We start from the raw sequence: 42,100 nt of genomic DNA, 5'->3' as shown, positions 1-42,100 counted from the left end.
AATAAGATAACCCTGACCGGTAACGGTCAGGGTTTTTTTATGTCTGGAAGTTAGCGTTTGGGTAGGAAGTGAAAGCAGAGCACTGCTGAAAATAACCAACAGCATGATAATTAAATAGCAGTAAATGATGAAACACGCTTCTTTAGTTCATTATTGAGGTGGTTTACGCTATTCGATGAAAATGTGGAAAATTATTATCTTTAATTTACTGTGTCTTCAAGTGTATCGATAAATTCTTCTTTCAAGTCGAGATAATCATAATCACAGAGTCCTATGTACTCCAGGCAAGCTAGGATTTCGGGAGTGAGTGTGCTGTCTCCATCCAGTCTCCAGAAATGTCGATAGCCTTTGCTAATATCTTTGGCCATTGAAAGTAATGATAAATACATCATTGCATCATCAGCCCGTGATTTGTATTTTAAAAGTATTTCAGGAAAACTGGCTTGTAATAGTATCGTTTTATAAACATCTGACGGCATTTTCCATTTATTTACAAGCTTTGCGCCTAGCGTAAAATGTTCTATTCCATAAAGCTTTTTTTCAATATCTAAAAGTGCTTTTGTGCCTTGTCCGTGAGTTTCTCTCAGTGTGTTTTTATAGTTTGAATCTGCCTGCATTAACATAGGCACTCCGCAGTCATGCAGCATCCCTATTGTGTAAGCATTGTCGCAATCAAGTTTGGTGTAGCGAGAAGTCAGAGTGTGAGTGATTGAGGCTACTTCAGATGCGGTATCCCAAAATCGCTCTATGGGGGCTTTTTGGGATAGAGTGTTTTTTAATACGACTAGTTTAACCAGGCTGAATAAGCGCGGTAAGCCTAGTAAAATAATAGCATGGGATATTGAAGTGATTTTATTTTTTACGCCGAAGCAAGGGGCGTTAACGGTAGTTAAAACTATTGAATAGAGTCCTGCATCTTGTTTCAGTAGTAATATGACAAGGTCAATATCGGGGTTGTCGTTCGACATTAACTCGTTGAGCTTGATAAGAGTATCTGGGCGGCTAGGTATGGTGAATTTTAATATAGGGGTCGTAATTTCGCGCATGGCAAAATCCTTTTATAACATGAGTGCTAAGCATAGTTCATTAGTTCGTATTGTATAGGAGCTAATATAAAAAAGAGGGCTAATGGAAAGTCTTCAGGTAGGAGGTTAGTAACAGGTAACTATATCTATTAGTAGTTACTGTTTTGAGATTTTTAAGTTGTTTGCCGAGTAGGAATAAAATAACTAAGAAGTCACTGAAAAAGTGATGTACTCATGTATTTTAGTATTACAATATCGATTCTATTGATGTTTTAACCTCCCTCAGATTGTAGTTAGGTCGATATTGTATATGTGCATAAATCATAGTTACTATAAAAATCAATAAGATGCCTGTAACCGGAATGATATGGGATGAAGGCTGGATTAAATGAGAGATAACCCGCTAGTTTATTGTGTTTATTCCACCTCTTAGGCATAATTTTTTCGATAAGTGTAAACGGGTGAAGATGACGGTTGAATATGAGTGACTGCTTTGTTTAGGTAATGAAAACTTAGTTACGTTAAAGCAGTTATTCGTCGTTACCCTAAGGATTTTAAGGGTATTAAAGAGACTATTAATTAAACTATTGCACATAAGCCAGTAGAGCATCATTTTACAACGGAGGGGACGTGAAAATTGTCAGCTTTATAACTACAACAGGTGATCAGCTATCCTCGCTACTTAAAATGCGCTGTAAATCAGGTTGTCGATGATAAACATTGTGTCGCTTTCGTTTCATTTTGATCCTGTTGAAGACCGTATTCGCCTGATTGGAAATCTTGATAATGGTCAGGAACGTGTAGATTTTTGGCTGACCCGACGCCTGGTGTTAAAGTTACTTGAAGCTGCACCACGATTAGTACAGCAAACCTCTGAAACGGTAAGCCAGGTTCCTTTAGAGCATCAAGCTGCCATGGCTCAGTTTGAGCACGATAAAGCACAACAAACTCAAACGGTCCGGCAGGATGTTCGTCTAATTCATACAGACTATCATGCAACCATTTTACGTCGTCTCGATATCAGTTTTCTGCAAGGTAATTATCGTCTTGGTTTTTTTGTCGGTGATCAGGATGAAATGTTTGGCTTCAGCATGTTGACTCATCAGGAAATGCATCAGATCTTATTTTGGATGCATAATGGTTGTTTACAGCTGGACTGGGGTGTCGCCGCCTCTCTTTTTGATCTTAATGATCAAGCTCCATCGAGGTTGCAATAAGTGGCTTTTGACCCTAATGCTCCTCGTAAGCCTTTCAACGCACGTGGTTCAAAGGTAGATCGTTGTGACGAATGTTTTTTACCGTTGTTAAGCTGTATTTGCTCTGATAAACCTATGGTCAAGGCTAAAGCTGTATTTTGGCTATTAACGCATCATGATGAAATTTATAAACCAACGAATACAGGACGTTTGATTGTTGATTCGATTGCAGAATCCAAAGTGTTTAGGTGGTCACGAACAGAGCCTGATCCGGCATTTCTCAAAGTGTTGTCTGATGACACTTATGCGCCCTGTATTGTTTTCCCTTCAGGGGATGATTATCAACATCGAATGCTCAGTAGTACCGCTCTTTCAGATAAAATACCTGCTTTTATTATTCTGGATGGAACCTGGCGGCAGGCGCGGAGAATGTTCAGGCTGAGTCGTTATCTTGACGATATACCGGTGATGGAGCCACGTACTGAAGCGGTTTCCCGCTATCATTTGCGGCAATCTGCCGAAGAGCATTACCTATGTACTGCTGAAGTAGGTGTTGCCATGCTGAGAGAGGTCAATGATCTTCATAGTGCAGATGTGCTGGATGCATATTTTGACCTGTTTAACGCTCAGTATTACGCATCACGCCGATCGGTTGATATGAGTAAAGTTTCGCAACAGGCAAGAGCGCGACTACTTAAGTTACAGGCTATAGAAGGGTAAAGAGCTATGCTCTTTGGGGTAGTTGACGGCTTGCTGAGCTTCGCCTCCTATGTTTCAGGTCAGGTCAGGTTTCAGCTCAGCCAGTCTGCTATTTTGTTATTTTTTTATTTTTTAATGGTTGGGTTATCAGTCGTTAATGGGTTTCCAGCATGAATGTAACAGGCCCGTCATTGAGTAAGTTGACCTGCATATCAGCACCAAACCTGCCTGTTTGTACTGGATTATGAAGTGATCTGGCTTGTTCTATAAAATAATCATAAAGTGCCAGACCTTTTTCAGGAGATGCTCCGTTCGAAAAACCGGGGCGTAAGCCTTTACCTGTGTCTGCTACTAATGTGAACTGAGAAACAATAAGCAGCCCACCGCCGGTTTGCTGAAGATTCAGGTTCATTTTCCCTTCCTTATCAGCAAAAATACGATACGCTAATATTTTCTTCAGAAGTTTATCTGCGGCCATTTCAGAATCGTGTTTATCTATCCCTAGCAATAGCAGAATTCCAGGGCCAATATCACCGATGCGTTCGCCTGCAACATCCACGGACGCCGCTGAAACACGTTGGATTAAACCTTTCATATTAAATTAAGCTCTTGATCGTGCGAAGTCATCAGTAGCACGCACCAGATTATCAGTCGTACCTGCTTCGAAGGCTGAATGTCCTGCATCCCTTACTATATGAAGTTCTGCATTAGGTAAGGCTTGATGCAGTGTATAAGCTTGCTCAACAGGACAAACCATATCGTAGCGGCCATGTACCAGAATCGTTCTGATGTGCGCGATACTGTGTGCGTGCTCAATAATTTGATTTTGCAGGATAAAAGCGTTGTGTCTGAAGTAATGAGCTTCGATGCGTGCCATCGACAGAGCTGTATGAGGGTCCGCGAAATGCTCAACAATATTAGGATTAGGGTCGAGTGTTGAGCAGCGGCCTTCCCAAATGGACCAGGCTTTAGCGGCCGCCATGCGTTCAATTTCATTTTTTGATGTTAAACGTTTATGGTATGCGGTTAGTAAGTCCTCGTGTTCTGCATTCGGAATCTGGCTGATAAAGTCATGCCAGTAATCCGGAAATATTGCGCTGGCGCCTTGTTGATAAAACCAGTGGATGTCTTGTTGGCGGCAAAGAAAGACGCCACGTAAAATCATACCTGATACTTGTTCTGGGTAGTGCTGAGCATAAAGCAGGCTTAAAGTTGAGCCCCAGGATCCTCCAAATAATAACCATTTATCCACATTAAGTAGTAGCCGTATTTTTTCCATATCGGCGATTAATGCTTGAGTTGTATTATTTTCAAGACTTGCGTGAGGTGTTGATTTACCGCAGCCGCGTTGGTCGAAAAGGATAATCCGGTATTTCTCAGGGTTAAAGAAACGGCGTTGGGCACCGCTCGTGCCGCTACCAGGGCCTCCGTGAACAAATAGAACAGGTATCCCTTCAGCATTGCCGCTCTCCTCAATATAAAGAGTATGCTGTGAATCAACTTTGAGCTGGTGTTCTTGGTAGGGATGAATATCTGGATAAAGTGTCCGCATGGAGAATCCTTAACTAAAACAGTGAGACTGGTTTCAAGTATAAAATGCGGAGGTATAAGAAGGGAATCAATAGGCGAAAAAAAGGCGACTTGATAGTCGCCTTTTTGATTTAAGTCGGTTTATTTGCCGCTACGAGAATGACGTTTACGCTCATTTTCTGTGAGGAACTTTTTACGTAAACGAATATGGTTAGGTGTTACTTCAACCAATTCGTCATCTTCAATAAAGTCCAGCGCTTGTTCCAGCGTGAAGCGGATAGGTGGCGTCAGCTGAATGTTGTCATCAGTACCGGATGTACGTACGTTGGTTAGCTGTTTACCTTTGATAGGGTTAACTGCTAAATCGTTGGTACGCGTATGGATACCAAGGATCATACCTTCGTAGACATCAACGTTCGGTGCAATACAAAGACGTCCGCGTGACTGTAAGTTAAAGAGCGAATAACCCAGCGCTTTACCAGTTACCATGGTGACTAATACGCCATTACTGCGGTACGCCATTTCACATGCTTTGATCGGGCCGTAGTGATCAAAAATAGACGTCATGATACCTGTGCCAGATGTCATTGTCAGAAACTGGCTACGGAAACCAATCAAGCCGCGTGATGGAATCAGGAAAGTCAGACGGATACGCCCGGTACCATCCACTTCCATATTACTCATATCACCGCCGCGCTTACCTACTTCTTCGATGATGCTTCCCTGATGAGCTTCTTCAACGTCAATCATGACTATTTCAAAAGGCTCATGGATTACACCATCCACTTCTTTCTGGATAACTTCTGGGCGAGACACGCCCAGCTCGAAACCTTCGCGGCGCATGTTTTCAATCAGTACTGACAGATGTAGCTCACCACGACCTGATACGCGGAATTTATCCGGAGTCTCGCCTGGTGCCACACGAAGAGCAACGTTATGAATCAGTTCGCGTTCTAAACGTTCTTTGATATTACGAGTGGTAACGAATTTACCGTCTTTGCCTGCAAAGGGAGAATCGTTTACCTGGAAGGTCATCGATACTGTAGGCTCATCTACGGACAACGGCGGTAGTGCTTCTACATTATCCGGATCACAGAGTGTATCGGAAATGCTTAGTACTTCCAGGCCAGTAACACAGACGATGTCGCCAGCACGGGCTGTCGTAACATCGACACGTTCCAGACCAAGGTAACCCATGATTTTTTGGATTTTGCCACTGCGGATTTTTCCGTCAGCGCCAATAATTTTGACTTGCTGGTTCATCTTCGCGTTACCGCGAGTTATGCGGCCAACACCAATAACGCCTACGTAGCTATTGTAGTCCAGTGCTGAAATCTGCATCTGGAAAGGTCCGTCGACATCCACTTGTGGTGGTTTTACGTGTTTAACAATTGCTTCGAACAGTGGCGTCATGTCTTCTGCAAGGTTGTCATGTTCCAGACCGGCTATGCCGTTAATGGCAGAGGCGTAGATGATCGGGAAATCGAGCTGCTCGTCAGTCGCGCCTAAAGAATCAAATAGGTCAAAGACCAGATCAACAGCGCGATCTGGATTAGCGCCCGGACGGTCAACTTTATTGATGACGACGATTGGGTTCAGGCCTTGGCTAAATGCTTTTTGCGTTACGAAACGTGTTTGTGGCATAGGGCCATCAACAGCATCGACCAGCAAGCATACGCAATCTACCATGGATAGTACGCGTTCAACCTCACCACCAAAATCGGCGTGTCCCGGTGTATCAACAATGTTGATACGGTAGCCGTTCCACTCAATGGCTGTATTTTTCGCCAGAATGGTTATGCCGCGCTCTCTCTCCTGGTCGTTGGAGTCCATAATGCGCTCAGTGCTTTCATCACGGCGTGTCAGTGTGCCTGATTGCAGCAGCAGTTTATCAACCAATGTTGTTTTACCATGGTCAACGTGGGCAATGATGGCGATATTTCTCAGCTTATCAATCACGTGGAAGTACCTGTAGATATTGTTCATAAAACAAACATTATACACTCAATTTTGTTCAGTTGATCCTGATTAATCATGCTCTTTCTAAGTCTTTTTCCACAAGAACTTTGATAGGCGTTGGAGTATGATGTTATTGGATGCATGAGTGAGTTATGTAGACTGTATTAGTGCGCCTTTTTGGTGCGTAATTTATTCCGTATGGTTTGTTTTGGTGCGTTTTTTATTCGAGGCTGGCTTCTAGTGTCCCGAAATTAAGTACTTAAGTGTTGGCATACTAGTTGCTTCGTAGATTGTTAAGCCGGCTAAGGCCGATATTTACAGGACCGGATAGTAAGCGCGTCTGGCAAATTATTATGTGGAGAGAGCCAAATGTCAGAAAAGACTCTGAAGTTAATAGAAGAAAATGATGTTAAGTGGGTTGATATGCGATTCACTGACACTAAAGGTAAAGAGCATCACGTCACCATTCCTGTTCATCAGATGGGTGATGACTTCTTTGAAGAAGGTAAGATGTTTGACGGTTCTTCTATTGAAGGTTGGAAAGGCATCAACGAATCAGACATGATTCTTCAGCCAGATGATAGTGCATCTGTATTGGATCCATTTTCTGAAGAGTCTACTGTCATTGTTCGTTGTGACATCGTTGAGCCGGTAACGGGTCAGGGTTACGAGCGTGACCCACGTTCTGTTGCGCGTCGTGCAGAAGAGTATCTGAAGTCTACAGGTATTGCTGATACCGCCATGTTTGGTCCAGAGCCAGAATTTTTCGTATTTGATGAAGTGCATTTTCATAATGAAATGAGTGGTTGTGGCTACACTATTACTTCTGAAGAAGCTGCATGGTCTTCAAACAACAAATATGAAGGCGGTAACTCTGGTCACCGTCCACGTGTTAAAGGTGGTTACTTTCCAGTTCCTCCAGTCGATTCCCTACATGACTTGCGTGGTAACATGTGCAACGCAATGACTGCTATGGGACTGGATGTTGAAGTTCATCATCATGAAGTAGCAACGGCGGGTCAGTGTGAAATTGGTGTAGGCGCTAACACGCTGATTAAAAAAGCTGACGAAGTTCAAATTCTTAAATATTGCGTACATAATGTTGCTCATGCCTACGGCAAAACAGCCACTTTTATGCCTAAGCCAATCGTTGGTGATAACGGTTCTGGTATGCATGTTCACCAGTCTCTGTCTAAAGATGGTGTTAACATCTTTGCAGGTGATGCTTACGCAGGCATGAGCGAAACAGCTCTGTACTACATCGGCGGTATCATCAAACACGCTAAAGCGTTGAATGCGATTACGAACCCAGGTACGAATTCCTATAAGCGTCTGGTTCCGCATTTTGAAGCGCCTGTTATGCTGGCTTACTCTGCACGTAACCGTTCTGCTTCTATTCGTATTCCATACGTTACGACTTCAAAAGCACGTCGTATTGAAACACGTTTCCCGGATCCAATTGCCAACCCATACCTGTGCTTTGCTGCACTGATGATGGCGGGTCTGGACGGTATTCAGAATAAAATTCACCCTGGTGATGCTGCAGATAAAGATCTGTATGACTTGCCGCCGGAAGAAGCTGCAGAGATTCCACAAGTGTGTGGTTCTTTGGGTGAAGCCCTGGCTGCACTGGATGCTGACCGTGAGTTCCTGACACGTGGTAATGTATTTACTGATGATATGCTGGATGCATACATTGAAGTGAAGCAGGCTGAAGTTGATAAGGTAAACCAGACAACTCACCCAATGGAGTATGATCTGTATTACTCTTGCTAGTTGAACTTATTTAAAAAACCTCCTTTGGGAGGTTTTTTTATGCGTGCTTACTTTTGGGTCGTTGGTATGCAGTTTTTATTTTTGCACTATAATGGTGCGCAACATTATATGTAAATTGTTACGCCGTTTCATCCGTATAGAGTTATGCCCTGTGGTGGCGTTGGTGTTAATACATTGTCGGTTATTCATAAGTTGGCGCTTATTTTGCTTGTTTTACTTATGGTTTATAAATATATCAGGTGATCGTGCGGATGTTCAGAAAACAAACACATAAACAGACGCTAGAAAACTTATCTACCAGTGTGATTCTTCTGGATGAGCGGTTATGTATTGATTATATGAACCCTGCTGCAGAAATGCTGCTGGAGGCCACGATAAAAAGACTAAAGCTCTGTGGTGTTGAGCAGTGGCTTACCAGTGATCCTGATGAGTTGGCGGTATTAAAAGCCTCTATTCATTCCGGTCATCCCTATACACGTAGAGAAGCTAAGCTCATCACTTTTTCGGGAAGGGAGTTGACGGTTGATTACAGTGTCAATCCTTTACCTTTGCAAAATAGCCCCATGCTGTTGATTGAAATTCAGGCACGTGATCGCTTGTTACGTATAGAACGAGAAGAAGAGTTGCTGTCGCATCATGCGGCTACCCGCAACTTGGTAAGAGGGTTGGCGCATGAAATTAAAAATCCACTCGGGGGTATACGCGGTGCTGCGCAGTTGTTGGAGCGGGAGTTAGAAGATGAATCGTTACATGAATATACGCACATTATCATTGAAGAGGTTGACCGTTTAAGAAATCTGGTTGATCGGTTATTAGGGTCACATAAGTTGCCGAAATTGGAACAGGTTAATATTCATGCAGTTTTAGAGCGTGTTTGTGCATTGGTTAATGCTGAATGTGCAGGACAAATAGAGCTACACAGAGATTACGATCCGAGTATTCCGGAGTTTACCGGCGATTCTGAGAGGTTGATCCAGGCTGTTTTAAATATCGTGCGTAATGCGATGCAATCACTGCAGGAAAATGCTGTCGTTGCTCCCAAAATTTCACTTCGAACCAGAGCAAAGCGACAAGTCACTCTGGGTTCTGAAAGACATCGGCTTGTTTGTTGTCTGGATATTATTGATAACGGCCCGGGTATACCTCCGGAAATTTTAAATACCGTATTTTACCCTATGATCAGCGGTCGGGCCGACGGTTCAGGGCTGGGCTTGTCAATCGCTCAGTCGATTATCAATCAGCATCATGGGCTTATCGAATGTAGTAGTGCGCCCGGTTGTACTCGCTTAACGCTTAATATCCCTTTGGAGTAATGTAATGAAAATGTCCGGTAACGTTTGGATAGTCGATGATGACCGGTCTATCCGCTGGGTGCTTGAAAAAGCATTAAGTAAGGTTGGCATAGAGACGCACGTTTTTGAAAAAGCCGATGATGTATTAAAGCAGTTGGAAAAAACAGCGCCCGATGCGGTTATCAGTGATATACGGATGCCGGGCATTGATGGATTACAGTTGCTTGAACGCATTCATCAAACACATCCGGATATGCCGATTATCATTATGACGGCACATTCTGATCTGGACAGTGCTGTGGCGTCTTATCAGGGTGGTGCTTTTGAATATTTGCCTAAGCCGTTTGATATTGATGATGCGGTCTCGCTGGTGACCCGAGCGGTTGAGCATGCTTATGAGCAGAGGCAGGAGAGTGTTGAGCCCGTTGAGGTTGATACTGCAGAAATTATTGGTGAAGCGCCAGCCATGCAGGAAGTCTTCAGGGCGATTGGACGTTTGTCTCAGTCAAATATTACCGTACTGATAAACGGTAAATCAGGCACAGGTAAAGAGCTGGTAGCGCTTGCATTGCATAAGCATAGCCCTCGGGCGTCATCATCATTTATTGCCTTGAATATGGCAGCAATCCCCAAGGATCTTATTGAATCGGAATTGTTTGGTCATGAGAAGGGGGCCTTTACTGGCGCGGCTACTGTGCGCCATGGTCGGTTTGAACAAGCGGATGGTGGTACCTTGTTTCTGGATGAAATTGGTGACATGCCGGCAGAAACCCAAACCCGTTTACTAAGAGTGTTAGCTGATGGTGAGTTTTATCGGGTGGGAGGGCATGTACCCGTCAAAGTCGATGTGCGTATTATTGCCGCAACACATCAGGATCTTGAGGGGTTGGTTAAGCTGGGGCGCTTTAGGGAGGATCTGTTTCATCGTTTGAATGTTATTCGTATTCATATCCCGCAGCTATTTGAGCGCAGAGAAGATATTCCTCGTTTAGCGCGACATTTTCTCCTGCGTTCGGCAGAAGAGTTGAATGTCGAGCCTAAAGTACTTAAGCCTGAAACAGAAGCTTTTATGTGCAATCTGGCGTGGCCGGGCAATGTCAGACAGTTGGAAAATACCTGTCGTTGGTTGACGGTTATGGCTTCTGGCCGGGAAGTGTTAGTGTCAGATATGCCTCCTGAGCTGATTGGACAGCAGAATGCTGTTGAGGTCACCACGTCTAATTGGGAGCATGCTCTGCGAAACTGGGTGGATCAGCAACTAAGTGCCGGGTGTCGGGGGGTTATCGATACGGCCATGCCTGCTTTTGAAAAAATCATGATTGAAACCGCTTTAAAGCATACGGCTGGGCGTCGCCGCGATGCCGCCGAGTTGCTAGGCTGGGGACGTAATACCCTCACGCGTAAAATCAAAGATCTTAGTTTAGTTATCGATACTGCAGAGGACGAGTGATTTAAGGTGTGTGGCGGTATAATAGTACCTGAGACCTTTCAATGGGAAATGCTATGTTACATGTCGTTTTATTTGAACCAGAAATACCGCCAAATACCGGTAATATAATCCGCTTATGTGCAAATGCAGGCTTTCACCTGCATTTAATCAAACCGCTCGGCTTTGAACTTGATGATGCAAGATTGAGGCGCGCGGGTTTGGATTACCATGAATTTTCTGCACTACGAGTGCATGAGTCATTACAAGCCTGTCTGAGTGAGTTAGGCTCCCCAAAAGTATGGGCGCTGACAACAAAAGGGCATCTTTTTCACAGTGATGTGAGCTTTAGTGCAGGTGATGTTTTGCTCTTTGGGCCTGAAACCAGGGGCTTGCCTCAAGATGTCCGTGACAGCTTGCCTGTTGAACAATGTATTAAACTACCGATGTGTGAGGGAAACAGAAGTCTGAATCTTTCTAATGCTTGCGCTATTGTTGTGTATGAAGCATGGCAACAGCAGGGGTATTCGGGGGCTGTTTAAGTGACTGTTGACGCAGGTTTTACCACGGATAGAGGTGTCGTGTACCTCTGTCAGTAAAAAGTATAATATACGTGTGAATTTGAAATTTGTTATTCAAGGATACGACAATGTTAAGGAAAACTATTCTGTTAAGCGCAATAACGCTGGCATTACCTGGGTGTTTTTATGCACATACTTCCCAGGCTCCCATTGCTACAACATACCCTATTAGCGAACAGCATAAAATGCAGGCCGCTCATCATTGGCAGGTACTGGCTGATAATGAAGCTAAAGGTATTTTACAAGCGCTAAATGGGCAGTCTGTGTTCGTGAGTGGGGATGATGGATCACCTTTTGGCCAGACATTTCATCAGTTGCTGATCAGCGAATTAGTCAATGGCGGTGGCTCTGTGATGGTGTCTTCTAATGCCGCTGCTGAGGTTAGCTATGATGTTAATCTGATTGAGCATAAAGATCGCGGTATGATTCGGCCGCCTGAAGGCGCCTTGTCAGTATTGGCCGCAGGCGTTGCCGTAGCGACTATTCCTTATAATCGTTGGGCTGAACCTGCATTAGCACTTATTCCTATGGCTGTGGCAGGTGATATGCTCATCGGTAATGTTGTATCTGAATCGACGCATGAAATAGCGATCACGACGCGGGTTACACAGCAGGGTAAATTACTGCACTCCTCAACTAATATCTATTACATCAATCCAGGTGATAAAGATCACTATATGGCACCTGAAAAGCCGATATCAACAGTGCGGACGATTCGTGTAACCGATCATTAAGGAGAGAGATATGAAACGCTTATCGTGGATAAAAGCGGCGGCTGTTATCAGTGTTCTATTATTGAGCGGTTGCGCCTCAGATAAATCAGTGCGTGTCGTTGATGCAAAAGTAAATTTGGTCGAGGTGGTGGGTAATGCCAGTGCTGCATTGTTGAGTAGCGGCATTCAAGGCGTATCGAAAGAGCGTACGATTCTGTCGACCAGTTTTGTTAATATTGATGATCTGCAGCAATCTTCTACTTTTGGGAGGTTGGTAGGTGATACCGTCGCCTCAGAGTTAGTCGGTAGTGGTTATAATGTGATGGAAGTTCGTCTGCGCGATAGTCTTTTTATGCAACCTCGCCTTGGTGAATTTATGTTGTCACGCGAGTTACGCAGTGTCAGTGCAGAGCATGATGCTCAGGCGGTACTGGTGGGTACATACGCCATCGGTGGTGAGTATGTTTATGTTAATGCGCGACTTGTTAGTGTGATGGACAGTCGGGTGTTATCTTCACATGACTTTCGTTTACCGTTGAACAGGGATATCCGGAAAATGTTGACGGTCGGTCGTTAGAGAGAACTTTGTATAAAAAGCCGGCTATATTAGCCGGCTTTTTTACGTCTTTTTCATCTGAAGAGAAGAGATTGCTGCAAGCTCAGAGCTTCTGGGCTTGCAGTATCCAGCGTGATTAGTGTTGTTCTGCTGGTGGGGTAGCTTTCTGTTGTAACTGTTGAGCATACAGGGCATCAAAGTTGACAGGTGACAGCATAAGAGCCGGGAAGCTCGCTTTAGTCACCAGGGAATCAATGGTTTCGCGAGCATAAGGGAAGAGTAAATTTGGACAGAAAGCGCCCAGCGTATGGCCTACTTCCTGCTCATTCATGCCGGCAACCTGAAAAATTCCGCCTTGCTGGACTTCTACCAGAAATGCAGTATCTTCTTCGTTTTTTACGGTAACGGTCAACGTCAGAACAACTTCGAAGTGTTCTGGGCTAAGAGGTGTCGTCCGGGTGTTCATCTCCAGATTAATCTCAGGTTGCCATTTTTTCGTGAAAATTTGCGGGCTGTTTGGCGTTTCCAGCGAAGCGTCTTTGACATAAATACGCTGAATAGAAAACTGTGGTCCTGTTGGCTGTTGAACAGCCTGATCATTTTCTGGCATGTTAAGTCCTTAATCTTATTTTGAAAGAAGTGTGTCGAGCTGACCTTGTCTTTCGAGTGCGTATAACTCATCACACCCGCCGACATGCGTATTACCAATGAAAATTTGCGGCACACTGGTGCGTCCGCTGAGTTTCACCATTTCCGCTCGCTTAGTAGGTTGGGTATCAACCTTGATCTCTTCGTATTTTACACCTTTTTGGTCCAGTAGCCTTTTTGCATTGACGCAAAAGGGGCACCAGTCGGAGCTGTAAATGATGGTTTTCATGTCTCAGGCCTTTTTAACAATAGGCAGGCTCTGGGCTTTCCATTCTGCTATACCGCCTTGCAGGCGCACGACATTATCAAAGCCCGCTGCTTTTAGCAGTTTTGTGGCTGAACCGGCTGTTTGTCCCATATTGCAGACTACAATGACGGGGTTCTTTTTGAACTTTTCAACTTCGTTGATGCGATTCGTAAGATCGGGAAGCGGGATATGTTTTGAACCTGTAATATAACCGGTATCCCACTCTTTTTTTGTACGGATATCAATCAGTACCGCATCCTGTTTGTTAATGAGCTGCGTGGCAATGGCTGTCGAAACAGATTTGCCTGCCTTTTGACCTTCATACCATATAATCATCAAAAGGGTTAATACCCAAGCCGCTACCAACATGTAGTTGTTAGTGGCAAATTCTATCAATCGTTCCATTATGTTTCCTAACCCGTCATAACGCCGCGAAATCGGCACCTCATTTTGAAGGCATGATTATACAATGCTCGGGCGTCCCACATAAGAGGGAAAGGGGAATTGCAAGGAGCTGTTCGCCAATTGCAGGGATTCAACGTAAAATATGTCATCATCTTTAGACGAAAATCTTTTTATACGCAAAACGGGCCTGAATTCATATGAGTGATATACGTATACCAAAAGCACTGATTATCCTGGATGGCTTTGGCATTGAGTCAACGGCTTCTTCCGCTATTGAGGCGGCACATACGCCGACCTGGGATGCGTTATTGGCTAACAATCCAAATTCCCGTATTGCAACGTCGGGCCTGGCTGTTGGCTTGCCCGATGGACAGATGGGTAATTCTGAAGTGGGCCATATGAATATAGGTGCAGGTCGCCCTGTTTATCAGAATTTCACGCGTATATCCAAGGCTATCGCTGACGGTGACTTTTACGAAAATCCTGTTCTCACTGCCGCAATGGATAAAGCGATTGAGCACAACAAAGCGGTGCATATTTTTGGTTTATTGTCTCCGGGTGGTGTCCATAGCCATGAAGAACATATTTTTTCATTGATTAGAATGGCAGTGAAAAGAGGAGTCGATAAGGTATATCTGCACGCTATCCTTGATGGTCGTGATACACCCCCTCGTTCAGCTAAACCCTCTCTGGAAAAAACCCAGGCGTTATTTGCCGAGCTGGGTGTTGGTGGCGTAGCGACCATCGTTGGGCGTTATTATGCGATGGATCGTGATAATCGTTGGGATCGGGTGCAATTGGCTTACGATGCTATGGCGGCAGGACGATCAGTTTGCGTTGCTAATTCTGCGCTGGACGCATTAGATGCGGCTTATGCGCGAAATGAAAACGATGAATTTGTACAAGCTACTGTGATTCAAAAAGAGGGTAAGGCTGTCGGCGTTATTAGTGATGGTGATGCGGTTATTTGCGCGAATTTTCGTCCGGATCGATCCAGAGAAATAACCCGTGCCTTTGTTGAAAAAGATAGCTTTACGGGTTTCGTGCGCACACATCAACCAGCTCTGGCTGAATTTGTCATGATGACAGAGTACGCCGCTGATATTCCTGCTTCCTGTGCTTATAGCCCCGCAACCATTGTGAATGATCTGGGTGAATATATTTCAGGGCAGGGGAAAACGCAGTTACGTATCTCTGAAACGGAAAAATATGCGCATGTGACTTTCTTCTTCAATGGCGGGCAAGAAGCTGTTTATCCAGGTGAAGAACGTATTCTGGTAGCGTCGCCTCAGGTGGCTACCTATGACCTGCAGCCTGAAATGAGCGCACCAGAGTTAACCGATAAGTTGGTTGCGGCGATTAAAAGTGGAAAATATGATTTGATCATCTGTAATTACCCCAATGGCGATATGGTAGGTCACACTGGTGTATTTGATGCGGCAGTGAAAGCAGTTGAGACGGTGGATCGTTGTTTGGCGCGTGTATTGGATGCGATGGCTGAAGTCGGAGGTGAGACCTTAATTACCGCTGATCATGGTAATGTCGAAATGATGCGCGATCCTACGTCAGGACAGCCACACACCGCACATACTAATTTTCCGGTCGCTCTGATCTATGATGGGCCACGTAAGGCTAAACTCTCTTTGCGAAGTGGCGCGCTGTGTGATTTGGCACCGACCCTTTTGGCGTTGATGGAACTGCCTCAGCCAGCCGAAATGACGGGTCATAACCTTGCAAGCATTGAATAGATCAATGAGGTCGCAGCAGCGGCCTTTTTCACAACTGTGTGTCTGTCTGTTTTTTTTCCTGTGGGTGGTTTTGAGTATGTATGTTGCTCCTGAGGTTTTTGCTGCCGAGCAAAAAGCAACGGCGTCTCAACTCGATTCTCTGAAAAAAAGCATTAAGCAGGTAAATTCAGCGCTGAAGCGGGATCAGAAAAAGCAGAGTTCAGCCGCCAAGGAACTAGCTACAACTGAACAGGAGATCAGTGGACTTGGTAAGCTGATTTACGGACTGGATCAGGAACTAAGCACGTTAACTGTCGACCTTTCGGGTTTTCAGGCAGAGAAATCACGCCTTGAACAAAAGCTTGGAGAGAGTTCTGAGCGTTTGGGTCAACTTGTCCGGCAGCAGTACCGACTAGGCCCACAACCCCGGCTGTTCATGTTATTGAATCAACGAGATCCTGAGCAGGTATCCCGGATGATGAAATACTATGATCGTTACAGTGCTGCACAGGCTAAGGAACAGAAGCAGTATCAAACGCTGTTGCATCAATTAACATCAACATACCTATCCATTGATACAACCCAGCAGGCTATTCTTGAAAATCGCGATGCACTAAAGAATAAACTGGCTACCCTTGAAGCATTACGAAAGCAGCGAAAGCAGACGCTTACGGCACTTGATAAACAGATACATGGATCACAAAAGCAATTAAAGCAGTTGCAAGCAGATCAGAAACGCTTGGAAAAACTATTAAGTGATATTGAAAAGTCGATATCGTCGGCCAATCTTACGCAAAATACTAAAACCTTTGATAGCTTAAAAGGTAAATTGGACTGGCCGGTTAAAGGTAAAATTCTCCGCGCTTATGGTAGTGTAAAGGACAATCTTAGTTACGATGGTGTGCTGCTTGCGGGCACAACAGGCGGTGCTGTTTCTGCCGTTCATCATGGCAGGGTAGTGTTCTCAGATTGGCTGAGAGGCTATGGTTTGTTAACCATAATTGATCATGGTGATGGTTATATGAGTTTATATGGTCAAAATGATAGTTTGCTGAAAGAAACGGGTGATTGGGTGTCGCAAGGTGAATCGGTAGCGACATTAGGTAGTAGTGGTGGAAATAGTGAACCGGGTCTGTATTTTGCGATCCGATATAAAGGTAAAGCAATTAGCCCTAAACGTTGGTTCGTCGGCCGTTAAGGATAAGATATGTGTTCTATAAAAAGGGTGGCAAGCATGAAATGTTCGTCAAAGCCGATCAGCGTTGTTAAAAGCATCGGGCCGAGTTTAATAATGAGTTTAGCAATTAGTTTGAGTCTAGGGAGTGTTACCTGGGCTGCAAGCGCCGCAGAGCAATCTGTGCAGGGTTCATCTGTTCCAACGTCATCCGTAAAGACGTTGCCGTTGGAAGAATTACGACGTTTCAGTGAGGTTTTTGATCGTATTAAGAGTTCATATGTCGAGCCGGTTGATGATGCTAAAGTTCTGGAAGATGCTATTCGCGGTATGATTGCGGGCCTGGATCCTCACTCATCTTATCTTGAACCTGATGCCTTTGAAGAACTGCAAGAACATACCACGGGTGAGTTTGGTGGTGTTGGTATAGAAATCAGTCTGGAAGATGGATTTATTCGGGTGATTACGCCCATTGACGATACACCGGCGGTGAAGGCGGGGATTAAGCCTGGAGATCTTATCACCCGTATCGATAGTGAGCCGGTTAAAGGTATGGGCTTGGATGGTGCTATTAGTCGGATGCGGGGGAAACCTGGCACGAAAATCGTTTTGACTGTCCTGCGTGAAGGTCAAGAAAAGCCTTTGGATATTAGCGTTATTCGTGCCGTCATTAAGGTTACCAGCATCAAGCAACGGATGCTGGGAGAAGAGTACGCTTATGTACGGATTACGCAGTTTCAGGGTAATACAGGTTCGGATCTGAAAAGTGCACTGCAAAAAATCGAAAAAAACGGGTCTCTGAAAGGTGTGGTTCTGGATCTGCGTAATAATCCCGGAGGCGTACTTCAGGCGGCGGTAGAAGTCGTGGATGCCTTTATTGATCAAGGCATGATTGTGTACACGCAAGGGCGCTTAGCTAGCTCAGATACCGAATTTATGGCAACTGATGACATTCTCCTTACGGGTGTGCCGATGGTGGTGCTTATTAATAGTGGATCGGCCTCCGCATCAGAAATTGTTGCCGGAGCGCTGCAGGATCATAAGCGCGCAGTGATTATGGGCACGAGCAGTTTCGGTAAAGGCTCGGTGCAAACGATACTGCCATTGACGGATAATCGAGCACTAAAATTAACGACTGCGCGTTATTTTACGCCGAGCGGGCGGTCGATTCAGGCGCAGGGAATTCAGCCAGATGTTGTGGTTGAAGATGCAGAGTTAACGACAGTGCAGGGGCGTCTGTTTACTAAAGAAAAAGATCTGTCTGGTCACTTATTTAATGGTCAGGTTGATGAGTCTAAAGATCCCGAGTTGGATGCTGCCGGTAAAAGCTTGTCTGAACGGGATTATCAGTTGTATGAGGCGCTTAATCTTCTCAAGGCATTGAGCATTGTGGGGAAAGTGGCAGCGCCTGAATGATCAGATATTTGCTCTGTGTTATGGGTAGCGTCTGTTGTTTTTTCAGTGTGACCAGCCATGCAGACAGTTTGGATACAGTGCAGCCGCGCATTGTTATTGTCATAGATGATATCGGTAATAATCTGGCTCAGGGGCAGGCAGCACTGGCGTTGCCCGGCCCGATAACCTATGCCGTATTGCCTCATTCGGCGTATGGTGAAACGTTGGCTCGTGCTGCGAATAGTCTTGGCAAAGACGTGATGCTGCATGCACCGATGTCTAATACTAAGCATTTGAAGCTTGGGCCCGGTGCGCTAACGCCAGATATGAGTGAAACTCGCTTCAAAGAGGTGTTGAATAATAATCTGGACGCTATTCCTTTTGCCGTGGGCCTGAATAATCATATGGGGAGCCTGCTGACTCGCCAGCGCATTCCCATGAAATGGGTAATGGATGTTGCTAAATCACGCAGTCTCTTCTTTCTGGATAGCCGTACGACAAGAGACAGTGTTGCGTGGGAGGTAGCACTCAGTGAAGGTGTGCCTGCATTGCGCAGAGATGTGTTTTTGGATAATCAGCAAAGCGTTGCGTCTTTGCGTCAGCAATTTATCAGGGCGGTTAAGCTTTCTCGACAACATGGCTATGCTGTAGTGATTGGTCATCCTTACCCAGTCACTACAGAATTTCTGGAAGAGGCTATTCCCGCGTTGGATGAGGCGGGTATTCAATTGGTTTCTGCGCCTGCGCTGCTGATGTTGCAGCAGCAAACAGCGCTCTTGGCTGAAATAGAAAGAGAGTTACAGTCGACTGATCCACAACCTTTATCTGGCTGTGATCTATCGGACGGTCATCAGTGTGAATGAGCTTGCGTGCTTGTTTTTTCCTGTAAGGAGCTATCTGCTAACGGCTCTGTGATGGAAAATATCTGATAGTAACTGGTTTAACTAGCCGGACGAAATAAACCACAGGAGAGTCGAGTCCATTGGTCGTTCCAATGTTCAGTCGGCTTGCGTTGAAATTCGCTTCTGACAAACTGACGGATTTTGCCTTCTATCACAGCAATCATTAGATTAGATGTAATACTCGCTGTTGTTTCGGTGCGTAGCCCTTCTTTGAACTCTGCTTCACGCATAACTTGTTTTAATTGTGTTTCCAATCGTTCAAAAAACTGATGTACGCGGTGCCTTAGCCTGTCTGTTTCGCCGGATAAGGCATCACCTGTCAGGATGCGTGCCATCCCCGGGTTTCGCTCAACAAAAGCCAGTACCAGTGTTAAAATCTGCTCGCATTGACGAATGGCCGGGCTTTCTGAACCCGTAATGAGGTTCACACGAGAGAAAATGGTATCTTCAATAAAGCTAATCAGACCTTCGAACATACGTGCTTTGCTCGGAAAGTGGCGGTACAGAGCGGCCTCTGAAACGCCTACTTCCTTTGCCAGAGCGGCTGTTGTAATGCGCTGACCGTGATTGATTTCCAACATTCTGGCGAGCGCCTGCAAAATTTGCTCGCTTCGGGATACTTTGCTATTTTCGCTCATGTGAGTCCTGCTACAAGGTGCTGTTTGAGATCAACGTGCCTACGCCTTCATCAGTAAATATTTCCAAAAGACAGGAATGCTCCACACGGCCATCAATAATATGAACACTGGTAACACCGCTTTTTACGGCGCTGAGTGCGCAATCAATTTTGGGCAGCATGCCGCCATAAATAGTTCCATCTTCAATGAGCGTATCTACTTGTTGAGTCGACAGCCCGGTTAACACATTACCTTCTTTGTCTAATAAACCCGCAATGTTGGTAAGTAAAATCAGTTTTTCTGCTTTGAGTACTTCGGCCAATTTGCCGGCAACCAGATCAGCATTGATGTTGTACGAAGCGCCATCAGCACCTACACCAATCGGAGCAATCACGGGAATAAAATCAGAATCGGCTAGCATGTCGAGCACCGCTGTATTGACATGTTCCACTTCACCTACATGGCCGATGTCGATAATTTCCGGTGCTTCCATTTCGGGGGTCTTATGTTTAACCCGAAGTTTTCGGGCACGCAGCAAATCACCGTCTTTACCGGTAAGGCCGATCGCTTTACCGCCGTTGCGGTTGATCAGACCAACAATTTCTTTGTTGACCATGCCACCCAGTACCATTTCAACCACATCCATGGTTTTGGAATCAGTTACCCGCATGCCATTGATAAAGTGTGATTCAATGTTGAGCTTTGTTAGCAAATCACCGATTTGCGGCCCACCACCATGTACCACAATAGGGTTCAGACCGATCAATTTCATCATGACAATATCACGCGCAAAACTATTTTTTAGTTTGTCGTCGGTCATGGCGTTTCCGCCATATTTGATCACGATAGTTTTACCAACAAAACGCTGTATATAAGGAACGGCTTCACTGAGCACTTCAGCCGTTTTCATTGCCTGTTCACGATTTAAAGGCATGTGTGATCTACTCCAAAAAAAGTAATGTTTACTCGCTGGGGATAATAAGGTTCGGGTCAACGGCTAATAGCCGCGCCTGAAACTGATCCCGAATCCGGTTGAGGGCGGTTTCGTTAGCGGCTTCAAAACGTAACACTAATACAGGTGTTGTATTGGACGCCCGCACTAATCCCCAGCCATCAGGATAATCTACGCGTATACCGTCGATACGGCTGGCGTTACCATCCGGGTAGTCCAGTGCCTGTAGTTTGGCCACGATATCGAACTTGTTGTCATCACGGACATCAATATTGAGCTCGGGTGTGCTGATATCTTCAGGGTAATGGCTAAAAATTTCGTCCAGCGTTTCTGTGCGCATCGACAGTATTTCTAACAAACGCCCGGCACTGTATAAGCCATCATCAAACCCGAACCAGCGTTCTTTAAAAAAGATATGGCCACTCATCTCGCCGGCTAATAATGCACCCGAGGATTTCATTTTACGTTTAATCAGGGAATGGCCGGTTTTCCACATAGTGGCGATGCCGCCGGCTTTGCGGATTACCTCGCCGAGTAATCTGGAGCACTTTACGTCGTAGATGATTTCTGAGCCTGGGTTGCGCTGCAGGATATCTTCTGCAAATAGCATCATAACTCTATCGGGATAGATCATGGCACCGCTAGAGGTTATGACACCGACTCGATCACCATCGCCGTCAAATGCCAGGCCCAGATCGGCCTTGTGCTTTTTAACCGCCGCAATGCAATCGATAAGGTTGGCGGGTTTACTGGGATCAGGATGGTGGTTAGGGAAGTTGCCATCCACATCACAATATAATGGAATCACTTCGCAGCCGAGCTGCTCCATCAGTATCGGCGCCATTTCACCAGGAATGCCGTTGCCGCAATCAATAACGACTTTTAGTTTGCGTTTTAAGCGGATGTCTTCGGTGACACGTTTACGGTACTTAGGACGAATATCAATTTTGCCTAATTGTCCTTTTCCTGTTGAGTATTCTCTTTGTAGTATGCGGTGCTTGAGTGCTTGGATCTCTTCGCCCGCCAGAGTATTACCGCCCAGCATCATTTTAAAACCGTTATAGTTGCTGGGGTTATGACTGCCTGTAATCATAATGCCGGTCTGGCTGTCGGTGTGATGCGCCGCAAAATAAAGAAGAGGGGTAGGGATATATCCCGCATCAGTGACATCTACTCCACCTTCAAGCAAACCCTGAATCAACACGTCTTTTAAACGTGGGCAGGATAAGCGACCATCAGCGCCAACGACAACCGTTTTAATCTGTTGTTGTCTGGCCTGTGCAGCAAATGCACGGCCCAGGTGGTAAACCACCGGATCAGTGAGTGCTTCATCAACGATACCCCGGATATCGTAGGCGCGAAAAATTTCCTGATCGAGGTGTTCAAGTGTATATGTCATATTTACATCCCTGTGGGAGAGTTATGAGCGTCCAGACGAACCAAAACCGCCTGCACCGCGTTCTGTATCAGTAAAGTCTTCAACCACTTCAAAATCAGCCTGTACAACAGGAACCAGCACCAGTTGAGCGATGCGTTCGCCTGGCTCCATCGTAAATGTTGTATTGCCTCTGTTCCAGCAGGATACAAATAATTGCCCTTGATAATCAGAGTCAATCAGCCCCACCAGATTACCCAATACGATACCGTGTTTATGGCCCAACCCTGAACGGGGAAGGATCATAGCGCACAATGCCGGATCTTCAATATGTATCGCCATACCCGTAGGGATCAGTTCCGTTTGTCCGGGTTCAAGCGTTAACGCCTCATCAAGACACGCTCGTAAATCAAGCCCTGCAGAACCAGGAGTTGCATAGTTGGGTAATGGAAAGGCTTGACCAATGCGGCTATCGAGAATTTTAACCTGTATTTTTTTCATTTTGATGTCTTATTTTGATTGCTTATAAAGTAAGGCGATCTGTTCAATGAGTTGTTTCGCCAGCTGACGTTTGCTGGTTTGCGGAATGTCTATCTGAGTCGTAGTCGTGACCAGCGTGACAGCATTTTCATCGCTATTAAAGCCAATGCCTGTCTGAGATACATCATTTGCAATAATCATATCGAGTTTTTTGCGTGCCAGTTTATCTTTAGCATAACTGAGCACGTCCCGGGTTTCGGCCGCAAAGCCAATAGTAAAGGGTTTGTCAGCGCTGGCGGCAACGGTGGCAACAATATCCGGATTTTTCACCAGATGTAGCTCCATGATTTCCTCGTTACCTTTTTTTATCTTATGTTCGGCAATGGACGTCGGACGGTAATCAGCAACGGCGGCGCAGGCAATGAAAATGTCGCAGCTGGCAAGGCCTTCCAGTGACGCATGAAGCATGTCCTGGGCGGTCGTAACTGACACTCGCTCAACATGAGCGGGTGTTGCCAGATTGACAGGGCCACTGATTAATTTGACGCGAGCACCCGCGTCAATCGCGGCCTCAGCCAGGGCGTAGCCCATTTTTCCCGAGCTATGATTGGAAATGTAACGTACCGGGTCTAACGGCTCACGTGTCGGGCCTGCGGTAATATGTATCTCCAGGCCTTCCAATGATCGGGTATTAAAGCAGGTTGCGACCTGTTCCAGTATATCGGCAGGCTCAATCATGCGTCCCGGGCCGGTATCTCCGCAGGCTTGTTCGCCAACGCCGGGTCCCCAGAGCTGAACGTTTTGTTGTTGCAGTGTTGCTGCGTTTTGTTGGGTTTGAGGCGAGCGCCACATGGCCTGATTCATGGCGGGTGCAAGGCAAATAGGTGCGGTAGTCGCAAGGCACAGTGTGCTCAGCAAGTCGTTACCCATACCGTTGGCCAGGCGTGCCATAAAGTCAGCACTGGCGGGCGCGATAACGATTAAATCCGCCCATTTAGCGAGTTCAATATGCCCCATGCCTGCTTCTGCTTCAGGATCGAGTAGCTCAAGATGAACCGGATGTCCTGAAAGTGCCTGCAATGTGAGAGGTGTAATGAATGCCGTGGCGGCAGGTGTCATCACTACTCTGACATCGGCGCCCGCACCTTTTAATAACCGGGTGAGTTCTGCGCTTTTGTAAGCGGCGATTCCACCGGTTATTCCTAAAATTATCTGTTTGTTGGTAAGTCTATACATGCCTTAGGTAACCCGAGATTACGCCGCTTTGTCAAAGGGGTGTAAGATAACACTTCAGGGATTTTTTGCGTAGACCTTCCATTAGAATATGCGCAATCGACACAAGGAATAAGTGTATGGCAATTACCGACTGGCCCGAATCAGAACGGCCGCGTGAGAAGTTATTGGCGCAGGGCGCGGCAGTATTATCGGATGCTGAACTGCTAGCTATTTTTCTCAGAACAGGCATGAAAGGTGTAAGCGCGGTTGATATGGCGCGAGACCTGCTGCTGCGTTATGGCGGCTTACGACCGCTTTTGGAAAGTTCGCAAGAATCTTTTTGTGAGGGGCCAGGATTAGGACCTGCTAAATTCGCGCAGCTGCAAGCGGTACTTGAAATGAGTCGGCGTCATTTGCTGGCGACATTACAGCGGGGGGATTTGATGGAAAGCCCGCAAGCGGTTCGTCAATATTTATTAGCTCAAATGCGGCACCATCAACAAGAAGTATTCGCTTGTCTTTTTATGGATAACAAGCATCGTGTCATCCGTTTTGAACCGATGTTTTTCGGCACGATTGATGCTGCGTCGGTTTACCCGCGAGAAGTGGTGAAAAAAGCACTGGCGTTGAATGCCGCTGCGGTTATTTTGGCGCACAATCATCCATCAGGTATAGCGGAGCCTTCGCTGGCAGATAAACAGATCACGCAGCGTCTAGTGGACGCTCTGCAGTTGGTGGACATCCGGGTGTTGGATCATATGATCGTGGGTGACCCGGATGTTATTTCGTTTGCCGAACAGGGCTTGCTTTGACGTTAGATGTAATTAGGGATGCCTACTTGAGTATGTCGCATGTGAATAGCCAGGCCGAGTGATGAGAGTCCTTTGTCGCCTAATATATGGGCTGAAAGAGGTAAAAATTCCTGCTCTTCGAACTGAGCGTGATCAAGATAGGTGGTGGCCAGTCTCTGAGCCATCGCCCGATCCAAAATAACATATTTACCTTTTGCCAGTTGCTTGATATCGGGCTCAATTAATTTCCACTGCATTTCCAGCATACGATGTTCGTTGGTTAACTGCTTGATCATCGATTTGGCTTTAAAAGTTTCGTCTCCACGGCGGGCGCAGTCAATAACGACATTAAACAGTTCTTCTTCTTCCTCTTTATGATGCTTAAGAACAACGTCGTGAAAGAAACTATATAATTGAACGGCCATCTGTTTTATTTCTGGCTGTACGGGGTCATTAATCGTTGTTGTTGCCAGTTCTTGCAGTCGCTCAAAGTTCTTAATAATTCCCACATGACAGTCAGAAAAATCCATCAGGGCGTTGTCATTGCCGGTGATTGAGCTTTTATTATTATCCATTGGATTGTCCTATGCGGTTTATATATTCCAGATCTCAAGATCCAGAATTAAGTATTGTGTAATACTAGAGGCGTTAGTGGTTTATCGACATGATAGATGTCAATGTTATACGTAAATATTCATATTTATGTTATTTATGTATCACTTCTGCGTGATTCTCGATGGGTTTTATACTTCAAAAAAAGAGTAGATCTTTTTTTGAACGATGTTAATAGTATTTGTGGTCGCTTATCTATATAATGCGCCCCCTTCTATTCGTGCTTGGTACGGGATTCAGTTCGGTTATGGAACGCTCCGCCTGAGGTTATAGAAGCACAGTGTATATCTGTGTTATATGGCCGATAGACATCCGAAATAGAAGTTAATTATGTAATTTTGAGGCTTTGATCATGGCTAAAGTTTGTATGGTTACTGGCAAGCGCCCAGTAACAGGGAATAATGTTTCCCACTCACAGCGCAAAACGCGCCGTCGTTTTCTTCCAAACCTGCATTGGCATCGTTTTTGGGTAGAAAGTGAGAATAAATTCGTTCGTATACGCGTAACCGCTAAAGGCATGCGTATTATCGATAAAAATGGCATTGATACAGTTCTTGTTGAAATGCGTGCGCGTGGCGAAAAGGTTTAAGGAGCTAGACGATGGCAGCTAAAGGTAATCGTGAAAAGATCCGTCTGGTTTCATCTGCAGGCACAGGTCATTTTTACACAACTGATAAGAACAAACGTAACATGCCTGAGAAATTCGAGATCAAAAAGTTTGATCCGACTATCCGTCAGCACGTTATGTATAAAGAAGCTAAAATCAAATAATGATTTTTCTTTTTGAAAAAACCCGGACATTCCGGGTTTTTTTATGTCTGTGAGTTGAGCTCTTCGATAATAATTTCCGCTAATCGTGCGAGTGCTTGTTGTTGTTTTTCTGTGTTATCAAACGTACTGAAATTCAGTCGAATACAGTGCTGAAATTGTTGTTCCGTTCCGAACAAACTTCCCGGAGTAAGGCTGATGCCTTCGGCTTTGGCTCGTGTAAAAATAATATCTCCATCTAGCCAGAAGGGTAGCGTTATCCAGCTGAGAAAGCCGCTTTCAGGTACGGTAATATGTGCTTCAGCTGGGAAATATGCTTTTAATGATTCAATAAACAGTAGCTTGCGTTGCCTGTAGCGGTTTTGCAGTTGTTTTACATGGCGATTGAAATTGGCGGACTCCATCCACAATGCTGCCGCGTGTTGCATGAGTCCGGAGGTCGCTAATGTGGTGACGTACTTCAGATAATTGACTTGGTCGAAGTATCTGCCAGGTGCTACCCAGCCGATACGGATATCCGGATCCAAAATCTTAGAGAGAGAGCCGCATAAAATAACGCGGCCGTCTGTGTCCATAGACTTTAGCGTCCTGCGTCGTTGAGTAGAGTGAATCAATTCACCAAACACATCATCTTCAATGATGGCCAAATCGTACCTTTGTGCCAGTGCTAATAATTCTGACTTGTTATCGTCGGGCATGATGAATCCAAGTGGATTATTGGCATGTGGGTTGAGAAGAATCGCGTTCACCGGCCAGCGATTGAGTGTTTCCGCTAGCTGTTTCAGATCGATTCCATCAGGGATGTTTGCAGGCACTTCAATAACACGTAATCCAAGGGCTTCGGCACACTGTAGAATGCCGTAAAAGCAGGGAGACTCCACGGCAATAATATCACCAGGTTGGGCAATGCAGCGTAATGCTAACGAGATGGCTTCCTGAGCGCCATTAGTGATAACGATTTCTTCAGCGTCCAGTTCGGCATAACCACAGTGTGTTTTTTTTGCGATCTGTTGGCGAAGGTTTATATCGCCTGGTGGTGCCTGATAGTGGCTATAAATGGCAGGTGATTTTAATTCTGCGCGAACTAGTCTGTTGAGCTGTTTGAAAAAATCCTGACGTCCTTTAAAACGAGTATCAGGGTTGGCACTACCAAATATGACGTCGGCCTGACGCTGGGCTGGGCCGATAATATCCAGAGAGGTTGCTCCTAATATAACTTTTTTTGGGATCGGCTTAGGGGCTTGTTCATAGACGGTGTCTGGTTTGACGGAGAAGCCTTTTCTCGGATGGGCCTGGATGGTGCCTGTCTGTTCAAGCACCATATAGGCTCTGATGATACTGTTTTTACTGACATTAAGTACCTGCGCCAAATGCCGTACCGAAGGTAATAAGTCGTAAGGTTGCAGCGCGCCGGACAGCAGCTGGCTTTCAATATAGACAATCACTTTCTGGTAAATTTTCATGGGTACAGTGTCACAAAAAATGATTTTTATTTGATAATACGGCTAACTGTACCCTATTTAAAAACAAGAAGTTGTCTCTTTTATCATCAATGTTCACGCCGTATTCTATACCCTTCACATGTATTCGAGTTAAGGACACCTAATGGTCGCGTTACGTACGAAGCTTATTCCTTTTATCCCCTTCATATTTGTAATGCTTTGGAGCACGGGATTTATTGGAGCGAAATATGGGCTGCCCTATATTGAACCTTTCAACATGCTGTTTATCCGAATGTTAATGACGCTGTGCGTCTTTATGCTGTTAATGCTTGCGCTTAAGTCGAGATGGCCGACGGGTAGGCAGGGGTTTCATCAGATGGTGTCCGGATCGTTAGTGCATGCCGCCTATCTTGGCGGTGTGTTTGCCGCTATTAAATGGGATATGCCGGCAGGCATTGCTGCTATTGTGGTGGGTTTGCAGCCTCTGCTTACGGCGTTGATCGGACGTGTCTGGTTTAAGCAGTCACTTGCTAAGTTACAGTTGCTGGGTCTGGTGTTAGGGTTGGTGGGCGTATCGTTGGTGCTGACCGGTGGTAAAGAGTTGAGTGCGTTGTCACTGAGACCCGAAGCTATTGCTGCAGTAATAGTTGCTTTATTGGGTATTTCAATAGGTACCCTGTACCAGAAACGTTTTGGTGCGGGTGTCGATTTGATGGCGGGTTCTTTCTTCCAATACATGGCGACTGCGTTATGGATGGGGTTGCTGACATTTAGTACTGAAACGCGAGATATTGATTGGTCGTTAGACTTAATGCTGGCATTAGGGTGGCTTGTGTTTGGTTTGTCAGTGTCTGCAGTTTTGTTGCTGATGTACATGATTCGTGAAGGTGAGTCTGCCAGAGTAGCGAGTTATTTTTATTTGGTGCCTCCTGTCACTGTTATTGAGGCGTGGTGGTTGTTTGATGAAGCGTTGGGAGTGATCGCGTTAATCGGTATTTTTATTACCGTATTGGGCGTGTATCTTGTATTGAAATCACCTAAAAACTTAGTTAAAACTCAATAATTGAGAGTAAAGCGGAAAATGCCAACGTGCCAGAATTACCGGAAGTAGAGACAACGCGTAGTGGAATAGAGCCGCATATTTTGAATCAGGCTATTTCAGGTATTGTGGTGCGACAACCTAAGTTACGTTGGTGGGTGCCGGAAACTGAATTACTGGCGCTGGTAGGGCAGCGTGTGAAGCACGTTGCCCGGCGAGGTAAATACCTGTTGCTTGAGGCGGATGCCGGTACGATCCTGATCCATTTAGGCATGTCTGGCAGTTTGCGGGTTATCTCTGACCAGCGCGAGCCGCTAAAGCATGACCATGTGGATATTTTGTTTGGTCATGGAAAGTTGCTGCGTTATACGGATCCGCGGCGTTTTGGAGCGATCCTGTGGCAACCACCGGGTCAGATACATGAGCGGATTAGTCGTTTAGGGCCTGAGCCGTTATCAGATGAATTTGACGTGGATTGTTTGCGTCAGCAATGCAAGGGGCGTTCTGTTACTATTAAACAACTGATTATGAATAGTCATGTCGTTGTAGGTGTCGGAAACATTTATGCCAATGAAGCGCTTTTTCACGCCGGCATTGATCCCCGGCGGCCAGCAGGTCGTATTTCAGCGAAACGTTTAACGTTATTAGTCGAGGCTATCAAGAGCATATTGATGGCAGCTATACAGCAAGGCGGTACAACGCTTAAAGACTTTGTTGATAGTAATGGTCAGCCGGGATATTTCCAGCAATCATTAAGTGTGTACGGACGAGGAGGCAAGCCTTGTCGGAATTGTAGTCGCCCTTTGAAGGAGGTGCGTTTAGGACAGCGTAGCACGGTGTTCTGTAATTATTGTCAGCGGTAGGAATAATTAATGTCGATAGCCGATACGAATATCAATCAGAGTAGAGCAGAATTATTGACGGACGAACATAGAGGTCGCTTAAGAGATAAGTTAGATATTCATCACCATCTGGCTAAGCGTGAAAGCCTGCGCGTAGGTGAGTTTGGTGTCCACTGTGAGCTTTATGAAACGGAAGCTGAGAATGAATATGCCCCTATTCTGATCTTTTTACCGGGCATTGGTACTTACTGTGAACTGTATGCTGATTTGCTCGCCAGATTTGCAGACAATGGTTTCCATACCGTGGGTCTGGATTATCCTGGGCATGGATATTCTGCTGGTGAGAGAGGACAGTATACAGTGGATGAGGTGGTGCAGTCTGTCAGTTCTCTTATTGATATATTGCAAAGTCGTTATTCAGGGCCGGTGTACCTGTTTGGATACTCGATTGGATCATTGCTTGCGGTAGCTGCAGCAGAAAAAGATGAGAGAATTAAGGGGATTATGTGCGGAACCCTGTTAATACCTGAAATTCCACCGGATAGCATGCATCAGATGGGGTGGCAGTGGACCTGGGGTATGGCTCAGATGTTCCCGAGTATGAAGTTGCCATTGAAATCGCTGGTGGATTACGAACAGTTACTGGCGGGGCATCCGGCTGCCAAAGAGTTTAATCATGATCATCTGATGGTTTTTGATTACCCCCTCAGTACGCTTTCTAGTTTGTATTCATGGCGCTCGGAAGTGAATAAGCGCGCTTTTGATTTTCATGCCGCGATTATTCATGGTACGGATGACGATGTAATGTCGTTAGGGTATTCAAAGCGTTTGGTAGAAGCCTTAGTTCACCCGTTTGAGTTGATTGAAGTTCCAGGTGGGCATATGCAACCTTGGTATCATCCGGAACGGTTAAGCGATACCGTCTCACAGTGGATAAATGCTGACGCAGTTAACAGCCGCTCAGCGAGTGAAGCAGAAGCGTAGTTCTATAAGACTTATGTTCTAAAAATTTGTGTTATAAGGCTTTTTCATAAGAGCCTTGTCACAAAAGTTTAAATTTCACGTAACAAAATCAGCATTGATGCGGAGCGATAATTCTTATTGTCGTATCCGTTTCTGAGGGCTGGTTATGTTGTCACTTCAAACTATTAACACCTTTGATACATCACTATTCTATTGGTTTCAGAGTCGTCGGCAGATGCATGCTGGTGTGACGCTAACCAGTCGTTATATTTCGCGCTTGGGTGATGGTGTAATGTACATTCTTTTAGGAATGTTACTGGCCATTTTTGAGCCGCAGGATGGTGCTGCTTTTTTTCGTTCTGGCCTTTTTGCCTTTTTAATAGAATTTCCGCTTTATCTTTTTCTTAAGAATACTATCCGACGAGACCGGCCATGTGAGCGGCTTAGCGTAGAGGTTGCTGTTAAGCCTACCGAAAAATTTGGCTTTCCTTCAGGTCATGCCGCTGCTGCTTTTGTCTTTGCTAGCGTACTCTCTCAAATTTATCCGTCCATTGCATTATTGGCCTATAGCATCGCAATGCTAATCAGTGTGTCCCGAGTGGTGTTAGGTGTTCACTACCCTGCCGATATTGTAGCCGGAGCCGCGGTCGGAATTGTCTGTGGGTTCTTGAGTGTGGGAAGCTGAAATCTGTGAGAGTCTTATACGGAGTGCAGGCTACAGGTAATGGTCATATTGCCCGGGCCCGAGTGATGGCGCTGGCATTGGCTGGCGCAGGAGTTCATGTTGATTATCTATTCAGTGGTCGGCCAAAGAGTGATTTGTTTGATATGGCGTGCTTTGGTAACTATAAGGTACGTAGAGGGTTAACGTTTTATATGGGCGAAGGTTCTAGAGTTAAGCCTATTAAAAGCCTCTTAAGCAATAATTTTACGCAGCTATATCGCGATATTAACGCATTAGATTTAACTCATTATGATCTGATCATTTCTGACTTTGAACCCATCACCGCATGGGCTTCGAAATTACAGAATAAACCCAGTATTGGTATCGCGCATCAATACGCTTTTTTACATCGTTTGCCCGACGCTTTTTATTCGCGTTTTATCAGGCCGGGTATTCAGTTGTTTGCTCCGGTAAAGCAGGCGATAGGTGTCCATTGGAATCAATTTGATGCGTTAATTGTGCCTCCACTGATTAGTCCTGCCAAATTTAAACCTGGGCATATTTCTAAAATGATTGTGGTCTATCTGCCATATGAGCTGGATGAGACTTTGTATTATTGGTTCAGTGCATTTCCTGATTACCAGTTCCGCGTTTATGCCCCAATAAAAAAGAGGATTGTACGTAGTAATGTTGTCTTTAACCCGGCGAGCCGAGATGACTTTGAAAAAGATCTATCTGTGTGTGAAGGTGTTATTTCAAACTGTGGCTTTGGGCTGGCCAGTGAAGCTATGCAGTATGGCAAGAAGTTCTTAAGTAAGCCGATGAAAGGGCAATTCGAGCAACAGTCGAATGCCTACATTTTGAAGTCATTAGGGCTGGCAACTATTATAAAAGAGTTGGATGTTGATGCCATAGAATCATGGCTTGAATTAGCTAGTCCGGCGCCTAAATGCTTTCCTGATGTGGCAGGCATTCTTTCCGAATGGATAGCACAAGGGTGCGATTGCTCAGTGGAGCTGGTTGTTAAGCAGATGTGGGTTTAGTTAAAAAGTAAAAACAACAATATTGGATGATTGTGATGAGGGGGTGTTGATTATGTATTATTTACGGGATAAGAACTTATAAGAATTAATAATGACTCATTAAAAGTGAATTTTGATAATAAAAGTTGAGAAGGCTTTGTAAATCCTTTACAAAGCCTTCTCGGCTGGCTTCCATATCCTTGCGATTAACAGGCTTCCTTGCTAACTACCCTGTACCTTTTCCGCTGTCTTGGCCATCCTTAAATTCTATCCATGAATGGGAGATCCATGGAAGGTATTATGCCAAATTAACTTGGTTTTAATATAGGAAAAATTCCTATTTTTTAAAGGGTATTATTGAATGTTTGTTCATTAATTAAGGGGATAGACAGCCAGTATGTAACTCCTTAGACTCAATACTATCTTGTCGGGGTGCCTTGTTTTGAGGCTGAGATAAAACCCGCTGAACCTGATCCAGCTAGTACTGGCGTAGGAATCGAGATGTATAATTATAGCTATCAACATGCTGTGCCTGTTGCGCTAACTATTGCTGGTTTATACAGCAGTGCCGGTGCAGGTATTCAAGCCGATCTTAAAGCCTTCTCTGTTCTGTGGGTATATCGTGCGGCCGCCATCACGGCAGTTACTGCACAACTACGTTCTGTGCTCCAATACTTGAATATTACTGTTATCAAAATTGGTATGTTAGGCGACGCTTCAGCGGTTGAAACTATTGCCGCGATTCTTAAAGCATACTCCCAGCCCCCTTTAGTAAACGCCCCTGTCATTGTACCCAAAAGCGGTAATGTATTGCTGCAATGTGTTGTGATTCTGTTGCTTGGCAAACGTCTGTTTTCTCTGGCTATCTTGCTGACATCGAATCTGCCTGAAACCGCTCGGCTGACAGATCTGCCCGAGCCTGTAACGGTGCAGAAATGTATCAAATTTTAGTGTCTTTACATGATTTTAAAACACCTTGGGTGTTGCTAAAGGGTGGGTGCTGGTCTGCAAAAAAATCAGGTCGTGGATTTGCTTTCGAAAGACATATTATCGGTAGGAGCCGGTCACTGTTCTGTGCCTCATTTTTCGTTGCTCTGGGATTAAAATAGCTAACGTTAGCTTCTGGAGTAGAGTTCTAAATTAAGTTGAAAGTAGGGAGTCTTATGTCCAATAGTAAATTACTCAGTCAGAATGCCAGTGTTGATCGTGCGTCAGTTCAGCCATTTCCAAAGTCTCGTAAAGTGTATATTGAAGGAAGCCGTCCGGATATTCTCGTGCCGATGCGCGAAATCACGCTTGATGATACGCCGACGGGTTTAGGGGGTGAGAAAAATGATCCGTTGTATGTCTATGATACGTCGGGTCCTTATACCGATCCTGAGGCAAGTATTGATATCAGAAAAGGCTTGGTCGCGTTGCGTGCTGGCTGGATTGATGAGCGTGGCGATACTGAGCAATTGGAAGGTTTGACTTCACAATATGGGCGCGCACGCGCGGTAGATTTGCGCTTGGATGAGCTGCGTTTCGAATTACTCCGTAAGCCATTACGTAGTCAAAGTGGCAAAAATGTGACGCAATTGCACTATGCGCGTCAGGGTATGATTACGCCTGAGATGGAATATATTGCTATTCGTGAAAACATGAAACTGGCGAAGACAAAAGCAGAAGGCAGTATGGTGGCGCAGCAACACCCTGGATTCAGTTTCGGGGCTAACTTGCCAGATGAAATAACGCCTGAATTTGTGCGTAAGGAAGTAGCAGAAGGGCGTGCGATTATTCCTGCAAACATTAACCACCCTGAATCTGAACCTATGATTATTGGTCGTAATTTTCTGGTGAAAATTAACGGTAATATTGGCAATTCTGCCGTAACTTCTTCGATTGAAGATGAAGTGGCCAAGATGACATGGGGTACGCGTTGGGGGGCCGATACCATCATGGATTTGTCTACCGGTAAAAATATTCATGAAACGCGTGAATGGAATCTGAGGAATTCTCCTGTACCGATAGGTACTGTCCCTATTTATCAGGCGTTAGAAAAAGTAAATGGCGTTGCCGAAGACCTGAATTGGGACGTTTTTCGGGACACTCTGATAGAACAGGCTGAACAGGGTGTGGATTATTTTACTATCCATGCAGGCGTGTTGTTGCGCTATGTGCCGATGACTGCGAAGCGTATGACCGGCATTGTGTCCCGCGGCGGCTCTATAATGGCTAAATGGTGCCTGGCGCATCATGAAGAGAATTTCCTTTACACTCATTTCGAAGATATTTGCGAAATTTGTAAAGCCTATGATGTGTCATTTTCACTAGGTGATGGTTTACGCCCGGGATCTGTTTATGATGCGAACGATGAAGCGCAGTTTGCTGAGTTGGAAACCTTGGGTGAGTTAACAAAAATTGCCTGGAAGCATGATGTACAGGTCATGATTGAAGGGCCTGGTCATGTACCGATGCATATGATCAAAGAAAATATGGATAAGCAGCTGACAGAATGCGATGAAGCGCCTTTTTATACGCTGGGGCCTTTGACTACGGATATCGCCCCGGGCTATGACCATATTACGTCCGGTATTGGGGCGGCGATGATAGGTTGGTATGGTTGCGCCATGCTCTGTTACGTTACACCGAAGGAGCATCTGGGCTTGCCGAACAAGGATGATGTTAAAACCGGAATCATCACCTATAAGATAGCCGCGCATGCTGCCGATCTGGCGAAAGGCCATCCGGGGGCACAAATTCGTGATAACGCGATGTCTAAGGCGCGCTTTGAGTTCCGTTGGGAAGATCAGTTTAATATTGGTCTGGATCCGGATACGGCACGTGCTTATCACGATGAGACCTTGCCTAAAGAGTCCTCTAAAGTGGCGCATTTTTGCTCAATGTGCGGTCCTAAGTTCTGCTCAATGAAAATTTCTCATGAAGTTAGAGATCTGGATGCTTCTCAGTTAGCGGCTATAAAAGCGGCGGCAGATAAAGGAATGTTGGAGAAATCTCAGGAATTTAAAGAAACCGGCGCGGAAATTTATCATAAAGTTTAACCTGAGTGGCGCTTTCAGTTAGTCTGTTAAGGTATCTATAACCATTGAAGATTCCTGATGTCAGATGAACTGAAATATCTATCGGTTGCTCTTCTTGTTTTATTTGCGTTTGTGCCGGTTACGGTGCAAGCGCTCAAAAAACGAAAGCAACCAACGCCACCGCTTGCCAGTAATGATCGTAAACTTTATCGATTATGGCGATCAGATCCAGATGCCTATCAAAGACAGTATGGTGCCCTCGATGTTGAATACATTAAGGCACAAAAAAGTCGTAGCAAGTAGTTCACCTTGCCGTATGCTGCCAGCCAGTAATAGGCTGGCTGGCATGGTGAATTGGTATGTATAACTGCCCTTGATCATGCTAATGGATCGTCGTTGTCCGTCGTGTCAGAGTGCCGTTTTTGGCATAGGGAATGGATTGAATGCAGGTGACGGTTGCATTCCCGGCAATTCGTACACAGCGTTAAATGTATCCTGAGTGATATTTGTTCACTCATACTTAAAAGAGTGTCTAATCTCTTAGACATTAAAAAAGACGCTTCTTTACACGATTTCATACATTACCTTCCTTCAAAAACCAACCTTTTTCAAGGCAGCTGCGAAGCTTCAGGCGCGCGCGGTGAAGGATCGTCCAGCAGTTCTGTTCTGAAATATCCAGGCACTCACAAATTTCTGCTGTATCGAGATCCATTAGCTCGCGTAGTGCAAAAACCCGGGCGGTATTGCTGGGTAGGTGTAGTAGGCATAGGTCAAAGATTTCCCAGAAATTGCTTTTTAAGTGCAGATCTTCAGGGCTTTGCCAGTGGCAAGGCGTAGCATCCAGATCCCAATGATCACGCGTATCAAACATAGTATCAATGTCAACCTCATTATCGTCTGAAATAAAACGCTGCCTTTCTCTTTTTGATTTTCTAATGTAGTCGATCAATTTGTAGCGTAAAATACTGTACACCCATGTATCAAATTGCGCCGATCCTGAATAGCTGGAGAGGCCTTCGATGGCGGCCAGCATAACATCTTGCACGAGATCCTCTGCGTGACCTCTGTCTGATACCTGCAGCATAGTAAAAGCAATGAGTTTAGGGCGTAATGCTTCAAGCTGGGACGAATAGGATATCGCGGTTGGTCGCATAGAATCGTTAAACCTTAATAACGGATGTCATCACGAAGTCTGGCAGAGTGTCTTCGTGAATTGGCTGATTTTACCTATAGAGCTACGCTGAATTAACTCTTTAACAAAGGGTGATCATTGGGGAGTTGTTTTGCTATCCATAGTGCTAACTTGTGTTTCATATGAATCTCATCTTCCTGCCCTTTAGCAAGAGGTGCGATCAGTTTATCATGGGTAAGCAATTGATAAAGTTGAGCGACTTTTGTATGAGTGCTATTAAGCTCTTCTTTGCCTCGGTTTTTCATATAAATTTCACCGATGCGCAATGCCTCTTTAACCAATAGCGCTTCTTGTTTGGGTTTCATCTTCATTAAGTGTTCCTTGTTTTGCTGGATAGAGGGAAGCTCATATTACATCCAAAAGTATGGAATTTGCCTTTATTCATTCTTTGACAGGAAAATCAGAGAAAATTCATCTGTGAAGGTACTTAAGACTCGATGATCAATTGCATGCCTATCTGATGGCATGTATTGGGCGCCAGCGTGACGCTGTCTTCAAGTACGTTAGCCGTCTCGATACAAAACATAGTTTTAAAGTCAGTAGCGTTGAATTGGCTCAGCCGTTTGCTTTTCTCAGTCCAAGGGTTCCATATAACCGCTGATCGGCTGTTAAAATTATGTAATGTTAATTTATGGTGTGGAGTGAAGGCTTGCAGTATCGGGCTTTGGTTGAATAAATAGAGACGATCAGTTTCCGTGTTGAAATGGATATTGCCTTGTTGGGACTTGGTTCTCCACTGATCCATTGCGTCAATGTAGCAGGTGTTGTTGGCTCCGTTGATATAGGTGCAGTTGATATCGCTGGTAGGGAGATAAGTATGCAAAGCCTGAGTAAGGTTAACGATGCGATGATCGGTATTGTGAGTAATCAGAAATAGCGTGAGTGTTTTTCCAAGGATGAATTTTGCTTCAAGTTCAAAATCATAAGGCCAGTATTCGTGACTGTCAGCATCAGATGACAGTCGGAGGACGATTTCAACCTGATGGCAGCTTTCTTTAATGTGTTTTAGTTGCCATACCCTGCTACGTGCAAAGCCGTGAGCCACGGGGTGGCGTATATTATCGCGGACACTCGCTGGGTTTTTGTCGGCTGCGCCGAACCAGGGCCAGCAGATAGGAATGCCGCCACGAACTGATTCACCGCTTTTGTAGTGCGCGCTGGGGCTAAGCCATAAAGCGTTTAAACAATCATGTTGGGCAGGAGAAAATTCAATTATTTGAGCGCCTTGCAGCAGTATTGTGGCTTTAAAGAGTGGATGGTTTATCTCAAGACTGTCAAGTTCCCCCCGTTTAGTCTGTTGACAAAAAGCGTATTTCATCATAATGGTTTCGCAATCCGTTATGCGTTAACTTAAAATAAAGCACTACTATACAACACAACTATAGAGCAGATGATTGCATGAACCTACGCTAATGGAGTGTAGGCGCTGTAATCTGTTCCCTGATGATTAGCTGACCTTGAATAAACAACAATTACTTGATCAACTTTTATGCCGCTTACAGGGTGAATTATCGACAACGCAGGACGCTGTCAATCAGGCGCATGACAACGCTGTGCATGAACAGAGCAAGCCAGAGAATCAATATGACACATTAGCTCTGGAGTCTGCTTATCTTGCCCATGGGCAAGCCGTGCGTGCTGCTGATCTGCAGCGGCAAGTGGTTATTTTGAAGCATCTTAAATTACCGGCGTGTAGTGCTGACTCTGCAGTGGTTGTCGGTGCATTAGTGCAGCTCCGTGATGCTCTTTCGGGGATCTTGCAGTGGTTGTGGCTTTTGCCGGTTGCCGGCGGTATTGATCTTCGGTTTGATGATATGGGCATAACTACGATCACGCCCGAGGCCCCTCTGGGGCAGAAGTTGCTTGGTAATTATATTGATGATGAAATTAGGTTATCGTTAGGTAGTAATAAAAAGTGTTTTCATATTGTCGCCGTTTATTAAAAATCGTTATTGAGTACTCAGCGGTCTCATTCGTAAGCTGTTTGGGTTTTGCTTAAGAGCCAAACTGATCTGCGAGCTTGTTTACGAATTAAGCCGGATCACGTTTAAAAAAATTATAGTAGGCATATTATGAAATTCAGAGTTATTCCCGTGACCGCTTTCCAGCAAAATTGCACCTTATGTTGGTGTGAAGAAACCAAGCATGCTGCTGTCATTGATCCCGGCGGAGATATTGCAAAAATAGAAGCGGCTATCCATGAAGAAGGAGTTGTGCTCACAAAAATTTTGTTAACTCATGCTCATATTGATCATGCGGGTGGCACTGCTGAGCTGAAATCGCTTCACCAGGTACCTATCGAAGGTCCGCATAAAGATGATTTATTCTGGATTGAAGGGCTTGATAAGCAGAGTGCTATGTTTGGCTTTCCCAAAGTGGATGGTTTTCTTCCGGATCGCTGGCTTGAAGATGGTGATGAGGTTACGGTTGGAAATCAAACGTTTCAGATCTTGCATTGTCCTGGTCATACGCCGGGACATGTGGTTTTTTATCATAAGCCTTCAGGCATGGCGCAGGTAGGTGATGTTATTTTTCATGGATCAATTGGTCGTACTGATTTCCCTAAAGGTAATCATCAGCAATTGATTAGCTCTATACGTAATAAGTTGTTTGTATTGGGCGATGAGATTGAGTTCATCCCAGGACATGGCCCTGCCTCAACGTTTGGGCATGAGAAGAAAACAAATCCTTTTGTTTCTGATCATCGTGGTTGATGAATGTAACTAAGAGCTTAGAAGACTTATTTATGTAGCAAGGTGGTGATGTCAAAGATATTCCTGTCGAGTATTTTCTTTTCAGAGATGACTTTACGTAGTGGTATGTCCACGATAGTACCTTGCCGTACGCCTACCAATATGTCGTTAAAACCGGCTAGCAGATAATGCACAGCAGATGCTCCCAGGCAAGAAGCTAGCATTCTGTCGTGCCCTGAAGGGCTGCCACCGCGTTGAATATGACCCAAAATACAAATTTTTGGGTCTTGCCCCAATTCTTCAAGTTGATAAGCGATTCTGGATGTAAGGCCTGGGTCCTTGCCTTCCGCAATAACAATGATTCCGCTGGAGCCTTGTCCAGACGCGCGTTGCTGTGCGAGTGTCACACATAAGTCGTGAAGATCAAACGCATACTCAGGAACAATTACCAGTTCAGCGCCACAGGCGATACCTACCTGTGTTGCAATGAATCCTGAGTTTCGCCCCATGACCTCAACAAGGAAAAGTCTTTCGTGAGACAGTGCGGTATCTCTGATTTTGTCGATGGCGTCCAATGCAGTATTAACGGCAGTATCAAAGCCGATTGTGTCATCTGATCCCGGAATGTCATTATCAATAGTGCCCGGTAAACCGATAACGGGAATGCCGGTTTCTTCTGTGAGCAGGTGGGCTCCTGCCATTGAGCCGTCACCGCCAATAACAATGAGTGCTTCAATGTTTTTGTCACGTAAGATCTGAGCGGCCTGCGCGCGAATAGCAGGCTCTTTAAATTCGAGGCAGCGTGCACTCTTTAGCATAGTGCCGCCTCTTTGAATGATGTTAGTGACAGAGCGAGACGTTAGCTTGTGGATATCAGCCGTTATTAAGCCGCTGTAGCCTCGTTGGATGCCATAAACACTTTCAATGCCGCTGTTAAGTGCGGCGCGAACAACGCCTCGGATAGCAGGATTCATACCAGGAGAGTCGCCTCCGCTGGTGAGGAGCGCTATAGATTTATAGGATTTTATTGGCTTTAAATGAGGCAGCGTAAACATGGTATATCCTTTTATAATATCTACATCTTATGGACAATAGTATGTATCGCTAAGTTTCTGTTATTCAAGTAAATAAGCCAACATAACAATAAAGTAAGGATGTTTTTCATATGATCAGGCAGTTCTCTCAGCGCATCGCAGAAGAAACGCTCAAGCATTTTGTTGACTATCGGGTTCTCTTTAAAGAGATTACAGATATGGCTCAGGAGCGTTTCGAGCAAGCTAAATGGCATGAAATACAGCAGGCGGCTGTTGAGCGGATAGATTTATATGAAAAACAGTCTCAAGCGGCGGCTGCTGAAATTATTGTTCTGATCGGGAGTTGCGTGTATGACGAATCATTATGGTCTGAAGCAAAGGCTCGTTATATAGACTTGCTTTATAAGCGAGATGATTTTGAGTTGGCTGAGACTTTTTACAACTCTATCTACTGTAAGGTATTCACTCATCATCAATTGACGAATGAACATATGTTTATTCGTAGCTCAATGGCTGGGCGTGAAGTCGTATCAGGCGATAATATTTACCATACTTACAGTATGAAGCAGGGGCTAATTGCTTTGATCAGGCAGCTGCTGAATGATTACTCATTCAATGTGCCTTGGGAAAACAAAAACAAAGATATAGGCAATATAGCGCGCTACTTTCAGAAGAACATGCCGATTAATGTAGTTGTCGATGAAGCGGTTACTGTAGAAGTAGTCAGTAGTGTTTTTTATCGGAATAAAGGGGCCTATATCGTTGGTCGGATACATTTCTCCAATCTCGAGTTGCCTTTTATACTTCCGGTGTTAAATAACAACGGACGAGTTTATATCGATACAGTGATCAGTGATCAGGATCAGGTGTCAGTTATTTTTAGCTTCACGCGCGCCTACTTCATGGTCGACGTTAACGTGCCATCTGAATTTATACGCTTTCTTCATTCGCTTATTCCGATGAAATCCATAGCAGAGCTTTATACCTCTATTGGTTTTTATAAGCAGGGTAAGGCTGAATTCTATCGAGACTTTGTCGATCATATAGACCGTTCAGCAGATCAATTCATCATAGCGCCAGGGATTAAGGGAATGGTGATGACTGTGTTTACCCTTCAGTCTTACCCAATTGTATTTAAAATCATCAAAGATAAGTTCTCGTCTTCTAAACAGATAACAAGAAATATGGTTCATGAAAGGTATCAGTTGGTAAAGCGGCATGATCGGGTAGGTCGGATGGCTGATACGCAGGAATTTACCAACTTGGTGTTTCCTCGTAAGCGTTTTTCACAAGCATTGTTGCAAGAGCTGCAGAGAGTAGCGCAATCATCATTGTTGATTGATGATGAAACGGTGACGATTAAGCATTTGTGGATAGAACGTCGAATGACGCCGCTGAATATATACCTTGATGAAGCATTGTCGAGGAGTGATGGCGCAGCTGTTTTTCATGCCCTAAATGAATATGGAAAAGCGATTAAGCAATTAGCGGCGGCGAATATTTTTGCAGGGGATATGCTGTTTAAGAATTTTGGAGTTACGCGACATGCGAGAGTTGTCTTTTATGATTATGATGAAATCATGTATTTGACCGATTGTAACTTCCGTAAAATTCCGGCTGCGATGTATCCAGAACAAGAAATGTCTGCCGAGCCTTGGTATTCAGTGGCAGCCAATGACGTATTTCCAGAAGAATTTACAATTCTGATCGCGTGTAATGCATTGGTTCGAAAAATCTTTTATGAATTGCATAGTGACCTGCTTGATGTGAAATTCTGGAAGGATATGCAGCAGCAAGTGCGTTCGGGTCAGGTTGTAGACATCTTCCCCTACCGTCAGGCGCAAAGATTCCCCCGCTAGTGGTGGTTTTCCTGCCGGCTTAGTAGTCAAAATAGGGCAAAGTGAATTGTTTTCATAAAAATATGACTTTTATTCCAACAGGCTATTGACTCATTTCGGATAGCCTGTAGAATGCGCACCTCTTCCCAAGGAAGCTACCGAAAAGGGTAGTTGAGATGAGAAGATGCTGGTTTGTAAAGCCTTGATAATTATCATCTTTTAAGGTTTTGTGATCAGTAGCTGGAAGTTAAGTTTTACGGTGAATGAGTTTGAAATTACCGCAAAATAAA

45 protein-coding genes and 1 riboswitch are annotated in these 42,100 nt (G+C 45.0%); of the genes, 26 read left to right on the top strand and 19 right to left on the bottom strand.

What is annotated here, in order from left to right:
- Nucleotides 1-200 precede the first annotated feature (200 nt).
- A complete protein-coding gene (locus tag Nant_RS12165) occupies nt 201-1,046 on the bottom strand; it encodes an HDOD domain-containing protein (protein ID WP_054341934.1) in 846 nt (281 codons plus the stop codon).
- 689 nt (nt 1,047-1,735) lie between these two features.
- Between Nant_RS12165 and Nant_RS12160 the strand changes: the two genes are divergently transcribed.
- Nucleotides 1,736-2,242, top strand: a complete 507-nt coding sequence (locus Nant_RS12160; protein ID WP_054341933.1) for a hypothetical protein — start codon at nt 1,736-1,738, stop codon at nt 2,240-2,242.
- Nucleotides 2,243-2,941 carry a tRNA-uridine aminocarboxypropyltransferase gene (locus tag Nant_RS12155; protein WP_054341932.1) on the top strand — a complete coding sequence of 233 codons (699 nt, stop codon included), beginning with the start codon at nt 2,243-2,245 and terminating at the stop codon, nt 2,939-2,941.
- A gap of 133 nt (nt 2,942-3,074) precedes the next feature.
- On the opposite strand, the gene dtd is transcribed toward Nant_RS12155, so the two are convergent.
- From dtd to typA, 3 genes are all read right to left on the bottom strand, one after another.
- Nucleotides 3,075-3,515, bottom strand: coding sequence for a D-aminoacyl-tRNA deacylase (gene dtd, locus Nant_RS12150; RefSeq protein ID WP_054341931.1), 441 nt, complete (start codon nt 3,513-3,515; stop codon nt 3,075-3,077).
- 6 nt (nt 3,516-3,521) lie between these two features.
- Nucleotides 3,522-4,472, bottom strand: coding sequence for a prolyl aminopeptidase (gene pip, locus Nant_RS12145; RefSeq protein WP_054341930.1), 951 nt, complete (start codon nt 4,470-4,472; stop codon nt 3,522-3,524).
- Nucleotides 4,473-4,591: 119 nt separating this feature from the next.
- Nucleotides 4,592-6,409, bottom strand: coding sequence for a translational GTPase TypA (typA, locus tag Nant_RS12140; RefSeq protein WP_054341929.1), 1,818 nt, complete (start codon nt 6,407-6,409; stop codon nt 4,592-4,594).
- 369 nt (nt 6,410-6,778) lie between these two features.
- Here typA and glnA point away from each other — a divergent pair, with 369 nt between their 5' ends.
- The 6 genes from glnA to Nant_RS12110 all read left to right on the top strand — a co-directional run bounded on the left by glnA (nt 6,779) and on the right by Nant_RS12110 (nt 12,774).
- The gene (gene glnA / locus Nant_RS12135) at nt 6,779-8,185 is read left to right on the top strand and encodes a glutamate--ammonia ligase (protein ID WP_054341928.1); all 1,407 of its coding nucleotides are present in this window, start codon (nt 6,779-6,781) and stop codon (nt 8,183-8,185) included.
- A 251-nt stretch (nt 8,186-8,436) separates the two neighbouring features.
- Nucleotides 8,437-9,498 carry a nitrogen regulation protein NR(II) gene (glnL, locus tag Nant_RS12130; protein ID WP_054341927.1) on the top strand — a complete coding sequence of 354 codons (1,062 nt, stop codon included), beginning with the start codon at nt 8,437-8,439 and terminating at the stop codon, nt 9,496-9,498.
- Nucleotides 9,499-9,502: 4 nt separating this feature from the next.
- On the top strand, nt 9,503-10,927 hold the full coding sequence (gene ntrC, locus Nant_RS12125) for a nitrogen regulation protein NR(I) (protein ID WP_054341926.1): 1,425 nt from the start codon (nt 9,503-9,505) through the stop codon (nt 10,925-10,927).
- Between the two features lie 53 nt (nt 10,928-10,980).
- Nucleotides 10,981-11,445, top strand: coding sequence for a tRNA (uridine(34)/cytosine(34)/5-carboxymethylaminomethyluridine(34)-2'-O)-methyltransferase TrmL (gene trmL / locus Nant_RS12120; protein ID WP_054341936.1), 465 nt, complete (start codon nt 10,981-10,983; stop codon nt 11,443-11,445).
- Between the two features lie 107 nt (nt 11,446-11,552).
- Nucleotides 11,553-12,218 carry a hypothetical protein gene (locus Nant_RS12115; RefSeq protein WP_054341925.1) on the top strand — a complete coding sequence of 222 codons (666 nt, stop codon included), beginning with the start codon at nt 11,553-11,555 and terminating at the stop codon, nt 12,216-12,218.
- A gap of 10 nt (nt 12,219-12,228) precedes the next feature.
- Nucleotides 12,229-12,774 carry a FlgO family outer membrane protein gene (locus Nant_RS12110; RefSeq protein WP_054341924.1) on the top strand — a complete coding sequence of 182 codons (546 nt, stop codon included), beginning with the start codon at nt 12,229-12,231 and terminating at the stop codon, nt 12,772-12,774.
- 115 nt (nt 12,775-12,889) lie between these two features.
- Here Nant_RS12110 and secB read toward each other — a convergent pair whose 3' ends face one another.
- Genes secB through Nant_RS12095 form a run of 3 tightly spaced genes read right to left on the bottom strand, consistent with a single transcriptional unit; the run spans nt 12,890 to nt 14,053 of the window.
- Nucleotides 12,890-13,363 (bottom strand): protein-export chaperone SecB, encoded by a 474-nt coding sequence (secB, locus tag Nant_RS12105; RefSeq protein WP_054341923.1) that lies wholly within the window; start codon nt 13,361-13,363, stop codon nt 12,890-12,892.
- A 15-nt stretch (nt 13,364-13,378) separates the two neighbouring features.
- Nucleotides 13,379-13,630: a glutaredoxin 3 gene (gene grxC / locus Nant_RS12100; RefSeq protein ID WP_054341922.1), complete on the bottom strand. Its 252-nt coding sequence runs from the start codon at nt 13,628-13,630 to the stop codon at nt 13,379-13,381.
- A 3-nt stretch (nt 13,631-13,633) separates the two neighbouring features.
- Nucleotides 13,634-14,053: a rhodanese-like domain-containing protein gene (locus Nant_RS12095; protein ID WP_054341921.1), complete on the bottom strand. Its 420-nt coding sequence runs from the start codon at nt 14,051-14,053 to the stop codon at nt 13,634-13,636.
- Nucleotides 14,054-14,250: 197 nt separating this feature from the next.
- Here Nant_RS12095 and gpmI point away from each other — a divergent pair, with 197 nt between their 5' ends.
- The 4 genes from gpmI to Nant_RS12075 all read left to right on the top strand — a co-directional run bounded on the left by gpmI (nt 14,251) and on the right by Nant_RS12075 (nt 19,212).
- A complete protein-coding gene (gpmI, locus tag Nant_RS12090; protein WP_054341920.1) occupies nt 14,251-15,801 on the top strand; it encodes a 2,3-bisphosphoglycerate-independent phosphoglycerate mutase in 1,551 nt (516 codons plus the stop codon).
- 76 nt (nt 15,802-15,877) lie between these two features.
- Entirely contained in the window at nt 15,878-16,978 is a 1,101-nt protein-coding gene (locus tag Nant_RS12085) for a murein hydrolase activator EnvC family protein (protein ID WP_162224945.1), read from the top strand.
- 36 nt (nt 16,979-17,014) lie between these two features.
- Nucleotides 17,015-18,370 carry a S41 family peptidase gene (locus tag Nant_RS12080; RefSeq protein ID WP_238377134.1) on the top strand — a complete coding sequence of 452 codons (1,356 nt, stop codon included), beginning with the start codon at nt 17,015-17,017 and terminating at the stop codon, nt 18,368-18,370.
- The gene (locus tag Nant_RS12075; protein WP_054341918.1) at nt 18,367-19,212 is read left to right on the top strand and encodes a divergent polysaccharide deacetylase family protein; all 846 of its coding nucleotides are present in this window, start codon (nt 18,367-18,369) and stop codon (nt 19,210-19,212) included. Before Nant_RS12080 ends, Nant_RS12075 begins: the two co-directional genes overlap by 4 nt.
- Nucleotides 19,213-19,289: 77 nt before the next feature.
- Here Nant_RS12075 and slmA read toward each other — a convergent pair whose 3' ends face one another.
- The 5 genes from slmA to coaBC are packed head-to-tail and all read right to left on the bottom strand — an operon-like array spanning nt 19,290 to nt 23,911.
- On the bottom strand, nt 19,290-19,889 hold the full coding sequence (gene slmA / locus Nant_RS12070; RefSeq protein ID WP_054341917.1) for a nucleoid occlusion factor SlmA: 600 nt from the start codon (nt 19,887-19,889) through the stop codon (nt 19,290-19,292).
- Between the two features lie 10 nt (nt 19,890-19,899).
- Nucleotides 19,900-20,802 (bottom strand): acetylglutamate kinase, encoded by a 903-nt coding sequence (gene argB / locus Nant_RS12065; protein ID WP_054341916.1) that lies wholly within the window; start codon nt 20,800-20,802, stop codon nt 19,900-19,902.
- Between the two features lie 28 nt (nt 20,803-20,830).
- Entirely contained in the window at nt 20,831-22,219 is a 1,389-nt protein-coding gene (locus tag Nant_RS12060) for a phosphomannomutase/phosphoglucomutase (protein WP_054341915.1), read from the bottom strand.
- A gap of 21 nt (nt 22,220-22,240) precedes the next feature.
- Nucleotides 22,241-22,696, bottom strand: coding sequence for a dUTP diphosphatase (dut, locus tag Nant_RS12055; RefSeq protein WP_054341914.1), 456 nt, complete (start codon nt 22,694-22,696; stop codon nt 22,241-22,243).
- 9 nt (nt 22,697-22,705) lie between these two features.
- Nucleotides 22,706-23,911, bottom strand: a complete 1,206-nt coding sequence (gene coaBC / locus Nant_RS12050; RefSeq protein ID WP_054341913.1) for a bifunctional phosphopantothenoylcysteine decarboxylase/phosphopantothenate--cysteine ligase CoaBC — start codon at nt 23,909-23,911, stop codon at nt 22,706-22,708.
- Nucleotides 23,912-24,027: 116 nt separating this feature from the next.
- On the opposite strand from coaBC, the gene radC reads away from it, so the two are divergent.
- Nucleotides 24,028-24,702, top strand: a complete 675-nt coding sequence (gene radC / locus Nant_RS12045) for a RadC family protein (RefSeq protein ID WP_054341912.1) — start codon at nt 24,028-24,030, stop codon at nt 24,700-24,702.
- Nucleotides 24,703-24,704: 2 nt separating this feature from the next.
- On the opposite strand, the gene Nant_RS12040 is transcribed toward radC, so the two are convergent.
- The gene (locus Nant_RS12040; protein ID WP_054341911.1) at nt 24,705-25,256 is read right to left on the bottom strand and encodes a hemerythrin domain-containing protein; all 552 of its coding nucleotides are present in this window, start codon (nt 25,254-25,256) and stop codon (nt 24,705-24,707) included.
- Between the two features lie 389 nt (nt 25,257-25,645).
- On the opposite strand from Nant_RS12040, the gene rpmB reads away from it, so the two are divergent.
- Together rpmB and rpmG are read left to right on the top strand one after the other, a co-directional pair.
- Nucleotides 25,646-25,882 (top strand): 50S ribosomal protein L28, encoded by a 237-nt coding sequence (gene rpmB, locus Nant_RS12035; RefSeq protein WP_054341910.1) that lies wholly within the window; start codon nt 25,646-25,648, stop codon nt 25,880-25,882.
- An 11-nt stretch (nt 25,883-25,893) separates the two neighbouring features.
- Nucleotides 25,894-26,064: a 50S ribosomal protein L33 gene (rpmG, locus tag Nant_RS12030; RefSeq protein WP_054341909.1), complete on the top strand. Its 171-nt coding sequence runs from the start codon at nt 25,894-25,896 to the stop codon at nt 26,062-26,064.
- Between the two features lie 41 nt (nt 26,065-26,105).
- Here the strand turns inward: rpmG and Nant_RS12025 are convergent, their stop codons facing one another.
- Nucleotides 26,106-27,524, bottom strand: a complete 1,419-nt coding sequence (locus Nant_RS12025) for an aminotransferase-like domain-containing protein (RefSeq protein WP_054341908.1) — start codon at nt 27,522-27,524, stop codon at nt 26,106-26,108.
- A 142-nt stretch (nt 27,525-27,666) separates the two neighbouring features.
- On the opposite strand from Nant_RS12025, the gene Nant_RS12020 reads away from it, so the two are divergent.
- The 8 genes from Nant_RS12020 to Nant_RS11985 all read left to right on the top strand — a co-directional run bounded on the left by Nant_RS12020 (nt 27,667) and on the right by Nant_RS11985 (nt 35,356).
- A complete protein-coding gene (locus tag Nant_RS12020; protein WP_054341907.1) occupies nt 27,667-28,566 on the top strand; it encodes a DMT family transporter in 900 nt (299 codons plus the stop codon).
- Between the two features lie 26 nt (nt 28,567-28,592).
- Entirely contained in the window at nt 28,593-29,405 is an 813-nt protein-coding gene (gene mutM / locus Nant_RS12015; RefSeq protein ID WP_054341906.1) for a bifunctional DNA-formamidopyrimidine glycosylase/DNA-(apurinic or apyrimidinic site) lyase, read from the top strand.
- A gap of 9 nt (nt 29,406-29,414) precedes the next feature.
- Nucleotides 29,415-30,368 (top strand): alpha/beta fold hydrolase, encoded by a 954-nt coding sequence (locus tag Nant_RS12010; protein ID WP_054341905.1) that lies wholly within the window; start codon nt 29,415-29,417, stop codon nt 30,366-30,368.
- Nucleotides 30,369-30,513: 145 nt separating this feature from the next.
- The gene (locus tag Nant_RS12005) at nt 30,514-31,032 is read left to right on the top strand and encodes a phosphatase PAP2 family protein (RefSeq protein ID WP_054341904.1); all 519 of its coding nucleotides are present in this window, start codon (nt 30,514-30,516) and stop codon (nt 31,030-31,032) included.
- Between the two features lie 5 nt (nt 31,033-31,037).
- On the top strand, nt 31,038-32,054 hold the full coding sequence (locus tag Nant_RS12000) for an MJ1255/VC2487 family glycosyltransferase (RefSeq protein ID WP_054341903.1): 1,017 nt from the start codon (nt 31,038-31,040) through the stop codon (nt 32,052-32,054).
- Between the two features lie 397 nt (nt 32,055-32,451).
- Nucleotides 32,452-32,546, top strand: a riboswitch (TPP riboswitch).
- Nucleotides 32,535-32,984 carry a bifunctional hydroxymethylpyrimidine kinase/phosphomethylpyrimidine kinase gene (locus tag Nant_RS11995; protein ID WP_054341902.1) on the top strand — a complete coding sequence of 150 codons (450 nt, stop codon included), beginning with the start codon at nt 32,535-32,537 and terminating at the stop codon, nt 32,982-32,984. (Overlaps the previous riboswitch by 12 nt.)
- A 212-nt stretch (nt 32,985-33,196) precedes the next feature.
- Nucleotides 33,197-35,074 carry a phosphomethylpyrimidine synthase ThiC gene (gene thiC / locus Nant_RS11990; protein ID WP_054341901.1) on the top strand — a complete coding sequence of 626 codons (1,878 nt, stop codon included), beginning with the start codon at nt 33,197-33,199 and terminating at the stop codon, nt 35,072-35,074.
- A gap of 57 nt (nt 35,075-35,131) precedes the next feature.
- Entirely contained in the window at nt 35,132-35,356 is a 225-nt protein-coding gene (locus tag Nant_RS11985; protein ID WP_054341900.1) for a hypothetical protein, read from the top strand.
- 74 nt (nt 35,357-35,430) lie between these two features.
- Here Nant_RS11985 and Nant_RS21980 read toward each other — a convergent pair whose 3' ends face one another.
- The 4 genes from Nant_RS21980 to Nant_RS11970 all read right to left on the bottom strand — a co-directional run bounded on the left by Nant_RS21980 (nt 35,431) and on the right by Nant_RS11970 (nt 37,566).
- A complete protein-coding gene (locus tag Nant_RS21980; RefSeq protein ID WP_476638857.1) occupies nt 35,431-35,571 on the bottom strand; it encodes a hypothetical protein in 141 nt (46 codons plus the stop codon).
- A 56-nt stretch (nt 35,572-35,627) separates the two neighbouring features.
- Nucleotides 35,628-36,206 (bottom strand): sigma-70 family RNA polymerase sigma factor, encoded by a 579-nt coding sequence (locus Nant_RS11980; RefSeq protein WP_054341899.1) that lies wholly within the window; start codon nt 36,204-36,206, stop codon nt 35,628-35,630.
- 92 nt (nt 36,207-36,298) lie between these two features.
- Complete coding sequence (locus tag Nant_RS11975; RefSeq protein WP_054341898.1) at nt 36,299-36,556, bottom strand: DUF5062 family protein; 258 nt, start codon at nt 36,554-36,556, stop codon at nt 36,299-36,301.
- Between the two features lie 116 nt (nt 36,557-36,672).
- Entirely contained in the window at nt 36,673-37,566 is an 894-nt protein-coding gene (locus Nant_RS11970; protein ID WP_054341897.1) for a D-hexose-6-phosphate mutarotase, read from the bottom strand.
- A gap of 136 nt (nt 37,567-37,702) precedes the next feature.
- On the opposite strand from Nant_RS11970, the gene Nant_RS11965 reads away from it, so the two are divergent.
- Nucleotides 37,703-38,188, top strand: a complete 486-nt coding sequence (locus tag Nant_RS11965) for a hypothetical protein (protein ID WP_054341896.1) — start codon at nt 37,703-37,705, stop codon at nt 38,186-38,188.
- Nucleotides 38,189-38,317: 129 nt separating this feature from the next.
- Nucleotides 38,318-38,959, top strand: coding sequence for an MBL fold metallo-hydrolase (locus tag Nant_RS11960; RefSeq protein ID WP_054341895.1), 642 nt, complete (start codon nt 38,318-38,320; stop codon nt 38,957-38,959).
- A 26-nt stretch (nt 38,960-38,985) separates the two neighbouring features.
- Here Nant_RS11960 and pfkA read toward each other — a convergent pair whose 3' ends face one another.
- Nucleotides 38,986-39,993, bottom strand: coding sequence for a 6-phosphofructokinase (gene pfkA, locus Nant_RS11955; RefSeq protein WP_054341894.1), 1,008 nt, complete (start codon nt 39,991-39,993; stop codon nt 38,986-38,988).
- Between the two features lie 110 nt (nt 39,994-40,103).
- On the opposite strand from pfkA, the gene aceK reads away from it, so the two are divergent.
- Nucleotides 40,104-41,831: a bifunctional isocitrate dehydrogenase kinase/phosphatase gene (gene aceK, locus Nant_RS11950; protein WP_054341893.1), complete on the top strand. Its 1,728-nt coding sequence runs from the start codon at nt 40,104-40,106 to the stop codon at nt 41,829-41,831.
- Nucleotides 41,832-42,100: the final 269 nt, after the last annotated feature.

It is taken from the genome of Neptunomonas antarctica, assembly GCF_001305295.1.
GTDB classification, from domain to species: domain Bacteria; phylum Pseudomonadota; class Gammaproteobacteria; order Pseudomonadales; family Balneatricaceae; genus Neptunomonas; species Neptunomonas antarctica.
This window is presented reverse-complemented; position numbering and strand designations above follow the sequence as displayed.

Excerpts from the sequence above, each read along its gene's own strand:
- Nant_RS12165 (WP_054341934.1), bottom strand. The coding sequence starts at position 1,046 with ATGCGCGAAATTACGACCCCTATATTAAAATTCACCATACCTAGCCGC.
- Nant_RS12160 (WP_054341933.1), top strand. The coding sequence starts at position 1,736 with ATGATAAACATTGTGTCGCTTTCGTTTCATTTTGATCCTGTTGAAGAC.
- dtd (WP_054341931.1), bottom strand. The coding sequence starts at position 3,515 with ATGAAAGGTTTAATCCAACGTGTTTCAGCGGCGTCCGTGGATGTTGCA.
- pip (WP_054341930.1), bottom strand. The coding sequence starts at position 4,472 with ATGCGGACACTTTATCCAGATATTCATCCCTACCAAGAACACCAGCTC.
- glnA (WP_054341928.1), top strand. The coding sequence starts at position 6,779 with ATGTCAGAAAAGACTCTGAAGTTAATAGAAGAAAATGATGTTAAGTGG.
- glnL (WP_054341927.1), top strand. The coding sequence starts at position 8,437 with ATGTTCAGAAAACAAACACATAAACAGACGCTAGAAAACTTATCTACC.
- ntrC (WP_054341926.1), top strand. The coding sequence starts at position 9,503 with ATGAAAATGTCCGGTAACGTTTGGATAGTCGATGATGACCGGTCTATC.
- trmL (WP_054341936.1), top strand. The coding sequence starts at position 10,981 with ATGTTACATGTCGTTTTATTTGAACCAGAAATACCGCCAAATACCGGT.
- Nant_RS12115 (WP_054341925.1), top strand. The coding sequence starts at position 11,553 with ATGTTAAGGAAAACTATTCTGTTAAGCGCAATAACGCTGGCATTACCT.
- Nant_RS12110 (WP_054341924.1), top strand. The coding sequence starts at position 12,229 with ATGAAACGCTTATCGTGGATAAAAGCGGCGGCTGTTATCAGTGTTCTA.
- secB (WP_054341923.1), bottom strand. The coding sequence starts at position 13,363 with ATGCCAGAAAATGATCAGGCTGTTCAACAGCCAACAGGACCACAGTTT.
- grxC (WP_054341922.1), bottom strand. The coding sequence starts at position 13,630 with ATGAAAACCATCATTTACAGCTCCGACTGGTGCCCCTTTTGCGTCAAT.
- Nant_RS12095 (WP_054341921.1), bottom strand. The coding sequence starts at position 14,053 with ATGGAACGATTGATAGAATTTGCCACTAACAACTACATGTTGGTAGCG.
- gpmI (WP_054341920.1), top strand. The coding sequence starts at position 14,251 with ATGAGTGATATACGTATACCAAAAGCACTGATTATCCTGGATGGCTTT.
- Nant_RS12085 (WP_162224945.1), top strand. The coding sequence starts at position 15,878 with ATGTATGTTGCTCCTGAGGTTTTTGCTGCCGAGCAAAAAGCAACGGCG.
- Nant_RS12080 (WP_238377134.1), top strand. The coding sequence starts at position 17,015 with ATGAAATGTTCGTCAAAGCCGATCAGCGTTGTTAAAAGCATCGGGCCG.
- Nant_RS12075 (WP_054341918.1), top strand. The coding sequence starts at position 18,367 with ATGATCAGATATTTGCTCTGTGTTATGGGTAGCGTCTGTTGTTTTTTC.
- slmA (WP_054341917.1), bottom strand. The coding sequence starts at position 19,889 with ATGAGCGAAAATAGCAAAGTATCCCGAAGCGAGCAAATTTTGCAGGCG.
- argB (WP_054341916.1), bottom strand. The coding sequence starts at position 20,802 with ATGCCTTTAAATCGTGAACAGGCAATGAAAACGGCTGAAGTGCTCAGT.
- Nant_RS12060 (WP_054341915.1), bottom strand. The coding sequence starts at position 22,219 with ATGACATATACACTTGAACACCTCGATCAGGAAATTTTTCGCGCCTAC.
- dut (WP_054341914.1), bottom strand. The coding sequence starts at position 22,696 with ATGAAAAAAATACAGGTTAAAATTCTCGATAGCCGCATTGGTCAAGCC.
- coaBC (WP_054341913.1), bottom strand. The coding sequence starts at position 23,911 with ATGTATAGACTTACCAACAAACAGATAATTTTAGGAATAACCGGTGGA.
- radC (WP_054341912.1), top strand. The coding sequence starts at position 24,028 with ATGGCAATTACCGACTGGCCCGAATCAGAACGGCCGCGTGAGAAGTTA.
- Nant_RS12040 (WP_054341911.1), bottom strand. The coding sequence starts at position 25,256 with ATGGATAATAATAAAAGCTCAATCACCGGCAATGACAACGCCCTGATG.
- rpmB (WP_054341910.1), top strand. The coding sequence starts at position 25,646 with ATGGCTAAAGTTTGTATGGTTACTGGCAAGCGCCCAGTAACAGGGAAT.
- rpmG (WP_054341909.1), top strand. The coding sequence starts at position 25,894 with ATGGCAGCTAAAGGTAATCGTGAAAAGATCCGTCTGGTTTCATCTGCA.
- Nant_RS12025 (WP_054341908.1), bottom strand. The coding sequence starts at position 27,524 with ATGAAAATTTACCAGAAAGTGATTGTCTATATTGAAAGCCAGCTGCTG.
- Nant_RS12020 (WP_054341907.1), top strand. The coding sequence starts at position 27,667 with ATGGTCGCGTTACGTACGAAGCTTATTCCTTTTATCCCCTTCATATTT.
- Nant_RS12010 (WP_054341905.1), top strand. The coding sequence starts at position 29,415 with ATGTCGATAGCCGATACGAATATCAATCAGAGTAGAGCAGAATTATTG.
- Nant_RS12005 (WP_054341904.1), top strand. The coding sequence starts at position 30,514 with ATGTTGTCACTTCAAACTATTAACACCTTTGATACATCACTATTCTAT.
- Nant_RS11995 (WP_054341902.1), top strand. The coding sequence starts at position 32,535 with ATGTATAATTATAGCTATCAACATGCTGTGCCTGTTGCGCTAACTATT.
- thiC (WP_054341901.1), top strand. The coding sequence starts at position 33,197 with ATGTCCAATAGTAAATTACTCAGTCAGAATGCCAGTGTTGATCGTGCG.
- Nant_RS11985 (WP_054341900.1), top strand. The coding sequence starts at position 35,132 with ATGTCAGATGAACTGAAATATCTATCGGTTGCTCTTCTTGTTTTATTT.
- Nant_RS21980 (WP_476638857.1), bottom strand. The coding sequence starts at position 35,571 with ATGAGTGAACAAATATCACTCAGGATACATTTAACGCTGTGTACGAAT.
- Nant_RS11980 (WP_054341899.1), bottom strand. The coding sequence starts at position 36,206 with ATGCGACCAACCGCGATATCCTATTCGTCCCAGCTTGAAGCATTACGC.
- Nant_RS11975 (WP_054341898.1), bottom strand. The coding sequence starts at position 36,556 with ATGAAGATGAAACCCAAACAAGAAGCGCTATTGGTTAAAGAGGCATTG.
- Nant_RS11970 (WP_054341897.1), bottom strand. The coding sequence starts at position 37,566 with ATGATGAAATACGCTTTTTGTCAACAGACTAAACGGGGGGAACTTGAC.
- Nant_RS11960 (WP_054341895.1), top strand. The coding sequence starts at position 38,318 with ATGAAATTCAGAGTTATTCCCGTGACCGCTTTCCAGCAAAATTGCACC.
- pfkA (WP_054341894.1), bottom strand. The coding sequence starts at position 39,993 with ATGTTTACGCTGCCTCATTTAAAGCCAATAAAATCCTATAAATCTATA.
- aceK (WP_054341893.1), top strand. The coding sequence starts at position 40,104 with ATGATCAGGCAGTTCTCTCAGCGCATCGCAGAAGAAACGCTCAAGCAT.